Below are 57,671 nucleotides of genomic sequence, written 5' to 3'. Positions count from 1 at the left end.
CGACACTGAGCCGCGAACTGGAGGCGCAACGCTGATGCCGCGCGCAGCTGACATACAGGGCGCGCGCTGATGGCGATGGCGGGGCCTCCCTCCGGCCGGCGCGGGCGCGGCCGCGCGCCCATGGCCGACATCAACGTGACGCCGCTGGTCGACGTCATGCTGGTGCTGCTCATCATCTTCATGGTGACGGCGCCGCTGCTGGTGACGGGCGTGCCCGTGAACCTGCCCGAAACCCGCGCCAAGGGGCTGGACCAGGACGCCAAGCCCACGGTCGTGTCGATCGACCGCGACGGCGGCTTGTTTATCGACGACGCGCAGATCAGCGACGCCGAATTGCCCGACCGCCTTGCTGAAATCATGGCGGCCAATGCCGGCAAGGCGGACGCGCCGCAGATTTTCCTGCGCGCCGACACCGCGCTCGACTATGGCCGGGTAATGCGGGTCATGGGCGAGCTGAACCGAGCCGGCCTCAACAAGGTCGCGCTGGTCAGCACCGGCTCGGACAGCGACGGTTCAGAATAGGGGCCATAGGTCGTTTATATGGAGCGCGCGGAAAAGATCGGCCTTGGCGTCGCGACGGCGGGACATGTCCTCCTGTTCGGCTTGCTATCGGCCGGATTCCTCTCGACCCCCAACCCGCTCAAGCTCAACAGCCCACCTATGGACGTGAGCCTGGTGGACGAGGTGGCGCTCAAATCCATGGCGCCGCAAATTTCGACGCAGCCGCCCCCGCCCAGCGTCGCCCCGGATCAGGGTCCGACCGAAGAGGCCGCGCCCGCGCCTGAACCCGCGCCTGCGCCGGAACCGACGCCCGCGCCGCCCGAACCTGCGCCAGCGCCGCCGCGCCCCGCGCCAAAGGAGGCTCCAGCCAAGCCCAGGGAAAAGCCCGCGCCGCCCAAAAAAGCGACGGCCAAGGCTCCTGCCAAACCCAAGCCCGCAGCCGAAAAGCCGGCGGCGAAGGCAAAGCCCAAGCCGGAAAAACCGGCTTCAAAGCCTGCCGCGGCAACGCCCGCCAAATCATCGAGCAAAGCCAAGAAGACCAGCGACGCGCCGGCCAAGGCATCGGGCGCGGGCAAGGCGGACAAGCCGCGCGGATCGCTGCTGGGCAAGGATTTCCTCAAGGGCATCGACACCAGCGCCGATGCCCCGCGCAAGGCCGCGCCGCCGCCTGCCGCCGCCATGGGGCCGGCGCAGAAATCCGCATTGGACGCGGAAATCCGCCGTCAGTTGAAACCCCACTGGCGTCCGCCTTCGGGCGCGGACGCCGACCAGCTCGTCACCCTGCTGGAAGTGCGGCTGGACAAGAGCGGCGCGCTCGTCGGCACGCCGCAGGTGATCGACCAGCTCGGCGTCACGGCCAGCAACCGCCCGCAAGCCAAGCTGCACGCCGAACGCGCGATCCAGGCCGTGAAACTCGCCGCCCCCTTCAGGAATTTGCCCCCTGAATTTTACGACCAATGGAAATGGCTCCGGCCACTCCGCTTTGACGCGAGGCTGAACCGATGAAAACGACCTTCCTGCGCACCCTGTCGCTTGCGACGGTCGCGCTCGCCGCCCTGTTGACTGCACCGGCCATGGCGCAATTGTCGGTCGATGTGACCGGCGACATTGACAGCAATCTCAAGATCGCGGTGCCGCCCATGCCCGCGCAGCAGGAAGCCGACACGCCGGCCGGGTCTGCCAGCGACCTTGGCCGCAAGATCGCCGAAGTCATCGCGTCGGACCTTAAAAGCTCCGGCCTGTTCGATCCTTCGGGACCGGGCGGCCTACCCGCCATACCCTTCCCCGAAGTCACCTTCCCCCAATATCAGAAATGGGGCGCCTACCAGGCGTTGGTGCAGGGCTTCGTGCGGACCAGTGGCGGCGAAGCCGACATCACCGTGGGCTGCTATCTCTATGACGTGGCGCTGCAACAGGAATTGACGCGCCAGGGCTATGTCGTCGCCCCGCGCGACTGGCGACGCGCGGCGCATAAATGCGCGGATGCCATCTATGCCCGCCTGTCGGGCGAAAGCCCCTTCTTCGACAGCCGCATCGCCTATATCGCCGAAAGCGGCCCCAAGGGGAACCGGACCAAACGGCTCGCCATCATGGATTCGGACGGCGCGAACCACCGCTTCATCACCAACGGCCAGTCGATAGCGCTCACCCCGCGCTTTTCACCCGATTACAAATCCATCGTCTATGTCAGCTATCTGGGCAGCCGGGTCCGCCTCTATGTCTATGACATCGGCACCGGACAGCAGCGCCTTGTAACGGAAAGCAACAACCCGACCTTCGCGCCGCGCTGGTCGCCCGATGGCCGCAACATCCTCTTTTCCATGGCGGCGGCCGGCAACACCGACATTTATCGCGTCTCCGCCAATGGCGGATCGCCGGTGCGCCTCACCAACTCGCCCGGCATCGACGTGGGCGGCAGCTATTCGCCCGACGGCAGCCGCATCGTCTTTGAAAGCGACCGGTCGGGCGGGCAACAACTCTATGTCATGAATGCGGACGGGTCGAACCAGCGCCGGATCAGCCATGGCGGCGGCCGCTATGCGACGCCGGAATGGAGCCCGCGCGGAGACCTCATCGCCTTCACCAAGCTGTCGGGCGACTTCAAGATCGCGGTGATGTCGCCCAATGGCGATAATGAGCGGATCCTGACCAATGGGTGGCAGGATGAACAGCCCACCTGGTCGCCCAATGGGCGCGTGCTGCAATTTTTCCGCACGACGCCGGGCCGCCAGGGCACCAGCCAGGTGTGGCAGGTGGACCTGACCGGCGTCAACGAACGGCGCATCCCGACGCCGCTCAGCGGCTCCGACCCGGCCTGGGGACCGCTGCTTCCCTGACCGGGCCGCCGGAACCCAATCGTCTTGACAGCGTAACGATGTTTACAGACCCTGTCGCCGCCCCCTCCCCTTCAAGCCGGGCGGCAGACAGCGCAACAAGGAGACCTTGTGATGAAATTGTCCCGCACCGTGCTCGCCGCAAGCGCCATCATCGCCCTTGCCGCCTGCTCGAAAAAGCCGCCGGCCGAACTGCCCCCCGCGCCGGGCGGCACGGACGCTGGCAGCACCATGCCCACAGGCCCCGCCACGCCCGCCGGACCGCGCAAGGGCAGCCAGGAAGATTTCGTCGCGTCCGTCGCCTCCGACCGCATCTTCTTCGGCCTCGACCAATATGATGTTGATGCTGAGGATCAGGCGACACTGCAAAGCCAGGCCGCCTGGTTGCAGCAGAACCCATCGGTTCGCGTCACGATCGAGGGCCATGCCGACGAACGCGGCACGCGTGACTATAATATTGCGCTCGGTGAACGCCGCGCCAATGCCGCCAAAAACTATCTCGCCTCGCTCGGCATCGATCCCGGCCGGATCACCACCGTCAGCTATGGCAAGGAACGCCCCGCCGCGCTCGGCTCCGACGAAGCCGCCTGGGCGCAGAACCGCCGCGCGGTGACGGTCACGATCCAATATTGATCCGGGCGCTTCGACCCGACGACATGATGGCCCGCCGATCGCCCCTGATCGGCGGGCCTTTTCGTCCGCCGCAACAAATCTGCTGACAACGCCGCCAAATTGCCCGATACCCTTTCCGATATATGGGACGCGCCCGCCATATGGGACGCGCAAGGGGCAAGCATGGCGACACAGCATCAGGACGACAAACAGGAACAGGGGGTCAAGGGCACGCAGACCTTGATGCGGGCGCTCGACATCATGGACGAAGTGATCGACGGGCCGATCCGCGCCGCCGACCTGGCCCGCAAACTGGGCATGAGCAAGACCACCGCCCACCGGCTGGTGCAGGCGCTGCGCTCGCGCAACTATCTGTCGGTCACGCGCGACGGCTTCGCGCTGGGGCCGAAGTTATTGCAGCTGGGCGTGCTGGCGACCGAACAGATCGACTATGTCCGGGTCGCCCGCCCCTTCATGGAATTATTGTCCGAACGCACCGGCTTCTGCGTCTTCGTGGGCAAGCGGGAGGGCGAATTTTCCCGCCATCTCGACCGCGTCACCGGCACGCAGCGTCTGCGCGTCGCCACCGCGCCGGGCGACCGCCGCCCCATCGCGGAAACCGGCATCGGCAAAGCGTTGCTGCTCGACGAGGATGAGGAGACGTGGCAGCGCCTCTATGTCGAGGCCAAGGGCGGTACCGCCACCAAGGCGCAGATCGACCGGTTCCTCAAGGACATGCGCGCGCACAAAGCGCGTGGCATGGTGTTGCATGACAGCGAGCTGGGCGATGGCGTACGGTCCATCGCGGTCCCGATCCGCGATGCCAAGGGCCAGATCGGGATTGCCATCTCGATCGCCAGCGCGGCGCATTATCTGACCGACGATCTGCGCCCCGACCTTGCCGAACAGGTGCGCCGCGCCGCCGAACAGATCAGCGGCGCCGTGGGCTACGCCGCGCCACGCTGACGCGGGCCACCCCGACAAGAAAAAGGGCGCGGTCCACAGATGTGACCGCGCCCTTTAGGTTTCGGGAGGATTGGGGGATTACATCCGGTAGGTCACGCCGAAGGTGAAGGTCCGGCCGATCCGCGTTTCGAACAGCGTGTCCTGACGCTGGCTGTCGATATAAAGGCGGTTCTGTTCATCGGTCAGGTTTTGCGCCTCGACGATGATCTTCAGCCGGTCGGTCACATTGTAGCTGGCCGACGCATCCATGTAGAAGGTCTTGGCATTGCCCTGAAGATCGCTGCCCGGCGACGCCGGGATGCCGCGGATGAACTTGTCGCGGAAATTGCCGGTGGTGCGGATGGAGAACTTGTCATCCTCATAATAGAGCGTGCCCGACGCGGTATTTTTCGACAGGCCGACCAGGTCCGCCGTGGTTGTGACCGTTGGCGTACCGTTCACACTGGCAAGGATATAGTCGATCTTCGATGTGACATGGGTGTAGTTGGCCAGCACGCCGAAATTACCCAGGAACCCGTCCAGGAAGGTGAAGGGAATCTGCGCATTGAGCTCGATGCCCTTGAGCGGCCCGCCCGGCGTGTTGAAGGGCTGCGACACGGTGAACAGCTCGGTCGGTGCGGTGTTGGTCCCGTCCAGTAGCTCGATCGGCAGGCCCAGTTCGTTGAACGGGATCTGGCTGTTCACATTCTGGATGAAGCTCTTGATGTCCTTGTAGAAGAAGGCAGCCGACAGCAGCGATCCGGGGCGGAAATACCATTCCACCGCCACGTCGAACGTGTTGGCGCGAATGGGGTCGAGGAAGGGGTTGTTGACATTGCCGACGCGGGTCACGCCGTTGACGCCGCTGGTGGGCGTAAGCAGCCCCAGTTCCGGACGCGCCAGCACCTTGGCACCCGACAGGCGGACAAGGACGTTGCGCACCGGCTCGATCACGATATTCGCCGACGGCAGCCAGTCGTCATAGCTGTTGGTGGCCGCGGCGAACTGCCCGCCAAGGCCGGTGGGCGATGTCGCGCTGGACACGGTGATATAGCCCGACGAGCGCATGTCGGTCTTGACGTAGCGCACGCCGATGTCGCCGCGCACGCCAAAACCGATCGCCTCCTCCAGATCGAAATTGGCCATGATGTAGCCGCTCATCACCTCTTCGCGGACCCGGCTGTCGCCGCCGCCGCATTCGACGCCGCAATAGCGCACCGAATCAAAGCCGAAGGTGTCGGCCCATTTTTCCGGGTCGATCGCTGCCCAGCTGGACGGCGCGCCATTGCCCCACAGCTTGTCAACGCCCGTGATCGACCGCGTAAGATCGGCCAGGCTGGTACCGGCCGGCAGCGGCTGCATCACCAGGTCTGCCGAATAGGGCCGCAGGAAGGTCGATTTGAAATCGCTGCGGCGATATTGCCCGCCCGCCCGGAAGGACAGCGCGTCATTAACCGTCCATTTCAGGTTCATTTCGCCGGTCATGTTGTCGGTGGTGTTCTTCGACGGCTTGCCCTGATAGCTGAAGCCGCCAAGGACCGTGCCATCGGGCCGACCCGGCGCATAGTTGAAGCTGGCCGGATCATTGACGTCGATGCCGAAGCCCAGAACGGGCGTCGTGCCGCCATCGCGGAAATCGATGGTGAAGCCATCAGTGTCGATCGCGTCCATATAGGTTTGCAGGCGCTTCTTGCCGTCCCAGATCGACCGGTTGAAGCCGACGATGCCGCTCACTTCCAGATTGTCGTTGAGGCGACGGCGGAAATTGAGGTTCGCCTGCTTGAAGGTCGATACGAAATTGTCGACCAGTCCTTCCGACCGCACATCGACGCCGTCGAACGCGCCATAGACGAGCGAGCCATTCTCATCGAATTCGACATCGCGTACCGACGTCATCGGCTGACCATTATTGGACGCCGACCGCGCGAAGGAGACAGCGCCGATATAATTGTCGCGCCGCGTGACTTCGAACCGCGAATAAAGCAGGTCGAGCGAAATGTCGGTGTCGTCGTCGGGATTGAATTGCAGCGTCAGCGATCCGCCGATCCGTTCCTGATCCTGTTCGCTGTTGAGGTAGCGCGGCAGGCGCGGCAGGAAGGCGCCGCTGCCCGGCGTATTGGGCAGGTCGTCGCGCCGCAGGTCCTGGATCGCCTGATAGGCGGCAGGGTCGCTGGTGCGTGGATTGCCTGTACTGCAATTTTCCGCCGTTACACCGCGCAAGAGCAACTGCTCGGGCGTCTGGCCGGCGGTATTGATCGGCGCGCCGAGCGGCGAACAGAAGCCGCCATTGGTATTAGCCGACAATATATCGACCGCTGAATAGCCTACTTCGCGGATATTGCGCTTCTGATAGGCGATCGAACCGAGGATGCCGAAGCCGCTGTCGCCGAATTTCTTGGAAATCAGCATCGACGCGCGCGGATCGACCTGTTTCGACAGTTCGTTATAGACGCCGCGCGCGGTCATGGAGAGGACAAAATCGTCCTTCTGGTCCATCGGTTTGGGCGCGGACAGGTCCACTGTCGCGCCCAGCGATCCTTCCTCCACATCGGCCGACGGGGTCTTGCGCACGGTCAGCGCGGAGAAGATTTCGGTCGGGAAGACGTTGAAATCGAAGCTGCGGCCATTATTGCCCGCGCCATAAATGTCCGACGAACCGGTCTGCGACGTGCCTTCCATCCCGTTGATCCGTACGCGGGTGAAGCCGGCGCCCAGGCCGCGCACCGAAATATTGCGGCCTTCGCCGCCGTCGCCACGCGCCAGCGCCACGCCCGGCACGCGCTGCATCGATTCCGCCAGGTTGGAGTCAGGGAATTTGCCGATATCTTCGGCCACGATTGAATCGATCGCCGCGGCTTCCTGCCGCTTCATGCCCAGCGCGCTGTCCAGCGACGCGCGGAAGCCGGTGACGACAATGTCCGCTGTGTCCTGCTGTTCTGCCTGTTCCTGCGCAGCGGCGGACGCGCCGATCATCATGGTCGAAATCATCGCCAGCGCCGACACCCGGCGCGCGAACATGGCACGTGTCACCTGAACAGACATAAATCCTCCCCTTCGATTCCGGCCTTTCCCGGAAGTCCCGCTATATGGAACCATTGCTCAATTTATACGGATTCGCGCGTCAATGCCATAGAAATCAACATATGACTAATAATCCCACATCATGAACTGCATGAAGGATAAAGGCCTTGTCGTTTCGGCAAGTCCCGATATATGGTTCGCAAAACTATTTAACGGGACGGAGAATCCCTTTTGAGGATATTGGCCCCACGTCATCCCGCCAGGCGCGGGCCGCACCCATCGCCGCCTCTGCACGGGCGGTCGGCTTGGGGGAATATGCCGACCTCGGCATATTCCCCCATTTTGCTTCCTTACCGGATGTGCAGCCCGGCATGAGTCTGCCGCTCTTGCTGATCGCCATGGCCGCTGCCGCGCCGGCTTCCCTCCATTTCGACCTCAGCGACCAATCGCCGCAGCGCCATCAGGTCTATCAGCCCGGCGGGCATGGCATGGAGCCGGGCGCGACGGAGCGCGACTATCTGTTTTCCGTTGCGCTGCCGGAGGGCAATTATCGCGTGACGGTGCGGCTGGGCAGTCGCACATCGGCCGGCAACACCAGCGTCAAGGCGGAAGCACGGCGGTTGATGCTGCGCAATATCGCCACGCGCAAGGGCCAGTATGTAGAGCGCAGTTTCCTGGTCAATATCCGCACCCCCGCGCTGCCGCCGCCCCCTGAAAATGCGCCCGGTGGCGCGCGGGTGCTGCTGACGCCGGGCGACCGCGCCGAATATACATGGGATGACAAGCTGACGCTGGAATTTCTGGGCCAGCCGCGCGTCGCCTCGCTCGACATCGCGCCGGTGGATGCGCCCACGCTGTATCTGGCCGGCGATTCCACCGTTACCGACCAGTTTGCCGAGCCGGCTGCCAGTTGGGGCCAGATGCTCCCCGCGATGCTGGACGATCAGGTCGCGGTCGCCAATCATGCCAAGTCCGGCGCGACGATGAAAAGCTTTTCCAGCGACCTGCGCCTGGCGAAATTGCTGTCGGGCATGAAGGCGGGCGACTGGCTGTTCATCCAGTTCGGGCATAACGACCAGAAACGGCAATGGCCGCAAACCTATGTCGATCCGCAGACCACCTATCCCGCCTGGCTGCGCGTCTACATCGCCGAAGCCCGGCGGCGCGGCGCGCATCCGGTGCTGGTCACATCGCCCGAGCGGCGCAATTTCGACGCCGGGGGCCGGATAGAGGACACGCTGGGCGCCTATGCCGATGCGATGCGCCGTGTCGCTCGGGAAGACGGCGTGCCGCTGATCGACCTGAACGCTGATAGTCGCGCCATCTATGAAGCGCTTGGTCCTGACGTCGCCCCCACTGCCTTCAACGATGGCGGCCGCGACAAGACGCATCACAATAATTATGGCGCTTTCCTGTTGGCTAGCGCCGTGGCGCAGCGGATCCGGACGATCCTTCCCGATCTTGCGCCGCACGTTACGGCGCCGGCATTCGATCCGCGCCATCCGCCGAGCGCAGAGCAAATCGCCATCGTGCCCAGCCTGATCCACAGCGATCAGCGCCCGGCCGGCAATTGAGCATGATGGCGATGAGCCGCCGCGACGTCGCACTGGGCCTGATCGCCGGCGGCTTTGCCAGCCTGCCTTTCCCCGCCCATGCCGCGCGCCAGTTCGACGTGCGCGATCATGGCGCGCGCGGCGACGGGCGGACGATCGACAGCGCCGCGATCAACGCCGCGATCCTGGCCGCATCCGCGGCCGGCGGGGGCACCGTCATCGTGCCGCGCGGGCGCTATCTCTGTTTTTCCCTGCGGCTGCAAAGCCGCGTCACCCTGTTGCTGGCGGACGGCGCGGTGATCGAGGCGGCCGACCCTGCCCGTCATGCAGGGCGCTATGACCTGCCCGAAGACGGCATCGACCAGCTCTATCAGGATTTCGGCCACAGCCATTGGCACAACAGCCTCATCTGGGGAGACAATGTCGAACAGGTGGCGATAACGGGGGCGGGCATGATCCATGGCGTGGGCCTCACCCGCGATGGCCCCGGCGCGCGCTGGAAGACGCAGGCCGGCGAACGGCCGCTGTCCATGGCGCAGATGACCGATGCCGATATCGCAAGGCTGGAACCGGACGCGGCGAAGATGCACGGCCTTGGCAACAAGGCGATCGCGCTCAAAAATGGCCGCGACATTCGCCTGTCGGGCTTCACGATCCTGAAGGGCGGGCATTTCGCCATCCTCGCCACCGGAACGCAGCGGCTGACGATCGACGGCCTTTCCATCGACACCGATCGCGACGGCATCGACCTCGACTGCGTGCGCGATGTGCTGGTGGAACGCTGCCGCGTCAATTCGCCCAATGACGACGCCATCGTGGTCAAGAGCAGCTATGCGCTCGGCCGCGCCATCGCAGCGGAAAATATCCTGATCCGCGATTGCGACGTGTCGGGCTATGACATGGGGTCCATGCTGGACAGCACGCGCGGCACCACCCAGCAGGTCGCCCCAGATCAGGACCGGGTCACGGGCCGCATCAAGCTGGGCACCGAAAGCAATGGCGGCTATCGCAACATCCGGATCGAGGATTGCCGCTTCACGCGCTCCCGGGGCCTCGCGCTGGAAACCGTCGATGGCGGAGCGATGGAGCATATCGTCGCCCGCCGCCTCACCCTGCGCGACGTCACCACCGCGCCGCTGTTCCTGCGCCTCGGCGACCGCCGGCGTGGGCCGCAGGACACCGGCATCGGCATGATTCGCGACGTGGAAATCAGCGAAGTGGACGCGCGCGGCATCGACCATCGTTTTCCCGCCGCGCTGGCGGGCCTGCCCGGCCACCCGATCCGCGACGTGGTGCTGCGCGACGTCCACCTGGCTTATGCCGGCGGCGGGACGGCGCAGGACGCCGCGCGTCGCCCGGCCGAACTGGCCGACGCCTATCCCGAACCCAGCATGTTCGGCGTACTGCCCAGCTGGGCGCTCTGGGCACGGCATGTCGAGGGGCTGACGCTCGACCGCTTCACTGCGACGACCAAAGCGCCCGATGCGCGGCCGCCGTTGCTGCTCGATGACGTCGCCCGTCTCACCATACGCGACACGCCTTTGGCTGATTGACGAACATATGGGACACTGCTACCAAATATCGGTCTAAGGTTCCATAATATGGTTCATCGAGGGGAAGCCATGACGATCCACGCCTTCAAGATGCAGCTCAAGCCCGGCGTGGTCGAGGAATATCGCCGTCGCCATGACGAGATATGGCCCGAACTGTCTGCTTTGCTGTCCGAATCGGGCATCCATGACTATTCAATCTTTCTGGATGAAGACACGCTCAGCCTCTTTGCCGTGCTCAAGCTGCGTGCCGACAACAGCCGCGACGCCCTGCCCGATCATCCGGTGATGAAGCGCTGGTGGGACTATATGGCGCCGCTGATGGAAGTGCAGCCGGGCAACCAGCCGCGCGAATGGCCGCTCCCCCTGCTGTTCCACATGGATTGACGGCACACCCATGCGCACCCTGATCGCCGCCCTGCTGCTGGGCTCCTCACTCGCTGCCGCACCCCTGCCCGTCCGCGCGCAGGAAGCCCGGCCCACCGCCAACCTGTCCGCGCCGGTCAAGACGTTCGGCCGCGTTTCCTATGACGCGCGCTCGCTGATGATCGATGGCAAGCGGGCCATCATCTGGGGCGGGGAATTCCATCCCTTCCGCCTGCCTTCGCCCGATCTGTGGCGCGACATCCTTCAGAAGATGAAGGCCAGCGGCTTCAACACCGTCGCCCTCTATTTCGACTGGGGCTATCACAGCCCGAAACAGGGCGTTTACGACTTTACCGGCATCCGTGATCTTGACCGGCTGCTGACGATGGCGGAGGAAGAGGGCCTCTACGTCATCACCCGCGCCGGCCCCTATGTGAATGCGGAACTGACGCGCGGCGGCTTTCCGGGCTGGCTCGTCAACCAGCGCGCCCGCGCCCGCACCGACGATCCCGATTATCTCAAGGCGGCCGACGAATGGCTGAGCCACATCAATCCGATCATCGCCCGGCATCAGATCAATGCGGACCCCAAGCGCAAATATGGGGTCATCCTGCATCAGATCGAAAATGAGCTGGCGCTAACCACGCCGGCGCAGCGGCGCTACATGGACCATATCTTTGCCAAGGCACGCGCCGACGGCATCACCGTGCCGATCTTCCATAACGATCAGGGCCGCAACGGCTATTGGGTGCCGGAAAGCAGCCAGGTGGACAAGGTCGTCCACGGCCCCAACGATATGTATGCGTTCGACGGCTATCCCGGCGGCACCTGCACGGTGGAGGGCGAACCCACGCGCGGGTCGGCCGCGCCCGACTGGGGCTATTATGGTCCGGGCGGCCCAAAAGGCGGCGCATCGGCTTCCCCCGACACGCCCGGCTTCCTCGCCGAATTTGGCGGTGGCTGGTTCGACTATTGGGGGTCGAACGGCGGCTATGACTGCAACGCGATCCAGCGCGGCAAGCGGTTCCAGCGCGTCTTCTATGGCACCAACCTGGCCAACGGCATCGGCATCCAGAGCTTCTACATGACCTATGGCGGCACCAGCTGGGGCTGGCTGCCCGCCCCGGTCGTGTTCACCAGCTATGATTATGGCGCGGCCATTTCCGAACCGCGCGCGCTGCGTGAGAAAGCGGAGGAGATGAAGCAGCTGGGCGGCCTCATCGCCTCTGTCCCCGACCTAGCCGGCATGATTCCCGCCGGCGCAGTCCAGATCAGCGATCCCGACATTCAGGTCTATCATAACAAGAGCCCGGAAACCGACACCCGCTTCCTGATGGTGACGCACAAGCCGTCTAATGGCCAAAGCCGCGACAGCTTCAGCTTCACCGCCGACCTGCCCGATGGCCGCTATACCGTGCCGATGCAGCTCAATGGCTTCGACGCCAAATGGCTGATCGCCGGCGCAAATCTGGGCGGTCAGCGGCTCGTCTATTCGACATCGGAGCTGCAATCGGCACAGGCCATGGGCGACCGCGACGTGCTGCTGTTCTACGGCCGTGCGGGCGAACCGGGCGAAACCGTCCTGCGCTACGCCTCCGCGCCCCGCGTGACGTTGATCGAAGGACAGGCGACCAGCGCCTTTGACGCGGGCAAGGGCGACCTCAAGATCACATATACCCATCAGGGCCGCGCGATATTGCGCGTCGAAGGCGGCGGGCGTCCCCCGCTTACCCTCATCCTTGCCGATGAAGCCGAAGGGGCGCGCTACTGGCGGCGCGACGGGATGCTGGTGCGCGGCCCCGCCCTGCTGCGCGATGCGTCGGTGCGCGGCGGCACGCTCGCGCTCACCGGCGATACCGCGCAGGACAGCCCGCTCGAAATCTGGGCGCCTGCCGCCGTGCGCGCCGTCACATGGAATGGCGCCCGGGTCGCAACCGCCGCCACGCCGGCTGGCAGCATCGCCGCCAGCCGGCCGCTCGCAGGACCTGCCGACATTGCCCTGCCGCCGCTCACCGACTGGCGCATGGCCAAGGGCTCGCCCGAATCCGATCCCACCTTTGACGACAGCGCCTGGCAGGCGATCGATCGCCGCGCCTATGCCAGCATCACCGCCCGTCCCGATGGCCAGCCCAACATGCTGATGGACGCCTATGGCTTCCATGAAGGCGACGTCTGGTATCGCGGTCGCTTCACCGGCACGCCCGACGCAAAGGCGCTTTCGCTTTTCTACGGCGCGGGCGGATCAGGCCTCGTCCAGGCATGGATCGACGGCCGGTTCCTGGGCGAAGCGGAAACGCCCCATGGCCTCCCCCGCCCGATCACGACCGGCACGGCCCGCTTCGCCCTGCCCGCGAGCGCACAGTCGGGCGATCATGTCCTGTCCGTCATGGTCCGCAACAATGGCCATAATTGGGACCTAGATTCCGACGATTTCCACAAGGAAGCGCGCGGCCTTGTCTCCGCCTCGCTGGAAGGCGGCCCGTCCGGCCGCAGCTTCGCCGTGCCGATCGACTGGAAGATCCAGGGGCGCAAGGGCGGCGAGACGCTGGCCGACCCGGTGCGGGGCGTCGCCAATAATGGCGGCCTGTATGGCGAGCGGATGGGCTGGCACCTGCCTGGCTTCGACGACAGCGCATGGGCGAAAGCCAGCGTCCCCGCGCCACAGGCGATGGCAGGCACCAGCTGGTTCCGCACCGCCTTCACCCTTGCCGTGCCCAAGGGGCAGGACGCGACCATTGGCCTGAGCTTCGGCAATCCCGACACGCCACGGTCGCCGGTTCGCTATCGCGTGCTGATCTTCGTCAACGGCTGGAACATGGGCCAGTTCATCGCCCATATCGGCCCGCAACGCACCTTCCCCATTCCCGAAGGCATCCTCAATCACCGGGGCGAAAATCATGTCGCGCTCGCCGTCACGTCGGACGGCGCGCCCGGTGACGCGCTGGAAAGCGTGCGCCTCGTCACCCTTCGCAACGTCAAAGGCGGTCTGCCCGTGCAGATGGTAACCGCGCCAAAAGCACCTTCAGACCTCAAGGAGATCAAATAACGTGGCCGCTCTCAATCATGACGTCCCGCGCAGCCAGGTCGTCGATTCCATCGGCCGGCTGATGGACAATCTCGTCAACATCAAGGACGAGACCGGCGAATTCCTGCTCCATCTGGACGATGGCCGCATCATCGACACCAAGGGCTGGGCCGGATGGGAATGGACCCATGGCGTCGGCCTGTTCGGCATGTGGCGCTATTATGAGCAGACCGGCGACCAGACCGCGCTCGCCATCATCAAGCAATGGTTCGAGGATCGCTTTGCCGAAGGCACGCCGACCAAGAATATCAACACGATGGCCCCGTTCATCACGCTGGCCTATCTGTACGAGCATGAGCCCGACCCGCGCTATATCCCCTATCTCGACACCTGGGCCGAATGGCTGATGGCGCCCGATGGCCTGCCCAAGACCGAAGAGGGCGGGTTCCAGCATATCGTCTATAATGACGAAAATCCCGGCGAAATGTGGGACGACACGCTGATGATGTCGGTCCTGCCGCTGGCCAAGATCGGCCTGTTGCTGAACCGCCCCCATTATATCGAGGAAGCCAAGCGCCAGTTCCTGGTCCACATCAAATATCTGTTCGATACCAAGACCGGCCTGTGGTTCCACGGTTGGGATTTCAACGGCCGCCACAATTTCGCGCAGGCGCTGTGGGCGCGCGGCAATTGCTGGGTGACGATCGCGATCCCTGAAATCATCGAGATTCTGGACCTCAAGGATGGCGACTTCTTCCGCACCTTCCTGATCGACACGCTCGCGGCGCAGGTAAAGACGCTTGCCGAGACGCAGGACGCGGAAACCGGCCTGTGGCACACGCTGATCGTCGATCCGACCAGCTATCTGGAAGCTTCGGCCACCGCCGGCTTTGCCTATGGCATCCTCAAGGCCGTGCGTAAGGGCTATCTGCCCCGCCATTATGAGGATGTCGGCATCAAGGCGGTGCGCGGCGTGCTCGCGAACATCGACGAAGCCGGCGAATTGCAGCAGGTCAGCTTCGGCACCGCGATGGGCGACACCCAGCAATTCTACAAGGACATCGCGCTCACCTCCATGCCCTATGGCCAGAGCCTGGCCATTTGTGCGCTTGGGGAATTTCTGCGCACCTATATCTGACGCGGTCAGCGGCGGGAGGAAGGGAGATGGAAGGACCGTTCGAGCGCCGCTTTCTGCTGAAGGGCGCCGCCGGCATGTCGATGCTGGCGGCGCTTCCCGCGTTCGAGCCGAACCGCGCCTGATGCTGGCGCGGCTGTTCCTGATCCTGATGCTGCTCGTTGGCGGCGCACGCGCGCAGGCCGCTGACTGGGTCGGCGCCGCCGCCGGGCCAGGCAGCTTTCCGCTCGCGGCCGATGGCGCGGCCGCGCGGATCGTGACCGATCCCGCCGATCATGCGGTGGTCCAGATCGCCGCCACCGATCTGCGCGCCGACATCGCCAGGGTCACCGGCGCGTCCCCCGGCGGCACCGCACAGGTCTGGATCGGCACGCTGGGCCGCAACGCCGCCATCGACGGGCTGGTCGCCAGCGGTCGCATCGACGTTTCCCGCCTGCGCGGCGCATGGGAAAGCTTCCTCATCCAGACCATCGACCGCCCTGCGCCCGGCGTGCGGCAGGCCCTGCTCATCATCGGCAGCGACCGGCGCGGCACCGCCTATGGCGCCTATGAGTTGTCGCAGGCCATCGGCGTGTCCCCCTGGCATTGGTGGGCGGACGTCACGCCGCTGCATCGCGACGCGCTGCATGTCTCACCGGGCACCCGCCGCTTCGGCCCGCCTTCGGTGCGCTATCGCGGCATCTTCCTTAATGACGAGGATTGGGGGCTCGTCCCCTGGGCGGCAGGCACCCATGCCCCGGACGAACCGCCGCTTGGCCCCAAAAGCTACGCTCGGGTCTTCGAACTGTTGCTCCGGCTCAAGGCTAATCTGCTCTGGCCGGCGATGCACCGCATCACCCGGCCCTTCAACGCCGATCCCGCCAATGCCGCCTTGGCCGATCGCTATGCCATCGTCATGGGGTCCAGCCATGCCGAACCGATGCTGCGCAACAATGTGGGCGAATGGACTGCCCCGGTCGCCGATTTCGACTATGCGAAAAATCCCGGCGGCGTCGGCGCCTATTGGCGCGAACGAGTCGCGACTAACGCCCGCTATGAAAGCGTCTGGACGCTGGGGATGCGCGGCATCCATGACAGCGGCATGGTCGGCCCCACCAGCATGGCGGACAAGCGCGCAACGCTGGAGCGCATCTTCGCTGACCAGCGCGCCATGCTCCGCGACCATGGTATCGAACGCGCGCCGCAGGTGTTCATGCCCTATAAGGAAGTGCTCGACATTTATCGCGCCGGGCTGACCGTTCCCGACGACGTCACGCTGATGTGGCCGGACGATAATTTCGGCTATATCCGTCGCTTCCCCAATGCGGCCGAGCGCGCCCGGCCGGGCGGATCGGGCATTTACTATCATCTCTCCTATCTTGGCGCGCCGCTGTCCTATCTCTGGCTCTCCACCACGCCGCCCGCGCTCATCCGCGAAGAGATGGGCCGCGCCTGGGATCGGGGCGCGCGGATGATGTGGGTGGCCAATGTCGGCGATCTCAAGCCCGCCGAGCTTGCCACCGACTATTTTCTGCGCCTCGCCTGGGATGTTGAAGGGACGCGCGCGCGGCCGATCGACGATGTTGTCGCCCAATGGGCGGACGAGAACATCGCGCCGGGACAGGGCGCGCGGATCGCCCCGCTCTTTGCCGCCTATCACCGGCTGAACTTCGCGCGGCGGCCCGAACATCTGCAATGGTATCTGCCCGGTGAAAAGGCGCACCCCAGCCCGCTCGACATCGCGCAGGCCGATGCCCGGCTGGCCGAATTTGCGCGGCTGGAAGCGGCGACCGACGCCCTCACCCCGTCGATTCCTGCCGCGCGGCAGGATGCTTTTTTCGAACTGCTCGCCTATCCAGTGCATGCTTCCGCCGCCGCCAACCGCCGCGTCTTTGCCGCCGAAGCCCATGACCGGCTGCGCGATACCGACCTTGCCGGAGCGACGGCGCGGGGACGGATGGCCTGGGCGGCCGACGCACAGCTTCGCGCGCTGACCCGGCGCTATAATCGCGACCTTGCCGGCGGCAAGTGGCGGGGCATGATGGCGATGGAGCCGGCCGACGGCCAGTGGCGCAGCTATCGCATGGCCGCGCCGCTGCTGCCCTCAGCCGACGCGCCGCTGCCTGGACCCAGGTCCGGCGCCACGTCCCCCGCGCCCGCGCCGACCGTCGCGCCTATCATCGTCGCACCGGATCGTTTTGCCGTGTCGGCCGGCTGGCGCAAGGTGGATGGCCTTGGGCGGCAGGATGGGGTTCTGGCGAGCGATGGCAGCGGCGCAGCCCGCGTCCGGATCAATCTGCCCCAAGGTTCATGGCGCATGGTCGTCGATATACTCCCCACCTATGCCGACGCGGACGGTGGCCCGCTGCGTCTCGTCGTGGCGGTCGACGGCAGGCGTCAACGCATCGACATTCCCCGTACGACCGGCGACCGCGACTGGGCCGATGCGGTGCTGGACAATCGGATTACCATGCCCGTCCCCACGCGGCTTGACGGCGGCGCGCATCGCATAGCCCTTGAAGGCGCAGGAGAACCGTTGCTGGTGGAGGCGGTGCGGTTCCTGCCGGAACGGATGTTGGATGGCAGCTTGCACTAATTCCAAAATATGTGATAGCGACCCACTATATGACATTAGCTATGTCACGTGCGCGAAGATCAGGAAGAATGGGCGCATCGCATGACGAGGCGGAGGAACTGAATTGCCCGATATTGCCCCACCCGTGACGCGCCCGGTCCGCCTCCACAATTATCTCGCCTATGGCTCCAACGACGTGCTGGGCGCTGGGTCGATGGCGGTGATCTCGGGCTGGGTGCTGATCTTCTACACGCAATTTTGCGGCCTGTCCGCCGGCCAGGCGGCGACCATCTTTGCCGTGGCGCGCATCCTTGATGCCTTCGCTTCACCGATGATCGGCTATATTTCGGATCATTTCGGCGGCACCTGGCTTGGCCAGCGTTTCGGTCGTCGGCGCTTCTTCATCCTCGCGGCCATTCCCCTGCTGCCCAGCTTCGCGCTGATGTGGCTGCCAGGGCAGGGTTTCTGGTATTATCTCGTCAGCTATGTGCTGTTCGAACTGGTCTACGCGATGGAGATCATCCCGTTCGAAACGCTCGCCGCCGAAATGTCGAGCGACTATCGGACGAAAGCGAAATTCGCGGGGTCGCGGATTCTCTTCGGTCAGGCGTCCGCCATCCTCGCCGGCTTCCTGCCGCTCTGGCTGATCGAGGCGCTGGGTCGCGACAGCGCCGACACCTTCTTCTACATGGGCATCATCTTCGCCATCCTGTTCATGGCCACGGCGGGCCTGCTTTACGCATTCAGCTGGGAACGGCATCTTCCCGCCGAAGCCGCCGCCGCGGCGCGGGCCGGTCCACGCGCGGCCGGCGGGCCGGGTCAGGCTCTGAAGGCGCTCTACCGCAATCTCTTTTCCACCATGCGCATCCGCGCCTTCCGCCTGCATCTGGGCATGTATCTGGGCGGCTATATCAGCCAGGACATTTTCAACGCGGCCTTCACCTTTTTCGTGATCTTCGCGCTGGCCGGCTCGACAGCCATCGCCTCAGGGCTGCTAGGCACCATGTATATCGTCCAGTTCGTGGCGGTTATCATCGCGATCAACCTGGCGCTGCGCGCGTCCCCATCGCGCGCCTATCAGGTGGCGGCGGCGGATTTCGCGGTCGGCGCGCTCGCGCTGGTCGGCCTGTGGCTTTTGGGCGTGCCGGCCACATCGCCCTGGATCTGGCTGCCGATCATTCTGTCGGGCCTGGGGCGCGGCGCGCTCAACTATATTCCCTGGGCAACGTACAACTATATGGCCGACGTCGATGAAATCGTCACCGGCCAGCGACGCGAGGGCAGCTTCGCGGGCGTGATGACCTTCGTGCGCAAGGCGACCCAGGCGGCGGCGGTCGCGGGCGTCGGCTTCATCATGCAGGCGGGCGGCTTCGTGTCGGGCGCGCAGGTGCAGAGCGATCAAGCGATCCTGACCATGGCGCTGCTGCTGGGCGTCGGCACGGTGGGCTGCCTATCGGCAGGCATCTATATTTCCACCCGTTTCCGTCTCAGCCCCGCGACGCACGATATATTGATGCACGAAATAGAACATCTACGCAGCGGCGCACGCACCCCCAGCACCCCGGCCGCCGGCGCGGTGGTGGAGGATCTGTCGGGCTGGCGCTATGATCAGCTGTGGGGCAACAACCCGGTCGCGGGCGCCGCCGCGCGATAGAGGAAAAGGGAGATATCAAGGATGCGCAGCCTTCTATCCATCGGCCTGTTGCTGGCCCTGTCCGCTGCGCCCGCCCAGGCGCAAAGCTGGTCGCGCAGCTGGATGGCCGCGCCCTTGGTGTCCCGCACGCCACCGGAAAAACGCCCGGATCTTGGCAATCGCACATTGCGCCAGGTGGTGCGCATATCGACCGGAGGGACGCGCATCCGTCTGCGCCTCTCAAACGAGATGTCGACGCAGCCGCTGCTGCTGGGCGCGGTCCATGTCGCACTGGCCGGCGACAATGGCGAAACGCTGCCCGGCACCGATCATGTCGTGACCTTCAATCAGGCCCAGGGTGCGACCATCCCCGCCCGCGCGCCGCTGCTAAGCGACCCGATCGCGATGCCGGTCAAGCCGCTGACCCGCCTCACCATCAGCATTCACCTGCCCCAGGGCGCGCCGGACGCCACCGTGCACAGCTATTCGGCCGCCACCGGCTGGACCGCGCCGGGCGACCAGACCGCCGCGCCGCGCATGACTGACACGACGACGCTCGGCCCGCGCGTCATCATTGCCGGCGTGGAGGTCGAAAACCGAAAACCCGCCCGCACCATCGTCACGCTGGGCGATTCCATCACCGACGGGGTGCGCGCCACGCCCGACAGCAATCGCCGCTGGCCCGACCTGCTGGCCGAACGCCTGCAAAAGGCCGGCATGACGCTGACCGGTGTCGCCAATGCCGGCATCAGCGCCAACCGCCTGCTATCCGAAGCCGATGGGTATAACGCCCTTGCGCGCTTCGACAGCGATGTGCTGGCGGTACCGGGAGTCAGCCATGTCATCATCCTGGAAGGCGTCAATGATCTGGGCGCGGCCGCGCGCGAACAACGCCCCATGCTGCCGCCTGCGACCATCATCGGCGCCTATCGGCAGATGATCGCGCGCGCCCATGGTCGCGGCGTGAAGGTGATCCTGGCCACCATCCTGCCCTATAAGGGCGCTGGCTATTGGAGCGAACAGGGGGAGGCGACGCGCGTCGCCGTCAACGACTGGATCCGCACCACCAGTGAAGCGGATGGCCATGTCGATCTCGCCAAGGCGGTCGCCGATCCGGCCGACCCCGCGCGCATGGCCAAGCCCTATGATGTGGGCGACGCGCTGCATCCCAATGATGCGGGCTTTGCCGTCATGGCCGACGCCATCGACCTGGCCCTGCTGCGATGATCGCATCGCTGTTGCTGATGGCGATGGCGGCATCCAGCGCGCCGGTTGCGCCAAAACCGCTCTATCGCGACCCGGTGCATGACGGCGCGGCGGACGCATCGACCGTCTACGACAAGGCGACGGGCGAATGGGTGATGTTCTACACCAATCGCCGCGCCGACCTGCCCCGCGCCGACGAAAAGGATGTGCGCTGGGTGCATGGCACCGCGATCGGCACTGCGCGGTCGAAGGACGGCGCGCAGTGGCGGTACAGCGGCACGGCCGATATTCCCCAAGGCTGCACCGGTCCCACCTTGTGGGCGCCCGAAGTGCAATGGCTGGCGGGCCAGTGGCATATGTGGCTGACGGTCGTGCCCGGCGTCTTTCGCGACTGGAATGCGCCGCGCTACATCGTCCATCTGACCAGCCCCGATCTTGCGTCATGGACTTGCGGCGACCGGCTCGATCTCGGGTCGGACCGCGTCATCGACGCCAGCGTGCTGGCGCTGGGCCAGAGCCACTACCGCCTCTTTTTCAATGATGAGCGGCAGAACAAGGCGATCGTCACCGCCGACAGCCCGGACCTTGTCCACTGGACGGTCGGGAAGCGGCTGACGCAGACGCCGGGCGAAGGCCCCAAGGCCTTTCGCTGGAAGGGGCGCACCTGGCTCATTTCCGACGCGTGGAAAGGGTTGCTGGTCATGCGATCCGACGATGGCGGCGACAATTGGATCACGCAGCCCGGCCATATTCTAGGCACGTCTGGCCGCCACCCCACTGATCGCGCAAAGGGCCAGCATCCCGACATCGTTGTTGCCGGCGACCGGGCCTATATCCTCTATTTCGTCCATCAGGATGGCGAGGATGAGGCGAAGGCCGACCCTGAATGGCATCGCCGATCCGTTATTCAGATTGCCGAACTCCAGGAAAAGAGCGGTATCATCAGCGTCGATCGCAACGCCCCCGTCACGATCCGCCTGACCCCCTGATCAGGGCCGATTTTCCTTTGCCTGTAAAATGGCTAAGGATCGGTCACGATGCAGAGAAACGACCGCAAGCCGCCCACGATCAAGGATGTCGCCGCCCGTGCCGGCGTATCGGTCATGACTGCATCGCGCGCCATAAACGGCAAGGCGCTGGTCAGTCCCAGCGCGCGGCAGGCCGTGGCGCGCGCGGTGGAGGCGCTGGGCTATGTTCCCAATGCGTCCGCGCGCGCATTGGCAGGCAGCGCCGACCGGCGCGTCGCCCTGCTCCACAGCAACAGCACCACATCGGCCTATCTTGGCGAATTGCTGCTCGGCGCTCTGGCTGAAGCGCCCCAGCGTCACCTGCATCTGGTGGTCGAACAATGTGCGCCCGGCGCCTCCGCGCAGGAGGTGGTCGATCAGGTCGCGCAGGCGCATGTGGCCGGTGTCATCCTGCCCCCGCCGCTGTGCGACTGGTCGGAACTGGTCGATCTCCTGACCCAGCGCGACATCGCCGTCGTGGCGATCGCGCCCGACAGAGACGGCCCGGACCGGCTGTCGGTCGGCACGGACGATAGACATGCCGCCTATGATCTTGCCCGCCACCTGATCGACCTTGGCCACCGCCGCATTGGTTTTATCGAGGGCAATCCGCGTCACCGCGCCAGCGCCCGGCGGCTACAAGGGTTTCGCGACTGCCTGGCGGATCATGGCATCGCGGTCGATGACGCGCTGGTGGCGGCGGGCGACTTTTCCTTCCGCTCGGGATTGGACGCGGCCGAACTATTGCTCGGCCTTGCAACGCCACCGACCGCGATCTTCGCCTGCAATGACGATATGGCGGCCGCCGCCATCACCGTCGCGCATCAGCGCCGGCTGAACGTGCCCGGCGACATCAGCATCTGCGGTTTCGACGACACGCCGCTCGCCAGCGCCATCTGGCCTGCGCTGACCACCATTCGCCAGCCTATCCGCGACATGAGCCGCGAAGCGATCGGCCTCCTCGCCATGCGGTTTCGCAGCCAGGACGAAGGCAGCGGAGACAGCATCGCCGCCGTGAAACTCGACTATCAGCTCATCCGCCGCCAGTCCGACGCCGTGCCCGCCCGGCATTGACCCCGGCTCACAGGAACCCTTGCTGTCGCAACCATGCTTCGCACAGGCGCGGCCAGAGCGACACCGGCAAGTCGGGCGTATCGAGCGCAAAGCCATGCGGCGCGTCGGCAAAGACATGCAGTTCCGCGCGTCCGCCCGCATCGCGCCATGCCCCTGCCAACCGATGGGCATTGTCCACCGGCACCACCGGATCATTGCCGGCATAGACGATGAAGGCAGGCGGGGGACCGGCCAGCAGCTGCGCGTCGGGCTGCAATGCATCATACAGCGCCTGCTTTTCCACCGGCGGCAGCGGCGGCTTGTCGGCGATGATCGTCCGCCCGCTGGCATTGGTGGAAATGGGCGCATAGCCGATCACCATGATGTCCGGCCGCTGTGGTGTCCCTGTCCCCCATTCGGCAGGATAGGCGGCCGCCAGGCAGGCGGCGAGATGACCACCCGACGAAAGGCCGACGACGCCCAGCCCCCGATCGGCAAGGCCGCTGCGACGGATCATCGCCATCGCCGCCATTGCGTCGTCCAGCGGGGCCGCCGGCCCGGTCCCGGCATGGGGAAAGCGGTGGATCAGGACGAAGGCATGATAGCCAAGGCCATTCAGCCAGCGCGCGACCTGCACGCCCTCCCGTCCTGCCATCAGCGCGGTGTACCCGCCACCGCCCAGCACCAGCATCGCCCGACCATTGGGGTGTTCAGGTGCATAGCCCAGCAGCACCGGTCGTTCGACGGCGCTGACGACGGCGGCCTCGGGCGCTGCGGCGTCATCCTCCAGCGTGAATGCGCCGCTGGCCGCCCCGTGCAGCGGCCAGATCAGATCAGCAGCCAGCATCGCGCGCTTCCATCGGGCAGCCATGGGTGGGATAGGCCTCGCCATCCAATTCCACCGCTTCGCGCACCACCTCCAGCCGGTCGCCCGCGTCACGCATTTCATAGAATTTCGCCAAGGCGCGCTTGAACGGGCGGTGCAGCACCAGCATCAGCCGCCCATCGAATGCGCGAAACAGCATGCCATGCCCGCTGTCCCGCTCGACCAGCGGTCCCAATTGCTCCCACGGCCCCGCCAGCGTCCCGCTGGTCGATCGCGCCTGCGCCTGGACATAACCGTCCTTGCCCCAGCTCGACCAGAGCATCAGCAGCGCGCCTGTCTTCGTGCGGAACAATTCCGGCCCGTCGGTGACATAGCCGGTATCGCCTTCGGGCTGCGTCTGCCCCACCACCCAGTCGGCGGCGTCGGCCCGGAACAGGACGCGCGGCTTGCCGGCAGGCGACAGATCGTCCTTGAGCGGCAGCGCCTCGATCGTGCCGACGCCCAGTTGCAGCCATTCATGCGCATAGACCATCCAGGGCTTGCCCGCCGCATCAATATGCAGCGTGCCGTCCAGCGTCATGGCATCCACCGGCGTCGGCGGCTCTCCGCGATTGATAAGGACATAAGGCCCCTCAATCCGGTCGGCCACCGCCAGCAGGGTCGCCCGCCGGTAAAGCGGGCGTTTGGACTTGGCTGGCAAGGCCGCCCTTTCATTGTGAAAGGTCGCGAACAGATACCAGCGGCCCTTCCAGCGATGCACTTCGGGCGCCCAGCCGCCATCATCGGCCCAGCTGCCCTGCGGCAGGGCGAATACCAGCCTGGGCCTTTGCCAATGGGCCAGGTCGCCGCTGGCATAGGCCATGATGCCGACCCGCCGATCGCCCGTGACCGCCGGGTCATTCTTCGAAAACAGCCAGTAGGTCCGGTTCGCGTCGTCCGCCACCACCCAGGGGTCGTGAATGCGCAGGTGCGACGTCAGCAAGGGCGCGTCGGCCGCCGCGGGCGCGGCAAGGCCCAGCAGCAGGGCGGCGACGAGCGTCCAGCGCATCACATCGCCAGCCTGTTGCCATAGCCGATGATGATCGTCGCCAGGATCAGCAGGCCAACGCCGCTCCACACCATGCGCCGCACGGCGGGCGCCGCGTCCTTCCACTCGCGAAAGGCAAAGCCCCAGCAGGTGCCGAAGATGATGATCGACGCCATGTGCAGCGTCCAGCTGGAAAAGCCGAAGCGACCCATCTGGCTTTCGCCCATGGTGTAGAAGAAGAACTGGAAATACCAGGCCGTGCCGGCGAGCGCACAGAGCAGGAAATTGGGGAGCAATGCGGGGCGTTGACCCGACGCATCCGCCGCACCAACCCATTGGCCTGCCGACTTGTTCTTCCTGATGAGCCAGGCGCACCAGAGTGCATTGGTGATCAGGCCGCCGAACATGACGATGCAGAGCGTCGGCAGGCCGACCCACAGCGGTCCGGTGCCCGCCGCACGGCTGAGTTCATTCACCGGCTGCCCGGCTGCAAGTCCGAAGGCAAAGCAACTGGACATGATGCCGGAGAAGATGGCGACCGCGATGCCCTTCTTGAAATCGAACTCTGCGACGGCTGCGGCCTTCTGATCGGCCGATAACGCTGCATCCTTGCGCGCGCCGGCCATAGCGACGACGACGATGCCCAATATCGTGACGGCAAGGCCGAGCAGCACGATCTGACCGTGTAGTGTGCCGGCAATCTCCGTTATGAACGTGCCCTCGACGATGGGGGGGATCAATGTGCCGAACACTGTGCACAGGCCCAGCACCACCGCCATGCCGAGTGATAGGCCGAGATACCGCATGGTAAGGCCATAGGTGAGGCCGCCAAAGCCCCAGAGGAAGCCGAAGAACACACACCAGCCAACCACGGACGAAGGCACCTGGGCCATCACACCCATCAGGTCGCTGGTCTGGATCGAGGCGAAGAACCAGGGCGCGATCACCCAGGAAAACAGCCCCCCCGTCAGCCAGAATATCTCCCAGTTCCAACGCTTTACGCCGCGATAAGGCACGTAGAAGCTGGCCGAAGCGAGACCGCCCAACCAGTGGAAGAGGACACCGAGCAGTGGATTTCCGATCATAGGTCAAGTTCCAGGCGATAAAGGCGATTGGCGTTGTCGCCGAACAGTGCGCGGCGGTCGGCTTCCGGAAAATCCGCAACGATGGCGTGATAGGCTTCCATATAGCGGTCGATGGGCGAGAACAGCTTGTCGGTCGGCATATCGCTGGCGAACATGCACCGTTCGACGCCGAATAGGTCGATTGTCTCGCGCACCAGATGCCCGATCGTCTCGCGGCTCCAGTCGCGCCGGATGAAGCCCATGCCCGACAGCTTGACCGCGACATGGGGCAGGCGGCTGAGCGCTTTCATGCCCGCGCGCCAATCCGACAGTCCATCAGGGTCGGTCAGCACCGGCATGCCCATATGGTTGATGATGACGGGAATGTCGGGATGCCGCTCGATCAGCGGGACGAGGCCCTGCATCTGTCCCGGATAGCATTGCAGGTCGAACGACAGGCCATATTTGGCGAGCAGCGCATAGCCCGCCTGCCACTGCGGATCGACGGTCAGGTCGACCGGGCCATAGGTCCGCTGCGGGTCGGCATGCCAGTTGACGATATGGCGGATGCCCCTGACGCGCGGATGTGTGGCCTGCGCGGCCAGCAGCGCGTCGACGTCCGGATCGTTGAGCGCGGCAAAGGCGACGATGCCGGTCGGCAGGCCTTCGATCCGGGCGAGGCCGTCCAGCCATTGCGTCTCGCGCAGCGCGCTGCCCGCCGCCGCGCCCGCATCGACATGCACCGCGCCCACGACATTCCAGCGGGCCAGGTCGGCGCGATATTGGGCGACGCCATAATCCTGGGCGATCGCCTCGACGCTGCCGTTCGGCCCCTCGTCGGAAAAGGGCGGGCTCAGCCAGTCATAGCGTATGTGGTTCAGGTCCCACAGATGGATATGCGCATCGACAAAGGGGATCATGAACCTCTCCCGTCATGGACATGCCGGCGCTCCGGCTCTTCCGGCCGGTCGCGCCGCGTGGCTTTGCAATTCAGAAGGTCGTGCGCCCGCCCGACGTGTCGAAGGTGGACGCCGTGGTGAAGCTGCATTCCTCGCTGGCCATGAAGCAGACCATCGCGGCCGATTCCTCGACCAAGCCAAGGCGTCCCATCGGGATTTTCGATCGCATATAATCGACCTGGCTTTGCGGCAGCTGGTCAAGGATCGGGCTTTCGAAGGTCGCGGGGGTCAGCGCATTGGCGATCACGCCCTTTCCCGCCAGTTCCTTGCCCAGGCTCTTGGTGAAGCCGATCACGCCCGCCTTGCTCGCGCTATAGGCGCTGGCGTTGGGATTGCCCTCCTTGCCCGCGACCGAGGCGAGGTTCACGATCCGGCCATAGCCATTTTCGAGCATGAACGGCACGACTTCCCGGTTGCAATAGAACAGGCCGTTGAGGTTGATGTCGATCACCCGCTGGAAACTATCGACCGGAAATTCCCAGACAGGTACGGTTGCCCCCGTGATCCCGGCCGAACAAATGAGGATATCCACCTTGCCCAAGGCTGCTGCGCTGTCCTTGGCGGCGGCCGCGACGGCGGCATGGTCTGACACATCCAGCGCGACCACATGGGTCGCGTCGATCTCCGCCTGCGTCGCCGCCAGCGCATCGCCGTTCAGGTCCCACAGCGCTACCGCGCCGCCTTCGGCAATGATGCGCGCGGCGACCTGCTTGCCCAGGCCAGATGCGCCGCCGGTGATGATCGCGTTACGGCCCGCGAAACGGCCGGCAAAAACGCTCATCCGAACACCTCGTCGCCCAGGTGGCGCCATTCCGACACCTGCTGGCGCTGCGTGCCCAGCTTCTCGATGCCCAGTTCCATGACGTCGCCGGCCTTGAGGTAGATGGCTTGCGGCTTCTTGCCCTCGCCCACCCCCGGCGGCGTGCCGGTGATCATCAGGTCGCCGGGATAAAGGGTGATATATTCGCTGACATAGGAAATCAGCTGCGCGACATTGAAGATCATCGTCTTCGTATTGCCGGTCTGCATCCGTGTCCCACTAACGTCCAGATACATGTCCAGATCCTGCGGATCGCCCACTTCGTCGGGCGTCACCAGCCAGGGGCCGACCGGGCAGAAAGTATCGTGGCCCTTGCCCTTGGACCATTGCGTGCCGCGCTGCTTCTGGTTGAAGCGCTCCGACACGTCGTTGACCAGGACATAGCCCGCGACTTTGGCCAGCGCCTCATCTTCGCTGACGAAGCGGCAGGTTTCGCCGATCACCACGCCCAGCTCGACTTCCCAGTCGCCGTGGGTGCTGTTCTTCGGCAGCACGACTTCGTCGTTGGGGCCGTTGAGCGAGGATAGCGCCTTCATGAACATCATCGGCTCGGTCGGGATCGGCAGGTTCGATTCGATCGCATGGTCCTCATAATTGAGGCCAATGGCGACGATCTTGCCGATGCCCTTGACCGGCACGCCATAGCGCGGTTCGCCCTCGACCAGCGGCAGCGACGCGACATCCGCGCCCTTCGCGGCGGCCAGCGCGTCGATCGTCAGTTCGGGCACCACGCCCGACAGGTCGCGGATCTTGCCATCGGCATCGATGATACCGGGCTTTTCCTGGCCACGCTGGCCAAAACGGCAGAATTTCATGGGGTCAGTCTCTCTTCTGTCGGATCAATGGGTGTAAGGGCGATGCATCGCGATGTCGGGGTTGAGGTCGACGCCAAAGCCCGGCTTGTCGAGCGCGCTCACCTTCATCCGGCCATTGTCCGGCACGGGCTCACCCAGCAATTGGGGGTGGAACATCGGCACAACCTCGGTCGGTCCAGGATGCATCATCAGGAACTCGGCGAAGGGCGAATTATGCCGGGTAATGACGAAGTGATAGCTGTAGACGGACGATCCGTGCGGCACGACCATCTTGCCATGGGCGTCGGCCAGCGCGCTGATCTTGAGCAATTCGGTCACGCCGCCGCACCAGCCGACGTCGGGCTGGATGATGTCGCAGCAGTCCATCTCCATCAGCATGCGAAAGCCCCAGCGGGTCGCTTCATGCTCGCCAGTGGTGACCAGCATGCCCTTGGGCACGTTGCGTTTGAGCTGCTGGTAGCCCCAATAATCGTCCGGGCTGATCGCCTCCTCGATCCATTTGAGGCCCAGATCGTGCGCGGCGATGGCAAGGCGGGTCGCATAGTCGACGTCCAGCGCCATCCAGCAATCCCACATCAACCAGAAATCGTCGCCGACCTTCGAGCGCATGTCGGCCAGTTCGGCGATGTTTTTCTTCAAGCCCTCAACGCCTTCGGCCGGGCCATGGTGCAATGGCATCTTGCCGCCGATGAAGCCGAATTCCTTCGCCTTGTCCGGCCGTGCGCCGGTGGCATAGAATATCAGTTCGTCGCGCACCGCGCCGCCCAGCAGATGATAGACCGGCTCCTGCCGCAGCTTGCCCAGCAAATCCCACAGCGCCAGGTCGACGCCGGAAATGGCGTTCACCACCAGCCCCTTGCGGCCGTAATATTGGGTCGAGAAATACATCTGGTCCCAGATCTTCTCATAATCGGTAGGCGCGCGCCCCTCCAGGAAGCGGGCGAGATGCTTTTCGACGATATAGGCGGCCGGTTCACCCCCGGTGGTGACAGCGAAGCCGACGGTGCCGTCCTCCGCCTCTATTTCCGCCACCAGCGTGCCCAGCACATTGATGCCGAAGCTCTGGCGCGACTGGCGATAGTCGGGATAGCGCGACATGGGCGTCGCGATATGATCGTCGATCCAGTGGCCCTCGCCCTGGTCATGATAATCCGCGCCGCCGCCGCGTACGGTAAAGGCCCGGACATGTTTGATCTTTGGCAAGCTCACGATCGGCACGCAGTCACTCCTTGAACCCCAATTGAACCCGACCCGCCGCCCGATCGTCCGGGCCAGTGCGGCAATTCATTGCAAATACGGGCGAACTCGCCCCAATCTGGACGAGCATGAGGGTCTGGCGCGATCGAGAAGAATCATGTCGGCCCCTCCTTCACCCTTGTTTTTCTCATTTTGTGGGATAGAGTGTTAGTAGATGAGACAAAATTCGTCAAACCCTGAATCAGGACAAAAGGCGGGAGGGCGAAAGGGCATGGCGGACGGCAGCGAAAAGGCCGAACCGGCGCGCGCTTCGGGATCGCAGACGCTGCAACGCGGGCTCGACCTGCTGGACCAGGTGATCGACGGTCCGGTCAGGCTCGCCGACCTGTCCGAACGCATGGGCCTCACCCGCTCGACCACGCATCGGCTCGCCAATGCACTGGTTGATCGCGGCTTCCTCACCTTCCTGCCGCGCGAAGGCTATCAACTGGGGCCAAAGCTGTTGCAGCTCGGTTTCCTCGCGCAAAGCCAGACCGACGTGGTGCAGATCGCCCGCCCTCATCTCGAAGCGCTCGCCGCTGCGAGCGAGGATGTCGTGCATCTCGGCCGGCTAGACAGCGACCATGCCCTCTATCTCGACAAGATACCCGGTCGCCGCCGGGTCGAAATCTCCAGTCGTATCGGCGATCGCCAGCCGCTCACCTCCACCGGCCTTGGCAAGGCGCTGCTGCTCGATGATCCCGAAGCCAATTGGCGACGCCTGTTCGACGCCGATCAGGCGGCCGGCACCCATCCGATCGACTATGACCTGTGGGTCGAAAGGATGCGTGGCTATGCCGTCGCCGGCCGCGCCTTCGACCTGGAGGAGAATGAGGACCAGATACGCTGCGTCGCCGCCCCCATCCGCGATGCGTCCGGCGCGATCGTCGCGGCCATCAGCCTGTCGAGCGCGGCGCAATATATGGACGACGCGCGGATGGACATGCTGACCGAAAATGTCCGCGCCACCGCGCAGAAAGTCAGTGCCGACCTGGGCTGGACCCCCGGCGTCAAATCCCCCCGCCGCCCGGTGCGGCGCTAACAATCAAGGAAACGCCCCCATGAAGCTGCTTGAAGGCAAGACCGTCCTCGTCACCGGCGCATCGACCGGCATCGGCCGCGCCGCCGCTATCGGCGCTGCGCAGCATGGCGCTGATGTCGCCATCAACTATGCGCATAGCGACGGCCCCGCGCAAAGCTGCGTCGAGGCGATCGAGGCGCTGGGCCAGCGCGCCATCGCGGTGAAGGGCGATGTCGCCGATCCGCAGACCGCGCAGGATTTCGTGGCCAAGGCCGTCGAAACCTTCGGCAAGGTCGACGTCATGGTCAGCAACGCCGGCATCTGCCCCTTCCACGCCTTTCTCGACATGCCGGTCGATGTGGTGGAACGCACGTTCAAGGTAAACCTGCATGGCGCCTATTTCATGGTGCAGGCGGCCGCGCAGCAGATGGTCAAACAAGGGCATGGCGGTTCGATCGTCGCCGTGTCCTCCATCTCGGCGCTGGTCGGCGGCGAGTTTCAGACCCATTATACCCCGACCAAGGCAGGCGTGCACTCGCTGATGCAGTCCACGGCGATCGCGCTCGGCAAGCATGGCATTCGCTGCAACAGCGTCCTGCCCGGCACCATCCTCACCGAAATCAACAAGGACGACCTCGCCGACCAGGAAAAGCGGGAATATATGGAAGCCCGCACCCCCCTCGGTCGCCTCGGCGCCCCCGAAGACCTGGCCGGGCCGATCGTCTTCCTCGCCTCCGACATGGCCGCTTATGTCACCGGCGCTGCGCTGCTGGTCGACGGCGGCATGTATGTGAATTTGCAGTAATCTTCATCGGTGGAAAAGATCGCAGCATGAGGATTGCCTGGAAAGCCGTCATCGCCTTCGCGGCCCTGCTGGCGCCCCTGCCCGCGCAGGCCGCGCGGCCGGGCGACACCATCCTGATCGCCGGTGATTCGACGGCCTCCGCCTACACAGGCGATCGCTATCCGCAGACCGGCTGGGGCCAGATGCTGCAATGCGGCCTGACGCCTGACGTGCGGGTGCTCAACCATGCGATGGGCGGCCGCTCCACCCGCACCTTCCTTGGCGAAGGACGATGGCAGGCGCTGCTGGCCGACATGATGCCGGGCGACACGGTGCTTATTCAGTTCGGCCATAATGACGCCTATCGCGCCAAGCCCGAGCGTTGGGCGCCGGCCCGCACCGAGTATCGCGACAATCTGCTGCGCTTCATCTGGGACGTGCGGATTGCCGGTGCCCATCCGGTGCTCCTCACGCCCGTCGCACGCCGCAGTTTCGGGGCGGACGGTCGGGCCAAGGCGGATTTCGCCGACTATAGCGCGGTGGTGCGCGAACTGGCGGCCAGCACGCACACGCCGCTCATTGATCTGGAATCGCTTTCGCGCGCCTGGGTGGACCGCGCCGGGCGCGACGGATCGAAAGCCTATTATCTTCACTACAGCCCGCAGGACCACGCCCCCGGCTTCCCCAAGGGCGTCGATGACGACACGCATTTCAGCGAGCTGGGCGCGCGGCAAGTCGCCAATCTCGTCGCCGGCGGCCTCAAGGCGCTGAACCTGTCCATCTCGGCCAAGGTGCTTGCGCCGCGTCCTGCGCTGACCCGCACCACCCCGCTCGGCAGCACGGAGTGCCAGTGACCATGCCCGATTTCGACCGCCGCACCCTGATGGCCGGCGCGCTTGCCGGCGCCGCCCTGTCCTCCGCCCCGGCAATGGCGCAGAGCTTTCCGCTGCCAAAGGGCTTCACGCGATTTCCCATCTGGCCGGGCAAGGCGCCGGGCGGTGAAAAGGTGACGGTGCAGGAAGTCGAGACGCTGCGCCGCCCCGACAGCGGGCCGGACGACGGCGTCTTCGCCCATATCGTCACGCCCACGCTCACCATGTTGCGGCCCGAGGCGGTCGGGGCAAAACCCAGTGGCGCGGCGATGCTGCTGTTTCCCGGCGGCGGCTACAGCCGCGTCGCGATCGGTCATGAAGGCTATGCCATCGCCCGCCGCTTCGCCCAGGCCGGCTATGTCTGCTTCGCGCTGCTGTACCGCCTGCCCGCCGACAATTGGGCGGCCGGCCCGGAAGCCCCGCTACAGGACGCGCAGCGCGCATTGCGCGTCGTGCGCAGCCTGGCCGCGCGCGAGAAATTCGATGCCGGCCGTGTTGGCGTCATGGGATTTTCCGCCGGCGGCCATCTCGCCGCCTGGCTCACCAGCCGCGCGCCCGTCGAAAGCTATCGGCCCACCGACGCGGTCGACCGCGAACCGATCGCCGCCGCGCTGGTCGCCTATCTCTATCCGGTCATTTTGATGGAGGGGCCGTTCGTCCACGCCGGATCGCGCACCCAGTTGCTCGGTCCCGATCCTTCAGCGCAGCGGATGCGCGCCTACTCGCTCGACCAGCAGGTGAGCGATCGCACCCCGCCCGTCTTCCTCGCCCATGCGCTGGACGACAATGCCGTGCCGCCGGAAAACAGCCTCGCCATGCTCGCCGCCTTGCGCGCCAGGGGCGTGGCCAGCGAATGTCACCTGTTCGAAAGCGGCGGCCATGGTTTTGGCCTGGTTGCGCCGCCCGCCGCCCCCGCGCCCTGGCCCGACCTGTTCGTCAACTTCGCGAAACGACATGGCCTGTGACGCAGCAGGTCGCCCTCTTCGTCACCTGCCTGGTCGACCTGATGCGCCCGCGCATCGGCTTCGCCGCGATCCGCGCGCTCGAAGCAGCCGGTTGCGACGTCATCGTGCCGCAGGGCCAGACCTGCTGCGGCCAGCCCGCACTCAACAGCGGCGACCACGCCCATGCCGCCGCGCTGGCGAAGCAGACGATCGAAGCGCTCGAACCCTATGCGGCCATCGTTGTTCCGTCCGGCTCCTGCGCCGGCACCATCCGCTGCCATTATCCCGAAATCTTCGAAGGCGACGCGGACTGGCTCCCCCGCGCGCAGGCGGTCGCCGCCAAAACCTACGAGGTCATGGCCTATCTGGACGAAGTGCTGGGCTGGAAACCCGAAAGCATCAGCATTGACGCCACCGCCACCTATCATGACAGTTGCTCGGGACTGCGGGAACTGGGCATCAAGGCGCAACCACGCCGCCTGCTCAAGGCAATCGATGGCCTCAGGCTCGCGCCGCTGGCGGGCGAGGAGACATGCTGCGGCTTTGGCGGCACCTTCTGCGTCAAATATCCCGCCATCTCCAATGCCATTGTTGGCGAAAAGGCCGATGCCATCGACGCGACGGGCGCGGACCTGCTGCTGGCGGGCGATCTTGGCTGCCTCATGAACATGGCCGGCAAGCTGCATCGTGACGGCAGCACGGTGCGCGCCTTCCACGCCATCGAACTGATCGCGGGCATGGGCGATGGCCCCGCCATCGGGGAGGAGCCATGAGCGGGTTCGACACCCGCGCCGCCGCCGCGCTTGCCGACCCGCTCCTCAAGACAGCCGTTGAGCGTACCGCCGGCACCGCCGAGGCCAAGCGCACGCTCGCCGTGTCGGCCTTCCCTGATTTCGACGCCGCGCGCACCCGCGCCGCCGCGATCAAGGATCATGTGATCGCCCATCTAGGCCATTATCTCGAACAGTTTGAGGCCAATGCCATCGCGGCGGGCGCGCAAGTGCATTGGGCCGCCACCGCCGACGAAGCCTGCCGCATCGTCATCGACCTCTGCAAGGCGTCAGGCGCCAAAACCGTCGCCCGCTCCAAATCCATGCTGGGGGAGGAAATCGGCCTGCCCCACGCCCTGGCGGAGGCCGGGATCGGCCGGATCGAAACCGACCTGGCCGAACATATCATCCAGCTGGCCGACGAGCGCCCGTCGCACATCATCTGGCCCGCCATGCACAAGACGCGCGAACAGGTGTCGGCCCTCTTCAAGGCGAAACATCGCACGCCGCATGAGGAAGACAGCATCGCCGCCATGGCCGAAAGCGCCCGGCGCGAACTGCGCGACCGGATGCTGGGCGCGGATGTCGGCATATCGGGCGCCAACTTCCTCATCGCCGATAGCGGCGCGGTGTGCACCGTCACCAATGAAGGCAATGCCGAATTGTCGCTGGTGCCGCCGCGCGTCCATATCGTGACGGCGGGCATCGAAAAGATCGTGCCGTCCATGCCTCATGCCGTGCATATGCTGCGCATGCTGGCGCGCTCCGCCACCGGCGCGGCGCTCACCCAATATACGACCTTCTATACTGGCCCGAAACGGCCCAGCGACCCTGACGGGCCAGAAGAAATGCACATCGTGCTGGTCGACAATGGCCGCACGAAAATGCGCGAGGAGGGGCTGGCGGATATGCTGCGCTGCATCCGCTGCGGCGCGTGCATGAACCATTGCGTCGTTTTTCGCCAGATTGGCGGCCACGCCTATGGCGGCACCTATCCCGGTCCCATGGGCGCGGTGCTGACCCCCGCGCTCGACGGCCTCGCCCCCAATCGCGACCTCGTCCATGCCTGCACGCTCAACGGCAAGTGCCAGGAAGTCTGCCCGGTGCGCATCCCCCTCCCCACCCTGCTGAGGGGCTGGCGGGAGAAAAGCTGGCGCGAAGGGCTGGAGCCGACCTCCATGCGCATGGGCCTTGGCCTGTGGGCCTGGGTCGCGCGTCGCCCGGCGCTCTACCGCCTTGTCACCCGCCTTGCGCTGCGCGCGATGCGGCTGATGGGTCGGCGCGGCTGGATCGAGACACTGCCGCTGGCGGGCGGCTGGACCCGCCATCGCGCCATGCCCCGGCCGGCCGCCAGCAGCTTCATGGCGCAGTATCGCAAGGAACGCCGCCCATGAGCGCGCGCGACGCCATCCTTGGCCGGCTGAAAGGCATAGCGCCCGATGCGGCGCAGGCCGCCGCGCTGCTGGTCGCGCCCGAACGCCCGGCCGTGGACGAAGCCGCGTTGGAGGCCGAATTTCTCGCGCGCCTCGCCCTCCCCAGCGTCAGCGCAAGCCATGACGCGATCGACAGCATGGCGGACCTGCCCGCCGCTATTCGCCGCTACCTCGATGCGCAGGGCGAGGACCGGACATTGTGCCTGCCGCCCGATCCGCGGCTCGCTTATTGCGACTGGAGCGGTTTCACCCTGCATGATGTCGCCGCGCCTGCCGAAGTCGCCGCGCTCGCCATCGCGCGGCGCGGCATCGCCGAAACCGGATCTTTGGTCTTCGAAACCGGCCCGGCCGCGCCGATGCTGCCCAATTTCCTGGCCCTGCATCATATCGTGCTGCTGGCGACGCGCGACATCGCCCCCTATCTGGAGGACGCGCCGTTGCCCGGCGCGCAACCGCGCGCCCATTACTGGATCACCGGCGTATCGGGCACCACAGATATCGAGGGCACCTATGTCCAGGGCGCCCATGGCCCCCGCTTCCTGCACGTCATCCTGCTGCGCGCGTGATGACCGCATATTAGAACATCATTCCATATTGCGGGAATTTCCTTGGACTTTGCGGCGGGGAGCGTATAGGCTGATGCGTCCCTATCCTATGCAAGAGGCTTGCCCGGCATGACCACCCCCTTCGATCTTCATGGCAAGACCGCGATCGTCACCGGCGCCAATACCGGCATCGGCCAGGCCATTGCCCTGTCGCTCGCGCAGGCCGGCGCGGATATCGCCGCCGTCGGCCGCACCCCCGCACAGGACACGGTCGATCAGGTCCGCGCGCTCGGCCGCCAGGCGGACATTATCTCGGCCGACCTTTCGACCATCGAACCGGTCCAGCGCGTCCTCGACGAAACGCTGGAAAAGCTTGGTGCCCTGGACATACTGGTCAACAATGCCGGCATCATCCGCCGCGCCGACAGCGTCGATTTCACCGAGGAGGATTGGGACGCGGTGATCGACACCAATCTCAAGACCACCTTCTTCCTCTGTCAGGCCGCCGGTCGCCACATGCTGGCCCAAGGCGCGGGCAAGATCATCAACATCGCCTCGCTTCTTTCCTTCCAGGGCGGCATTCGCGTGCCCAGCTACACCGCGTCCAAAAGCGGCGTCGCGGGCCTGACCAAGCTGCTCGCCAACGAATGGGCGGCCAGGGGCGTCAATGTGAACGCGATCGCGCCGGGATACATCGCCACCAACAACACCGCCGCCCTTCAGGCCGACGAGACGCGCAACCGCCAGATCCAGGAGCGCATCCCGGCTGGCCGCTGGGGCGACCCCGCCGACATTGGCGGCGCGGCCGTGTTCCTGGCGTCCAGCGCCGCCGATTATATCCATGGCCACACGCTCGCCGTCGACGGCGGCTGGCTCGCGCGCTGATCGGCACACGGCACAACCGATTTTGCACCGTTCGCACTGAGCTTGTCGAAGTGCCTGCCTTCTTCGGACGACAAGCGCAGGCTCCGTGCGAACGGTGAATGACAGGAGAGGGGCATACCCTCCCATCCCATCCCATCAGGAGAGGAACGATGCCCGAATTCGACAGGCGAACCGCGCTCACTGCCACGGGCCTTGCCGCAATGGGCGCTGCCCTCCCCGCCCGCGCCGCCGCACAAGCCCCGCTTCCCCTCGACGCACGCAAGCCCGGCCTGCCGCTCAAATCCGGCCATCTCCATATGGGCACCGGCACCGGTCCGCACGGCACATTCGGCATCACCAACCGCTATCTGACCCGCAACGACGCGCCCTGGCTCCCGGTCATGGGCGAATTTCACTTCACCCGCTTTCCTTGCACCTATTGGGAAGAGGAACTGCTCAAGATGAAGGCGGCGGGCGTCACCATCGTCGCCAGCTACATCTTGTGGAATCATGTCGAACTTTCGCCCGGTCGCATCGACTGGAGCGGCGACCGCGACATTCGTCGCTTCGTCACCCTGTGCCAGAACCATGGCCTGCTCTTCTTCCTGCGCCCCGGCCCCTGGGGCCATGCCGAGGCGCGCTTTGGCGGCATCCCCGACTGGATCGTCGCGGGCACGCGCCCGCGCAGCAACGACCCGGCCTATATGGTCGAGGTCGAACGCTTCTGGCGCAGCCTCCACGATCAGGTGCGCGGGCTGTTCTGGAAGGATGGCGGGCCGATCCTCGGCATGCAGATCGAAAATGAATATAATCTCGACGGTCCGGGACAGGGCCGGGCGCATATTGCGGCGCTCAAGAGCCTGGCGCTCAAACTCGGCTATGACGTGCCGCTCTACACAGTCACCGGATGGGACCAGACGCTCTATCCCAAGGGCGAGGTGGTGCCCGTCCATGGCGGCTATCCCGACGAACCCTGGTCGGCGAAGACCACGAAGCTGCCGCCCAAGGAGAATTATCTCTTCCGGTTCGACAGCCGGGTGAGCGGCGACCTGGGCGCGCAAACCCGCAACAACCGGCGCGGCGACGCCGACGACGACATGGACGACACGCCCTTTCTGGGCGCGGAATATGGCGGCGGCGTCCCCGTCATGTATCGCCGCCGCCCGCTGCTTGCGCCCGCCGACGTTGCCGCCGCCCTCACCACGCAGGTCGGATCGGGCGTCAACCTGCTGGGCTATTATATGTTTCATGGCGGTGCGAACCCGCTTGCGGCCGGCCGCAGCCTTGAAGAAACGCAGCGGTCGGGCGGCTATAATGACTGCCCGATGATCGGCTATGATTTTCAGGCGCCGATCGGCCAATATGGGGAGGTCAACGCGGTCAATGCTGCTCTGCGCCCGCTCCATTATTTCCTGGGCGCCTATGGTGACCGGCTCGCCCCCATGACCGTGCACGCCCCCACGATCCAGCCTGGCGACAAGGATGACCTCAAAACCCTGCGCTGGTCGGTCCGGGCGGCTGGCGGCAGCGGCTTCCTGTTCGTCAACAACCATGTCCGCCAATATGCGACCGCCGCCCATACCGCGACGCGCTTCACCGTCACGCTCCCCAACGGCGCGCTGACCTTTCCCTCTCGCGCCGTGACCATTGCACCGGGCGCCTATTTCTTCTGGCCGTTCGGCATGGACCTGGATGGCGTGGCGCTGGACTGGGCCACCGCCCAGCCGGTCACGCGTATTACGGATGCCGACGGCCCCATCCACATCTTCGCCGCCACCCTGCCCGGCCCGGTCGAACTCGCCTTCCCAGCCGGCACCGGGCTGTCCGCGCCCGCCCGTTCGGAACAGGGGCGCGTCATCGCGGACGTGGCTCCTGCCGCTGACCGGCTGCTGACCGTCACCGCGCCGGACGGTCGCCGCGTCCGCATCCTGCTGCTCGACCAGGCCTCGGCGCAGCAACTCTGGGTCGGCGACATGGGCGAACAGCGCCGCGCGATCGTCACCGCGGCCGATACCCTGTTCACCCCTCAAGGCCCGCTGCTGCGCCAGCGCGGAGCAGCCCGTTTCGACTGGCGCATCCTGCCCGGTCCCCCGGCCAGCGCCATGGTGAAGGGGCCAACCCCGTCCGCCATCCGCTTCACCCAAAGCCGCGCTGCCGGCAAAGCGCCCCCCATCGTCGTCGGCGGCCCGGCCAAGGCCGCGATGCAGCCGCTCCCCGAAGCGCATCGGGCCGCTGCCGCCTTCACCTTCACCCTGCCCGCCGACGCGGTGGAAAGCGGCGACGCCTTCCTCGAAATCGACTGGCGCGGCGACATTGGCCGCCTGTTCGACGGCACCACCATGCTGGACGACGCCTATTGGGACGGGCGCGTCTGGCGCATCGGCCTCAAACGCTTCGCCGACCGGCTGGGCCGCCCCTGGACGCTCACCATCCTGCCGCTGCGCGCCGACGCGCCCATCTATCTGGACGACATGGCCCGCGCCAAATTGCCGCCAGGCGATCAGGTCGCCAGCCTCCTTGCCCTTCGCATCATCCCTGAACTGGAGCATCGCCCATGACCCGGCTGACCCGTCGCGCCGCGCTCGCGCTTGCAACTCTGCCCTTCCCCGCCCTGGCGACCACGCCCCGTAAAAGTGGCGCGCGGCCCGGCCCCTTCCTGATCGGCGCGGACATCAGCTGGGTGCCAGAAGACGAAGCCGCCGGCGCGCGTTATTTCGTCGATGGCGTGCAGAAAGATCCTGTCCTGCTGATGCGCGACGCGGGTTTCAACGCCATCCGCCTGCGCATTTTCGTCGATCCGGCAAAGGGCTATTCGAAGCGCGAGCCCGACAAGGCCTGGGCCGGGCTTGACCAGACCATCAGGCTTGGCCGCCGCATTCGTGACGCGGGCATGGGCCTTGTCCTCTCCTTCCACTACAGCGACACCTGGGCCGACCCGGAACATCAGGGCGTGCCCGCCGCCTGGACCGGCTACGATCTCCCCCAACTCGCCAAGGCGGTCGAGGCGCATACCCATGACACGCTTGTGGCGATGCGCGCGGGCGGCGCGCCGGTCGATATGGCGGTGATCGGCAATGAAACCACCTTCGGCATGCTTTGGCCCCATGGCCGGGTCAAGCTGTCCACCCCCACCGGCAATCCCGTCACCGACGCCAATCATGCGCAGGTCGACGATCAAGCGATCGGCGGCTTCGACGGCTTCGCCGCCCTGCTGCGCGCGGGCATAGCCGGCGCCCGCCGCGCGCAGCCCGACATCGCCATCCAGCTGCACAATCATCTTGGCCGGCACTGGCCGATCCTACGCGAATGGACCGACGCGCTCATCGCCCGCAATGTCGCTTTCGATGTCATCGGTCTGTCCTGCTACCAGCAGCAAAGCCAGGGCGACTGGGCAAACAGCTTCGACCAGTTCGTCAGGCGCTACCCCGACAAGGGCTTGCTGATCGCCGAATATTCCAGCCGCAAACGCTATCTCAACGACCTCGTCTATAATTTGCCCGGCAAGCATGGCTGGGGCAGCTTCATCTGGGAGCCGCTGCGCCATCAGGAAGCAATCTTCGACCTTGACGGCCGCAATGCCGGAGGCGGACCCAAGCCCGACCTGCTAAGCCAGGGCATCAACAGCGCCGAGGCGCCCGGCGGCCTCGCCAACCAATCCCCCGCGCCCAAGCCGGACCCGGCGGGTCCGATGGGCAAGGGCGGCGATTATATCGCCAATGATCTGCTCGACCTCTATCGCCAGATGGCGAAAGATTATTCGTGAACCGCCGCGATTTCACCCTGGCCCTCGCCGCCCTGCCGCTCGCCGCCTGCGTCACTGCCCCCGTGGCGCGAAATGATGATCCGCTCGTCTTCTCCTATTTCACCACGGGAAAGGCCGGCGAAGGCGCGGGTCTCAAACTGGCCGTCAGCGACGACGGCTTTGCCTTCCGCACGCTCGCCGGCGGCCGGAGCCTGCTGGTGCCGCAGGTTGGCGAAAAGCAGCTGATGCGCGACCCGTTCCTGTTTCATGACGGCACGGATTATCACCTGCTCTGGACCACCGCCTGGGAAGGCGTGACCATCGGCCATGCGACTAGCCCTGACCTCGTCCACTGGTCGGACCAGCAAGCGATCCCGGTGATGCGCGACGTGGCGGGCACCCGCAATTGCTGGGCGCCCGAGGCGATCCGCATGCCCGACGGCCGTTTCCTGCTATTCTGGTCCAGCACCGTCACGGGGCGCTACCCTGAAACCGCCGGCACGTCGGAATCGGACTATAATCACCGCCTCTGGCAGTGCAGCACCGCCGATTTTCGCAGCTTTTCCGCACCGCAGCCGCTTTACGATCCGGGGTTCAGCGTCATCGACGGCACTTTTGCCCACGCCCCCGATGGCAGCTTGCACCTGATCGTCAAGGATGAGACGGTCACGCCGCCGCGCAAATGGCTGCGCGCCGCCCGCGCCGAAAGCCCGACCGGCCCGTTCGGCCCGCTCTCGCCGCCTTTCTCCCCCGCCTGGGTCGAAGGGCCGATGACCGCCCGGGTGGGCGACGCGCTCATCTGCTATTATGATGTCTACAAGGACGGCCGCTGGGGCGCGATGATGACCCGCGACATGGCCCGATGGCAGGATGTGGGCGACCAGCTGTCGCTCCCCGCCGGCGCGCGCCACGGATCGCTACTGCGCGTCCCCCGCGCCCTGGTCGACGCTATCGCCTGATCCCCATCCCCCGCCCAGCGCCAGGAACAGCGCGATCTGGTCCTGCACCAGTTGCGTGCGCGCCGATGCCGCCGTCACTTCCGCGCTGGCCTGGCTGCGCTGCGCGTCCAGCAACGACAGGAAATCGCCCCGGCCAAAGCGGAACAGCTTGCCCGCCTGGGCCGCCGACACGCCCGCGCTCTCCCGCGCTCGGTCCAGCGCCGCCGCCCGCTCGGCATCGCGGCGATAGGTTTCGAGTGCGCTTTCGGTCTGGCGCAGCGCTTCCAGCACGCTGGCATCAAAGCTGGCCAGGTCGGCGCGTATCTGCGCATCGGCCTGTGCGATGCGGGCGCGGATCACCGGCCGGTTTGGGAAGGTCCAGCTGATGAGTGGCCCCAGGCTGAAGCCGAAGGCGGACCCGGTGCCAAAATCCTTGAGCGGCCCCGACAGGCCGACCGATCCACCGATGCTGACCTGCGGGTAGAGTTGCGCCATGGCCACACCCAGCCGCGCGGTATCGCCCGCAATGGTCCGCTCGGCCTGCCTGATGTCGGGCCGCCGCCGGATCAGCGCCGCGCCATCGCCCACCGGGATCGGCTGGCGCAACACCGGCAGGTCCGCGCAATTTTCGATTGCACGCGGATAATCGGCCGGCGGCCGCCCCAGCAGCGTGGCGAGCAGATACAGCCCATTCTGGCGCTGTGCGGCAAAGGCGGGCAGCGCCGCCTCGCTCGTTTCCACCGCCGCCTGCGCCCGGCTGACGTCGAACGCCGTCCCGCGCCCGCCCTTGGCCAGCCGCCGCGTCGCATCGAGCGTCTGGCGCTGCAACGCCACCACCTTGCGATTGACCGCCAGACTGTAATTGGCCGCGCACACCTGCGCATAGGCCTGCGCCGTCGCCGCCGCCACGCTGACCCGCACATAGTCGCGCGCAGCCGTCACCGCCTCGACATCGGCCGCGCTCGCTTCGATCCCGCGCGCAATCCGACCATTGAGGTCCAGCGGATAGGCCGCGCTCAGGCCCAGATCATAGCTTACCGATCCAGGCAGATGCTGCGCCACGCCCGATGGCCGGGACAGCGTTTCGCCGCCGCTGATCGCGGTCGTCACCTGTCGCCCCGCCTCCGCCTCGCGCAGCACCGCCTGCGCGCGTTCGACATTGGCCTGCGCCTGTGTAAGGTCGGCATTGGCCGCCAGCGCCTCTTCGACCAGCGCGTCAAGCTGGCGGTCGGCATAGAGCCGCCACCATTGGTCGGGCAGCGGCGCATTGCTGAACTGCGCGCCCTGCGCCGAATGGAAATCGCCCCTCGCCGCCGGCGCTGTCGCGACCGATCCTTGCGGATAGCGATAATCCGGCCCCGCCGTGGCGCAGGCTGTCAGGCCCAACGCCAGTAGCGGCGCGCCGATCCATTTAGGCATGACGGCAATCCCCCGGCTTGGCATCCTTCGCCGCTGGCTGCACCGTCACAGTAGCGGTCCGCCCGGAAATCAGTCGCAGGCCCGCCGGGACCTTCTCCAGCCGCACCCGCACCGGAATACGCTGCGCCAGCCGCACCCAGGAGAAGGTCGGCTCGACCGACGGCAGCAAATTGCCCGCATTGGACCGGCTGTCGTCATTGATGCCATAGGCGATGCTGTCGACGCGCCCGTGAATCTCGCGCTCCTCCCCCATCAGCTTCACCGTGACCGGCGCGCCGATGCAGATGAGCGGCAGCTTGGTTTCCTCGAAATAGCCCTCCACCCGTGTCGAATCGCTGTCGATCAGCGCCATCGCCTGGCTCCCCGCGCCGACATAATCGCCCGGATGCAGATCCAGATTGGTGACGACGCCATTGACCGACGCGCGCACCTGTGTGCGTTTCAGGTTCAGCGCGGCGGCGTCGCGCCCGCTATAGGCTTCGGCCAGCGCCGCCTGCGCCGTCTCCACCCGCGCCAGATTCTGTTCATGGGTTTCCGCGGCGACCAGGTCGCCCAGCGCGGTGTCGCGCCGTGCCTCGCGCCGCGCCTGTGCCAATGTCGCCCTCGCGCTGGCGATCTGCGCCTCGGCTTCCTCCAGCGCCAGCTTGTAACGCGGCGTGTCGATGACGAACAGCAGGTCGCCCGCTTTCACTTGCTGGTTGTCCCTAACGGCCACCGACGTCACCAACCCGCTGATGTCGGGCGTCACCCGCACCACGTCGGCGCGCACCCGCCCGTCGCGCGTCCAGGGGCTGCGTTCATAATGGTTCCACATGCCTATCGCGGCCAGCACGGCGGCGATGACCAGGATGATGGTGGCGGCGCTGCGGATCAGCGTTGCGGGGATGCGGTTCATAGGCGGATTCCAAGGGTGGGGACAAGGATGGCGAGCCCGCCGAGGATCAGCACGAAGAGGCTGAGGTCCACTGCGGCGCGATAGGCGAGGAAGCGATAGAGGCCGAGCGCGCCAATCAGCCGGGTCACCGCCCAGGCCAGGATCAGCGCAACCAGCGCGAGCAGCAGCAGCGTCGGCACATAGACGCCGCCCAGGGCGATTTCTCCGGTCATGCGGCGGCCCTCCTGTGGCCGGGAGCGTCGGGGAAAAGATTGCGGCGCAGGCTGACCAGCGCCAGCACCGACTCCCGCCGCACCGCTGGCAGCGCGTGGCCGCCCAGATCGTCGATCGCGCCATCGATCGCCGACAGCAGCGCCGGATCGGCGGGCGCGGGCGCATCGGGGTCCATCGCGCGGTAATGATCGCCAACGCCGGCCAGCACCCGCGTCAGTGGCACGGTATCCTGGGGGGCAAGGTCAATGCGCAGCTGGCGCAATTCCCCGATGGCGACACCGGTGCGCAGGTCGCGCAACGCATCATAGAGGGGCGCGCCGCTATCCTGCCGCGTGGCGGCCAGACGCGGCGCCAGCAGGGCGATGCGGTCCAGCATCCGGTTGACCCATGCGCGCACGTCGGGCGCGCCCTTCATATTGGCGCGGTTGGCGATGTCGATCCAGCCGGCGCGCACGGTGCGGCGGATCGCGCGCTCGACGCCGGCCGATTGCAACAACCCCGCCATGATGATCGCGAACCAGATGCCAACGAGCTGCGCCACGGCACCATTTGCGTAGGATGCAAAGGCGTTCACATAGCGGTCGGACAGCAGTACCGGGCTGCCCAGTCCCAGCAGCGTGGGCAGCGCAATGCCCATCCACCGAGGCGAGGCCATCATTGCCCCCAGCACCAGCAGCGGCGGCGCATAGGCCAGCGCCAGCATCGCAAAGCCATCCAGGCGCGGCATGATGACATAGCCGTAGACCGCGCCCAGCGCCGACGCGATGATCGTGCCGATCATGAATCCCTTGAGCGGCGCGAGCAGATTATCCTGCGCCGCAAACAGCGCCAGGAACACGCCCGCCAGCATCACCGCCGTCCCGCCATCCTTCCAGCCGCTGCCGATCCACAGCGCGCAGCCGATGACCACGGTCAGGAAGGCGCCGAACGCGGCGCGCAGCGCCCCGGCATGGTCCCGATGCAATTCGCGGTTGCGCCGCCCGTCCAGCAATTCGGCCACGCGCGGCGTCACCGCGCTGCGCCGGTGCGTCGCCATCTGGTCCAGCAGGTCGCGGCAATCGCGATGGACCGCAATCAGCGTCGCCAGCCGTGCATAGAGGCTAAGACGCATCATATCGGCCCAACCCATGTCGCCCGTCGCCTGCGGTTCCATCGCATGGCATCGGTCTATCAGCGCCTGCGTCCGCTCCGCGCGCGTCGCATTATCCGGGGCCGGCGTCTCCAACCATGCGCGCACATCGGCGATCAGCGCTTCGACCGGCGCCGGCACAACGCCACCATTGGCTGCCTTCAGCTGCGCCAGACGATCCTCGACCGCCGCGCCCAGCGGCAGCAGCATCGACAGCTGGTCCTGCAATGCCCGCACGGTGCGGACGCGGGGCGCCAGCCGGCTGATGTCGAAAGGCAGGTGGACCGACATCTGGTGCAACTCGGTCACGTCCTGCGCCAGTCTGCGACGCTCGGCGTCCAGCCCCGGCACCGGATCAGTGGCGATGGCGTCGCGCGACCAGCGTTCCGCGTCGCGCAGGATCGCCTCGACCCGGCCCAGCAGGACGCCGGTGATCGATCCGGGCAACACCACGCCATGCACCAACGTGCCACTCAGGATGCCAAGCATGATCTCCTGCACGCGCAGCGACGCCACGGTGAAGATGGTCTGGGGCGAATCCACGTCAGGAAACACGATCAGGCAGGCGGTATAGCCCGCCAGCACGAACATATAGGAACGCGGGGTCCGGTCGAGCAACGACACGAACACGCACAGCCCCAGCCAGGATGCCATCGCGAGCGACAGCAATTCGGGTGCATTGACCAATGGCGGCACGACCGCCACGGAAAAGATCGCGCCGACCAGTGTGCCGATTGCGCGAAACACCGCCTTGGAGATCACCGCTCCGGCAAGCGGCTGGGCGACGATATAGCTGGTCAGGAACGCCCAATAGGGCCGCTCCAGCCCGATATGAAAGGCGAGGAACAGCGCCAGCATCGCGGCGATCAGGCATTTGAGCGAAAAGAGCGCGGCCGGCAGGCCGATCGCCTCGCCCAGCGGGCGGCCGCTCATGCCTGGTTGCGTTTCTCGGCGATGCGCTGCCCGATCAGGTCGAGCAGCTCGACCATGATCTCGATCGCCTCGTCGGGAATGTCGCGCAGCAAATGGTCGCGCAATAGGCCCAGCTTCTGTTCGATCCCTCCCACCAGATCGCGCCCGGCGGGCGTCAGGGTAATGATGTTGGATCGCCTGTCGCCCGGGTGCGCCGCCCGCGCCACGAAACCGCTCGCCTGCAAACCATCCAGCGTACGCACCAGCGAGGGCTGGCGAATGTCCAGCGCATCGGCCAGGTCCGCCTGCCGCACATCGGACCCCATCCGGTCGATATGGATCAGGCACCATCCGGCACTGTTGGACACGCCGAATTGCGCCAGCGCATCGTCCGCCAATTGCCGCCACTGCCGCGCAACCGGGGCCATCTTGTGCGCCAATGCGCGGCGGGGATCGTCGAGGGGGTTCGTCATTAGCTAGCTAACTAATGATTTTGGGCAATCTTTGCACCTGTCATTTTTGCTGTCGCAGATGCGCAAATTGCAATCCGTCGCCGGGCCGGAATCAATCCGGCCCGACCAATTCGGATCAGGTCAGGCCCGGCGGGTCCCGTTGAAAGCCGACGCGCCGAACGCGCCGAGCTGCATCGTGCCGGTGATGGCGTCGCCCGCCACTTCCGCCTCGCATTCCAGCGTCATCGGCATCGGCATGGTCATTTCCATCTTCCAGGTCAGCGTGTCGCCATCGACCTTGCCGTCGACCACGTCGAGCGATCCCATCATCCCGGCAAAGGTGCCGTTGAACCGGTCGCCACTGCTGACGACGGTGAAGACGCCCTTCTGGTCACCCATCGGCGTCTTGGCCACGCAATCATAAGCGCCATCCACTGCCATATCGATTCTCCTTTACGTTGGCGTCAATCAGCCAATGTGCCCATTTCCACCGGCAGCCCCACCGCGTCAAGCTGCGGCCGCACCTGTTTGACGTCGCCCACCACGACCCAGATCAGATTGTCGGGGTTGATCGACTCCCGTGCGGCCTTGTCCATGTCGGCGGGGGTCATCGCGCGATAGGTCTTGGGCAGCGTTTCGTAATAATCGTCCGGCCGGCCGATCAGATGGTTGCGCATCATCGCGCCCAGCAATTCCGACGATGTCTCGAAGCTGCCGGGCAGGGACAATATCTGGCTGTTGATCGTCTGGTCGCGCTCGGCCTGGGTCGTTCCCTTGGTGGTGAGATAGTCCTTCACATCCTGCCGCGCGGCGATGATCGATTCGCCGGTCTTGTCGGTCTGCACCGGAGCGTAGACCAGCAACGGGATCGTTTCCTTGACGCCTGGCAGAGCGGTGCCCGCGCCATAGGCCCATCCCTTCGTCTCGCGCAAATCCATCGTCAGGCGCGACGTGGTGCTGCCGCCCAGCACCTCGTTCGCGGTCAGCAGCGTCACCGGATTGTCGGTGCCCGCCTTGTTGGTCAGCACGCCCGCCAGGATCAGCGATTGCGGGCTTTGCGGCTTGTCGATCAGCACAATGCGCGACGGGCGCATCATCCTGTCCATGCGGAACAGCTTGGTCCCCTTCTGCGCCGCCGGCGCCTTCCAGTCGCCGAACCGCTTTTCGAGCAGCGGCATCATCTCCGCCAGCGTCGTGTCGCCGGCGACAAAGATGGTCGCATTGTCGGGACGCATCCATGTGTCATGGAAAGCGGTCAGGTCCGCCCGGGTCACGGCCTTCACGCCGCTCTCCGTCCCCGATCCGGTGAAGGGGATGCCATAGGGATGCGCCTGCCCATAAAGCAGCGGCGGCAGCATGCGCTGCGCGATCGCCATCGGTTCAGTCTTTTCCGCCGCGATGCGGGTCAACACCTGCCCGCGCAGCCGTTCGACTTCCTCGGGGCGGAAGGCGGGATTGCGGATCACATCGGCCAGCAGGCCCAGCGAGGCATCCAGATTGGGCTTGAGCGCGAACAGCCCGACGGTCGTGCTGTCCATGCTGTTGGCCGCGCTGATCGCCGCGCCCAACCGTTCCTGCTCCTCGGCAATCTCGATCGACGACCGCGTCGTGGTGCCTTCATCCAGCAGCGCGGCCGTCAGACCCGCGGTCCCGAGCTTCGCCTTGTCATCGGCGGCATTGCCCGCGTCGAACGCCACCGACACGCGAACCGTCGGCACAGCGTCGCGCCGCGCGAAGACGACGGGGATGCCGTTCTTCAATGTGGCATGTTCGACGTCAGGAAAGTCGAGGTCCTTGACCGGTTCGATCGGCGGCTCAGCGATTCTGGTGGGGGTCGGCGGCGTCGCGGCAGCCGGAGCCGACGCGGCGGGATCGCGAAAATGCGCTGGCTGATGCGTTGCGCCTTCTGCCTTCACATTGCCCGCCAGCGCATTATCCGCAGCGCTCCGCTCGCCCGGCGCGACGGTCAGGCGCAGCACCGGCCGGCCCAGCCATTTGCGCGCCGCCGCCGCCACACTCTGCGGCGTCGCAGCGGCGTAGATCGCCAGGTCCTTCTTATATTTGGCCGGATCGTCGGAATAGACAGCCCCTTCGGCCAGCGTCACCGCCTTGCCGGTGAAGCCGCCCACCTTTTCCAGCCCCCCGATCGTGCCCGACAGCTGGCGCGTCGCGGCGCGCTGCACTTCATCGGCGCTCGGCCCGTTGGTCAGGTAATCGGCCAGCAACTGGTCCAGCCGCTTGCCTACCGCCACCGGATCGACGCCCGGTTTCACGTCCACCGTAATCTCGGCGAGGCTCAGCTTCTCGAACGGCTGCACGCTGGCCTTGACACCGACCGCCACCTTCTCGTCCCGCACCAGCGCATTGTCGAGCCGGGAGGAGCCCAGACCGCCGAACACCGCCAGCGCCAGGTCCAGCTGCGGCAGGTCGGCCGAATTGACGCCGGGCACCACCCAATTACGATAAAGGCGCGTGGCCGCGACATTGTCGTGCATCATCACTTCGGCATCCTTCGCCAGAGTGGGCACGCTGGCGTCCACATCCTGCGGCGCGGGGCCGGCCGGGATGTTGCCGAACCATTTTTCGACCTTCGCCTTGGCGGTTGCCGCGTCGATATCGCCGGCCAGCACCAGCACGGCGTTGTTTGGGCCATAATGGGTCTTGAACCACATCTGCACGTCGGCCAGGCTCGCGGCATTGAGGTCCGCCATCGACCCGATGGTCGAATGGCGATAGGGATGGCCTTCGGGCATCAACGCGGCGAGCTGCGCATATTCCACCAGGCCATAGGGCTCATTTTCGCCCATGCGCTTTTCGTTCTGGACGACGCCGCGTTGCGTATCCAGCTTCACTTGCGTCACCGCGCCCAGCAGATGCCCCATACGGTCGCTTTCCAGGAACAGCGCCCGATCAAGCGCGCCGGTCGGCACCGTCTCGAAATAATTGGTGCGGTCAAACCAGGTCGTGCCGTTCCAGTCGGTCGCGCCGATATCCTCCAAGCGACCGAAAAAAGGCCCGTCGGCATTTTCCGAGCCATAGAACATCAGATGTTCGAACAAATGGGCAAAGCCCGTCTTGCCCGCCGGCTCATAGCGCGACCCGACATGATACCAGACCGACACGGCGACGACCGGTGCCTTGCGATCGGTATGGACGATGACGCGCAGGCCGTTCTTCAGCGTGAATTCCTCATAGGGAATATCGACCTTGGCCACCAGGCTGGACAAGGGCGCGGGCGCGGCGCTTGCAGCGGTCGCCTGCGCGGCGGCGGGCAGGCTCGGCATCAGCGCGATCGCCGACAGGCCGATCAGCAGGGGCAGGCGGCGCGACAGGGAAGATAGGGTCATGGAAGGGCCTCTGGCAGGAGCATATGGACCATGGAACGCGAACGCGTCCGAAGGACATGCACCATAGCGAGGCGTGATAGGCGCGCAATACGCAAAGGGTGGACAGCGGCCCTGCGGGACGGCAATCCTGCGCAACATATCCGTTCAGCAGAAAGCCCAATCCCTTGATCAAACGCCTGTCCCTGTCGGCCGCCGCGCTCGCCCTGATCCTGCCTGCCACCCTGCCCGCGCAATCGCCCGACCGGCCAGCGACCACCGATCCGGTCTTCACCCCGGCCGCGATGCGCGCCCATGTCGAATTCCTGGCCGACGATCTGCTCAAGGGCCGCGACACCGGCAGTGAGGGGCATGAGATCGCCGCCCGTTATGTCGCCAGCCAGTTTGATGGCCTGGGCCTCAAGCCCGCCGGCGACGCCGATGGACAGGGGCGCAGCTGGCTCCAGCGCATCACCTTCCAGAAGACGGAACGGACGCAGACCCCCGCGACGCTCACCGTCAGCGGCCCGGCCGGCGACCAGCGCTTCACCCATGCCGGCGACGTGCTGATCGGCATGAATGCCGCCGAACCCCGACTGGACGTGCGCGCGCCGCTGGTCTTCGTCGGCTATGGCCTGGAAAATCAGCGCCTCGGGCTTAACGACTATGCCGGGCTGGATGTGACGGGCAAGATCGTCGTCACCCTGCGTGGCTATCCCAAGGGCCTGCCAAGCGAGGAAGGCGCGCATCTGTCGGCGACCAAGGCGATGGTCGCGGAAAAACACGGCGCGATCGGGATGCTCTCGCTGGGCACGCTCCAATCGATAAAGGCGCGGCCCTGGGCGCGCATGGTGCAGTTCGCCGACGAGCCCGATTTCACCTGGGTATCGCCCGACGGCAAGCCCTTCGACCAGGCGCCCGGCATCCGCGCCGGCGCGGCGCTCAACGACCCGGCGGCGCAGGCCGTGTTCGCCGGCGCGCCGCAGACCATCGCCGCGATCCGCAAACTGGCCGATCGCAAGGGCGGCCAGCCCAAGGGCTTCGCACTCAAGACCAGCGTGCGCATCCAGTCGGACAGCACCAGCCAGCGCGTCACCAGCCCCAATGTCGTCGCCATCCTGCCCGGCAGCGATCCGGTGCTGAAGGATGACTATGTCGTCCTCTCCGCACATCTTGATCATATCGGCGTCAGCCCGGAAAAGCCGGGCGACCCGGCCGACAAGGACCGGATCAACAACGGCGCGCTCGACAATGGCGCGGGTGTCGCCACCATGCTGGAGGTCGCGCGCGCGATGGCCATGTCGCCGCGCAAGCCACGCCGGTCGATCATCTTCCTGGCGTCGACCGGGGAGGAGAAGGGGCTGCTGGGCGCCGACTATTTCGCCCGTCACCCGTCCGTCCCGATTCGTCAGATCGTCGGCAATGTCGATCTCGACATGCCGCTGCTGCTCTATCCCTTCACCGACGTCATCGCCTTTGGCGCGGATCACTCAACGCTCGGCCCCATCGTCGCGCAGGCGGTCAAGCCCATGGGCGTCAACCTGTCGCCCGACCCCATGCCGCAGGAAAGCATCTTCGTGCGATCGGATCATTATATGTTCGTGAAGCAGGGCGTTCCCGCCGTTTTCCTCGCCACCGGCTTTGCCAATGGCGGTGAAAAGGCGTGGGGCGATTTCCTCTCCGGCGCCTATCATCATCCCGGTGACGATATGACCCAAAAGATCGACTGGCAGGCGGGCGCGCGTTTTGCGCAGGCCAATTATCGCATCACGCGCGCCATGGCCGATGCCGATACGCCCCCGCGCTGGTTCAAGAACGACTTTTTCGGCGACATCTTTGCGCCGCAGGCGAGCAAGGCGACAAAATAAGGATTATCCCGCATCGCCCCTTGTGTGGCTTTTGAGCAACACTACATCCGAAGCAACCAAATCCATGGGGATGTCATGAACCTCGAAAAATTTACCGACCGCGCCAAGGGCTTCCTCCAGTCGGCGCAGACCGTCGCGATCCGCATGAACCATCAGCGGATCAGTCCGGAGCATCTGCTTAAGGCGCTGCTGGAGGATGAGCAGGGCATGGCGTCGGGCCTCATCCAGGCCGCTGGCGGATCGCCGCAGGTGGCGCTGCGCGACACGGATGCTGCGCTCGCCAAGGTGCCCGCCGTGTCGGGCAGTGGCGCGCAGCAGACGCCGGGCCTCGACAATGATGCCGTGCGCGTGCTCGATTCGGCTGAGCAGGTCGCACAAAAGGCGGGCGACAGCTTCGTTACTGTCGAACGGCTGCTGCTCGCCCTCACCCTTGCCACCACCACTGCGGCTGGCAAGGCGCTGGCCGCTGCCGGGGTAAAGGCAGAGGCGCTCAACGCCGCCATCAACCAGTTGCGCGGCGGTCGCACCGCTGACACGGCAGGCGCAGAGGATCGCTACGACGCGCTCAAGAAATTCGCCCGCGACCTGACGGCGGCGGCGCGCGACGGCAAGCTCGACCCCGTGATCGGCCGCGACGAGGAAATCCGCCGCACCATCCAGATTCTTGCCCGCCGTACCAAGAACAACCCCGTCCTGATCGGCGATCCCGGTGTCGGCAAGACCGCGATTGCCGAAGGGCTCGCGCTGCGCATCGCCAATGGCGACGTGCCCGACACCCTGAAGGACCGCACGCTGATGGCGCTCGACATGGGATCGCTCATCGCCGGGGCCAAATATCGCGGCGAGTTTGAGGAGCGGTTGAAGGGCGTGCTCGATGAGGTCAAGGGCGCGGAAGGCCAGATCGTCCTCTTCATCGACGAAATGCACACGCTGATCGGCGCGGGCAAATCCGAAGGCGCGATGGATGCGGGCAATCTGCTGAAACCCGCCCTCGCGCGCGGCGAGCTCCATTGCATCGGTGCGACCACGCTCGACGAATATCGCAAATATGTGGAGAAGGACCCCGCGCTTCAGCGGCGGTTCCAGCCCGTTTTCGTCGGCGAACCAACGGTGGAGGACACCATCTCCATCCTGCGCGGCATCAAGGACAAATATGAAACGCATCATGGCGTCCGCATCGCCGATGGCGCGATCGTGTCCGCCGCGACCCTGTCCAACCGCTACATCACCGACCGCTTCCTGCCAGACAAGGCGATCGACCTGATGGACGAGGCGGCGAGCCGCATACGCATGGAAGTGGAGAGTAAGCCCGAAGAGATCGAAAATCTCGACCGCCGCATCATGCAGCTCCAGATCGAGCGGGAGGCGCTCAAGAAAGAAAGCGACCAGGCGTCGAAGGACCGGCTGGCGACGCTGGAAGGCGACCTCGCCAATCTGGAGCAGCAGTCGGCCGAACTGACGACGCGCTGGCAGGCGGAAAAGGACAAGATCGCCGGCGAGGCGAAGCTCAAGGAGCAGTTGGACGCCGCGCGCATCCAGCTGGAGCAAGCGCAGCGTTCGGGCGAATATGCCCGCGCCGGCGAGTTGCAATATGGCACCATCCCGGACCTGGAAAAGCGGCTTGCCGACGCGCAATCCGCCTCGGCCGGCGCGATGCTGCGCGAGGAGGTGACGAGCGAGGATATCGCCGCTGTCGTGTCCCGCTGGACCGGCATCCCGGTCGACCGCATGCTGGAAGGCGAGCGCGAGAAGCTGCTGGCGATGGAAGGCGAACTGGGCAAGCGCGTCATCGGGCAGGCGGATGCGGTCAAGGCCGTGTCGACCGCCGTGCGCCGCAGCCGCGCAGGGCTACAGGACCCCAATCGCCCGCTCGGCTCCTTCCTGTTCCTTGGACCGACGGGCGTCGGCAAGACCGAACTGACCAAGGCGCTCGCCAGCTTCCTGTTCGACGATGACAGCGCGATGGTCCGCATCGACATGAGCGAGTTCATGGAGAAGCATTCGGTCGCCCGCCTGATCGGCGCGCCTCCGGGCTATGTCGGCTATGAGGAAGGCGGCGTGCTGACCGAAGCTGTCCGCCGCCGCCCCTATCAGGTCGTTCTGTTCGACGAGGTCGAAAAGGCACATGGCGACGTGTTCAACATCCTGCTCCAGGTGCTGGACGATGGCCGCCTGACCGACGGGCAGGGCCGCACCGTTGACTTCACCAACACGATCATCGTGCTGACGTCGAATCTGGGCAGCCAATATATTGCCGGTCTTGGCGATGACGACCCGGTCGAAAAGGTCGAGGATCAGGTGATGGACGTTGTCCGCGCCCATTTCCGCCCGGAATTCCTGAACCGGCTGGACGAGATCATCCTGTTCCACCGGCTGGGCGCCGCCCATATGGCGCCGATCGTCGACATCCAGGTCGCCCGCATCGGCAAGCTGCTCAAGGATCGCAAGATCACGCTGGACCTGACCGATGGTGCGCGGGCCTGGCTCGGCAGGGTGGGTTACGACCCAGTCTATGGCGCGCGCCCATTGAAACGCGCGGTCCAGCGCTACTTGCAGGACCCGCTGGCCGACATGATCCTGCGCGGGGATATACCCGACGGGTCAACCGTGCGCGTGGATGAAGGCGACGGGGCGTTGGCACTGGCGCTGGCCTGAGAGGAGCGATCCTGCTAAGATCTGTTTTGGCTGGCTTGGCTCAGTTGCCCATGACAGTGCCAGAACGATTCCGCTCAACCAAATCGGCAGCTTCACGATTCTGGTAATCGACGATCGCTTTCCACTCGGCATTCGTCTTGCAGACACGGGTTTTACGGACAAGCGACCCCGTAACCTGCAATCTTTTGCAACGAATGGCGTCGGGATCGTTGCGATCTAAATTAGCCTTTTCCTGGGACATGGCGGGGAAAGCCGTTACCATTAGGCTGGATGCGATCAAAGTCTTGAGAAATGACATTTCGACCTCACGAATTTTCTACAACGCCTCAGGGGCATGAATATGCGTCTGCTTCCACGCGTCGGCTACACTATAGAATTGCTTCAACAGGGCTTGTTCGGCAAGCGTCAAATGAGGATTCCATACGTCGAATATCAGCACAACCCGCATCTCGTCGCTGTTATTCCATGCTTCATGTTCGATCGTATCATCGAACGCAAAGGCCTCACCCTCGCGCCACGGCCGCGTTTCTCCGCCAACTCGAAAGGCGCAGTCGCCAGGAACGATCAGCGGCAGATGAATGATTGCGCGACTATTCGTCATGCCGGTGTGAGGAGGAATGTGACTGCCGGGCTTTAAAATCGAGAAAAAAACCGACGGCGCTCGACCAGATATGTCTGCCCGGGGCAAATTTTCCAACGCGGCGACTGTCTTGGGACAAGATCGTAGAACCGCATCATTTGCCACGCCATATTCCCATAGGAAAATAGCCCCCCAATCCAGTGATTGGCTAAGTGGCGTCCACTTGTTCTTGGGAGTTCCCGGCTCTTGCCTCACATAGGGGCGAAGCTGAGCACCGTGCGACTCAATAAGCGTCAAAAACTCGGCGCGAATGGCGCCGGTTTGCGCTTCTAGCGCAGCCATCCATGGAAAATGTCCCCGGTCGAAAAATTCGTCAGCAGGTAGGAAGGGGTAATGAAGGCCGTGGCACTCATTTTGATAAATGATGCGGCGGCCAAATTCCTTGTCCAGACACGCCTGGAAACGCCTCTTGGCCTGCGCATCGACCTCACCCATTTGCTGGGCGAGATGCGCTGCGACGCTTACTGCAAGACCATCATTGTATCGACGCACAAACTCTCGTGCAGAGCCAAGGATTTTGACGAGCGCTGCAGGCGGTTCGGCCAGATTTCCGGCCAGAGCGATGACTTTATTCCAGTGCTCCGCAGCAATGTGACCTTCGCTTTGACGCTGTTTCAACTCGGCCATTCTCACGTGCGCCATCAGATTGCGCTGATCCAGAGCAAGCGCCTTTTTTAGGGCATTCTCCTCGCCGCTGTCATCGCTCATTGCTCTTTGGGACGACGCCAAATTCATCCATAGAGCAGCTTCGCCCGGCTCGGCTTCAACTGCCTCTAGAAAATGGGTTTGGGCATCCTGAAAGGCACCTCGCTCCAGCGAGATCAGGCCTAGAAGGTTGAGGGTCTGCGGTTCGCCAGGTTGCAGGGCGAGTGCCTGATTTGCCAGCCGCCCCGCCTCCATCAGCCGTCCCATTGAACGCATATGCGCAGCTTGCTGTAAAAGGCGCGCGACCGCCTGATCCATTAGAAAACCCCCCGATTTTCTGAGACGCTAGCACAACCGACACGCTGCGCAAGTCAGGACGATCGGTGCGCTTGTGTGGCCATAGCTGCTATGTCAATCCAGCAGACATGGCAAAAATCGACCCACCTCAGATCGACCAAATGATGAGTGATGCCGCTTGGCTGGCTCATCGCTACGACGCCTCGCGCGATGCATTCCACATGGTTCACATATCGCGGACGCATCATCGCAAGGTGCCCTTCCTCACGGATGAAGGCTTCGGCAAGAGCCTTCGCCCGTTCGAAGTGCCGCGATCCGCCGCCATAGCGCACGCGCCTTCACCAGGACCGGTGCATTTTATTTTTCATTCTGCATTTTGCTGTTCGACGTTGCTGGTGTCGGCGTTTGATGCCGCCGGCATGTCCATGGGCCTCAAAGAACCGATGCTCTTTAACGACATTTCTGGCTGGCGTCACCGCGGCGCTCAGGGACCGCAGGTCGCACGTGTGCTCGACGAAAGCCTGCATCTTCTGGCGCGGCCTTTTTCCCCCGGCGAAGCCATCATCATCAAGCCTTCCAATATTGCCAACCCTTTGATCCCGGCGATCATGGCACTCCGAGCGGAAGCGCGTGCAGTGTTTCTCTACGCTCCGCTCCCCGACTATCTGATATCCATAGCACGCAAGGCTATGTGGGGCCGTCTTTGGGTGCGCGACCTGCTGGGCAAGCTGCTGGCGGAGGGAATGGTTGATCTGGGCATTGATCCCAAAGACTATCTGGGGCTGACCGACCTTCAGGTTGCCGCAGTCGGGTGGCTCGCTCAACAAGCTCAGTTTCGCGACCTTTTGCTTAGAATAGGCGCCAGGGCCGTCGGACTGAATAGCGAAATATTCGTTCGCAATCCTGCGCACAGCCTGGAGACGCTCTATCAGCATTTCCAGTTACCAGATGCTGTCAACGCAGCGAAAGCCATGGTTGAGACAGATGTATTCCGCCGGAACAGCAAAACCGGCGACGCATTTTCGGCAAAAGATCGATCGGATGCCGTTCGTGACGGGCGCGACGTTCACGCAGGCGAAATCGAAAAGGTCGAACATTGGGCGAAGGAAATTGCGGTACGATGCGCAATCCCGTTGGATCTTCCCCAGACACTTTAGGGGTATGAAAAAGGGCCGGTAAAAACCGGCCCTTTCCATTTCAGCTATCGTACTGGACGATCAGAAGCGAAGCTTGATCGCCGCGCCGTAGCGACGGCCCAGCGCGTCATAAGTCGACGGATAGGTGTTGCCGCTGTTCCACGAGGTCGGACCAGCATCCGAGCCAACGATCGGGGGCTTCTTGTTGAACAGATTCTGCACCGTCAGGGTGAAGGTGACATTGTCAGTCAAGTTGAAGCGCGAGGTCCAGTCGAAATAGTCATAGGCTGGGATGGTGTTGAAATCTTCTTCACCAGTGTAGCCAACCGGAACGCCAACGAACAGGCCGCCATTTTCAGACCGGAAACCGTCGAGGTGGCGCCAGACCAGCGAGTGATCCATATTTTCGAAGGCCAGCGTCGTGCGCAGCGTCCACTGGAATTCCGGCTGCAAGGAACCGCAGTTTACGCTGTAGAGACCAACGCAATCGCGATTCACGTCGCTCGGCGTCGACTGGAAGGTCGACTTGTTGGTCCAGTTGCCGTTGAAAGCCAGCGCCAGCGTCGCAAAACCAACATCCTTGCGGTAGTTGGCGATCACGTCGATGCCGTCGGTCGCCAGACGACCCAGGTTCGACAGACCGGCAAACAGACCCCGCGTGGTGTTCGGGTCGCCATTCAGGCCGCCAGTCAGCGGATCGCGACGGATAATCGTGCAAGCCGGGTTGGAGACACTGAGATTACCCGCACCGAAGCATGCCGCGATCGCGTCGTCAGGCGAAGGCGTCGTGATCGCACCGGTGATCTTGATGTTGTAATAGTCGACCGAAACCGAGAAACCCGGGACGAATGCGGGGGTAAAAACGGCACCGATGGTGTAGCTATTCGACTTTTCCGGACCAAGGGCAAGGTTGCCGCCCGTGGTGACGTTGGC

Annotated in this window: 48 protein-coding genes (2 of these 48 cut by a window edge); 30 read left to right on the top strand and 18 right to left on the bottom strand. The window is 65.1% G+C overall.

Annotation, left to right across the window (positions count from 1 at the left end; translation table 11 throughout):
• From tolQ to LL253_RS12285, 6 genes are all read left to right on the top strand, one after another.
• Positions 1-35, top strand: the 3' portion of a protein-coding gene (gene tolQ / locus LL253_RS12310) for a protein TolQ (protein WP_009820524.1). It extends 670 nt beyond the left edge of the window; 35 of the gene's 705 nt are visible here — the last part of the coding sequence; the start codon falls outside the window, past its left edge; it ends in the stop codon at positions 33-35.
• Between the two features lie 34 nt (positions 36-69).
• A complete protein-coding gene (gene tolR, locus LL253_RS12305; protein WP_009820523.1) occupies positions 70-522 on the top strand; it encodes a protein TolR in 453 nt (150 codons plus the stop codon).
• An 18-nt stretch (positions 523-540) separates the two neighbouring features.
• A complete protein-coding gene (locus LL253_RS12300) occupies positions 541-1,506 on the top strand; it encodes a cell envelope biogenesis protein TolA (RefSeq protein ID WP_228227372.1) in 966 nt (321 codons plus the stop codon).
• On the top strand, positions 1,503-2,837 hold the full coding sequence (gene tolB / locus LL253_RS12295; protein ID WP_228227371.1) for a Tol-Pal system beta propeller repeat protein TolB: 1,335 nt from the start codon (positions 1,503-1,505) through the stop codon (positions 2,835-2,837). The genes LL253_RS12300 and tolB overlap by 4 nt, the downstream gene beginning before the upstream one ends.
• 111 nt (positions 2,838-2,948) lie before the next feature.
• Positions 2,949-3,467 carry a peptidoglycan-associated lipoprotein Pal gene (gene pal, locus LL253_RS12290; RefSeq protein ID WP_009820520.1) on the top strand — a complete coding sequence of 173 codons (519 nt, stop codon included), beginning with the start codon at positions 2,949-2,951 and terminating at the stop codon, positions 3,465-3,467.
• 162 nt (positions 3,468-3,629) lie between these two features.
• Positions 3,630-4,412 carry an IclR family transcriptional regulator gene (locus tag LL253_RS12285; RefSeq protein ID WP_009820519.1) on the top strand — a complete coding sequence of 261 codons (783 nt, stop codon included), beginning with the start codon at positions 3,630-3,632 and terminating at the stop codon, positions 4,410-4,412.
• Positions 4,413-4,490: 78 nt separating this feature from the next.
• Here the strand turns inward: LL253_RS12285 and LL253_RS12280 are convergent, their stop codons facing one another.
• On the bottom strand, positions 4,491-7,433 hold the full coding sequence (locus tag LL253_RS12280; protein WP_228227370.1) for a TonB-dependent receptor: 2,943 nt from the start codon (positions 7,431-7,433) through the stop codon (positions 4,491-4,493).
• Positions 7,434-7,783: 350 nt separating this feature from the next.
• Between LL253_RS12280 and LL253_RS12275 the strand changes: the two genes are divergently transcribed.
• The 10 genes from LL253_RS12275 to LL253_RS12230 all read left to right on the top strand — a co-directional run bounded on the left by LL253_RS12275 (position 7,784) and on the right by LL253_RS12230 (position 22,515).
• Complete coding sequence (locus LL253_RS12275; protein ID WP_228227369.1) at positions 7,784-8,986, top strand: rhamnogalacturonan acetylesterase; 1,203 nt, start codon at positions 7,784-7,786, stop codon at positions 8,984-8,986.
• A gap of 11 nt (positions 8,987-8,997) precedes the next feature.
• Entirely contained in the window at positions 8,998-10,518 is a 1,521-nt protein-coding gene (locus LL253_RS12270; protein ID WP_228227368.1) for a rhamnogalacturonidase, read from the top strand.
• A gap of 69 nt (positions 10,519-10,587) precedes the next feature.
• Complete coding sequence (locus tag LL253_RS12265) at positions 10,588-10,902, top strand: L-rhamnose mutarotase (protein WP_009820515.1); 315 nt, start codon at positions 10,588-10,590, stop codon at positions 10,900-10,902.
• 10 nt (positions 10,903-10,912) lie between these two features.
• Positions 10,913-13,927 carry a glycoside hydrolase family 35 protein gene (locus tag LL253_RS12260; protein ID WP_228227367.1) on the top strand — a complete coding sequence of 1,005 codons (3,015 nt, stop codon included), beginning with the start codon at positions 10,913-10,915 and terminating at the stop codon, positions 13,925-13,927.
• A gap of 1 nt (position 13,928) precedes the next feature.
• Positions 13,929-15,044 carry a beta-galactosidase BglB gene (bglB, locus tag LL253_RS12255; protein ID WP_228227366.1) on the top strand — a complete coding sequence of 372 codons (1,116 nt, stop codon included), beginning with the start codon at positions 13,929-13,931 and terminating at the stop codon, positions 15,042-15,044.
• A gap of 121 nt (positions 15,045-15,165) precedes the next feature.
• Complete coding sequence (locus LL253_RS12250) at positions 15,166-17,616, top strand: glycosyl hydrolase 115 family protein (RefSeq protein ID WP_228227365.1); 2,451 nt, start codon at positions 15,166-15,168, stop codon at positions 17,614-17,616.
• A 124-nt stretch (positions 17,617-17,740) separates the two neighbouring features.
• Complete coding sequence (locus LL253_RS12245) at positions 17,741-19,249, top strand: MFS transporter (RefSeq protein ID WP_407696098.1); 1,509 nt, start codon at positions 17,741-17,743, stop codon at positions 19,247-19,249.
• Between the two features lie 21 nt (positions 19,250-19,270).
• The gene (locus tag LL253_RS12240) at positions 19,271-20,455 is read left to right on the top strand and encodes an SGNH/GDSL hydrolase family protein (protein WP_228227363.1); all 1,185 of its coding nucleotides are present in this window, start codon (positions 19,271-19,273) and stop codon (positions 20,453-20,455) included.
• Positions 20,452-21,423 carry a glycoside hydrolase family protein gene (locus LL253_RS12235; RefSeq protein ID WP_228227362.1) on the top strand — a complete coding sequence of 324 codons (972 nt, stop codon included), beginning with the start codon at positions 20,452-20,454 and terminating at the stop codon, positions 21,421-21,423. The genes LL253_RS12240 and LL253_RS12235 overlap by 4 nt, the downstream gene beginning before the upstream one ends.
• 48 nt (positions 21,424-21,471) lie before the next feature.
• Positions 21,472-22,515, top strand: coding sequence for a LacI family DNA-binding transcriptional regulator (locus tag LL253_RS12230; RefSeq protein WP_228227361.1), 1,044 nt, complete (start codon positions 21,472-21,474; stop codon positions 22,513-22,515).
• 7 nt (positions 22,516-22,522) lie between these two features.
• Here the strand turns inward: LL253_RS12230 and LL253_RS12225 are convergent, their stop codons facing one another.
• The 7 genes from LL253_RS12225 to rhmD form a co-directional block, all read right to left on the bottom strand.
• Complete coding sequence (locus LL253_RS12225; RefSeq protein WP_228227360.1) at positions 22,523-23,341, bottom strand: alpha/beta hydrolase; 819 nt, start codon at positions 23,339-23,341, stop codon at positions 22,523-22,525.
• Positions 23,328-24,368, bottom strand: coding sequence for a glycoside hydrolase family 43 protein (locus LL253_RS12220; RefSeq protein WP_228227359.1), 1,041 nt, complete (start codon positions 24,366-24,368; stop codon positions 23,328-23,330). The genes LL253_RS12225 and LL253_RS12220 overlap by 14 nt, the downstream gene beginning before the upstream one ends.
• Positions 24,368-25,432 (bottom strand): L-rhamnose/proton symporter RhaT, encoded by a 1,065-nt coding sequence (gene rhaT / locus LL253_RS12215; protein WP_009820504.1) that lies wholly within the window; start codon positions 25,430-25,432, stop codon positions 24,368-24,370. The genes LL253_RS12220 and rhaT overlap by 1 nt, the downstream gene beginning before the upstream one ends.
• Entirely contained in the window at positions 25,429-26,331 is a 903-nt protein-coding gene (locus tag LL253_RS12210; RefSeq protein WP_228227358.1) for an amidohydrolase family protein, read from the bottom strand. The genes rhaT and LL253_RS12210 overlap by 4 nt, the downstream gene beginning before the upstream one ends.
• Positions 26,332-26,401: 70 nt before the next feature.
• Positions 26,402-27,151: an SDR family NAD(P)-dependent oxidoreductase gene (locus LL253_RS12205; RefSeq protein WP_228227357.1), complete on the bottom strand. Its 750-nt coding sequence runs from the start codon at positions 27,149-27,151 to the stop codon at positions 26,402-26,404.
• The gene (locus tag LL253_RS12200; RefSeq protein WP_228227356.1) at positions 27,148-28,005 is read right to left on the bottom strand and encodes a fumarylacetoacetate hydrolase family protein; all 858 of its coding nucleotides are present in this window, start codon (positions 28,003-28,005) and stop codon (positions 27,148-27,150) included. The genes LL253_RS12205 and LL253_RS12200 overlap by 4 nt, the downstream gene beginning before the upstream one ends.
• Before the next feature lie 24 nt (positions 28,006-28,029).
• The gene (gene rhmD, locus LL253_RS12195; RefSeq protein ID WP_228227395.1) at positions 28,030-29,214 is read right to left on the bottom strand and encodes an L-rhamnonate dehydratase; all 1,185 of its coding nucleotides are present in this window, start codon (positions 29,212-29,214) and stop codon (positions 28,030-28,032) included.
• Between the two features lie 202 nt (positions 29,215-29,416).
• On the opposite strand from rhmD, the gene LL253_RS12190 reads away from it, so the two are divergent.
• The 11 genes from LL253_RS12190 (at position 29,417) to LL253_RS12140 (ending at position 41,175) form a co-directional block, all read left to right on the top strand.
• Positions 29,417-30,283 (top strand): IclR family transcriptional regulator, encoded by an 867-nt coding sequence (locus LL253_RS12190; RefSeq protein ID WP_407696097.1) that lies wholly within the window; start codon positions 29,417-29,419, stop codon positions 30,281-30,283.
• 19 nt (positions 30,284-30,302) lie between these two features.
• Complete coding sequence (locus LL253_RS12185) at positions 30,303-31,067, top strand: SDR family NAD(P)-dependent oxidoreductase (protein ID WP_228227354.1); 765 nt, start codon at positions 30,303-30,305, stop codon at positions 31,065-31,067.
• A 26-nt stretch (positions 31,068-31,093) separates the two neighbouring features.
• Positions 31,094-31,900, top strand: coding sequence for a rhamnogalacturonan acetylesterase (locus tag LL253_RS12180; RefSeq protein ID WP_228227353.1), 807 nt, complete (start codon positions 31,094-31,096; stop codon positions 31,898-31,900).
• Positions 31,901-31,902: 2 nt separating this feature from the next.
• Positions 31,903-32,883: an alpha/beta hydrolase gene (locus tag LL253_RS12175; protein ID WP_228227394.1), complete on the top strand. Its 981-nt coding sequence runs from the start codon at positions 31,903-31,905 to the stop codon at positions 32,881-32,883.
• Positions 32,880-33,635 carry a (Fe-S)-binding protein gene (locus LL253_RS12170; protein WP_228227352.1) on the top strand — a complete coding sequence of 252 codons (756 nt, stop codon included), beginning with the start codon at positions 32,880-32,882 and terminating at the stop codon, positions 33,633-33,635. Before LL253_RS12175 ends, LL253_RS12170 begins: the two co-directional genes overlap by 4 nt.
• A complete protein-coding gene (locus LL253_RS12165; protein ID WP_228227351.1) occupies positions 33,632-35,026 on the top strand; it encodes a lactate utilization protein B in 1,395 nt (464 codons plus the stop codon). The genes LL253_RS12170 and LL253_RS12165 overlap by 4 nt, the downstream gene beginning before the upstream one ends.
• A complete protein-coding gene (locus tag LL253_RS12160) occupies positions 35,023-35,631 on the top strand; it encodes a LutC/YkgG family protein (RefSeq protein ID WP_228227350.1) in 609 nt (202 codons plus the stop codon). Before LL253_RS12165 ends, LL253_RS12160 begins: the two co-directional genes overlap by 4 nt.
• A 108-nt stretch (positions 35,632-35,739) precedes the next feature.
• Positions 35,740-36,495: a 2-dehydro-3-deoxy-D-gluconate 5-dehydrogenase KduD gene (gene kduD / locus LL253_RS12155; RefSeq protein ID WP_228227349.1), complete on the top strand. Its 756-nt coding sequence runs from the start codon at positions 35,740-35,742 to the stop codon at positions 36,493-36,495.
• A 149-nt stretch (positions 36,496-36,644) separates the two neighbouring features.
• Positions 36,645-39,032, top strand: a complete 2,388-nt coding sequence (locus tag LL253_RS12150; RefSeq protein WP_228227348.1) for a beta-galactosidase — start codon at positions 36,645-36,647, stop codon at positions 39,030-39,032.
• Positions 39,029-40,237, top strand: coding sequence for a glycosyl hydrolase 53 family protein (locus LL253_RS12145; protein ID WP_228227347.1), 1,209 nt, complete (start codon positions 39,029-39,031; stop codon positions 40,235-40,237). Before LL253_RS12150 ends, LL253_RS12145 begins: the two co-directional genes overlap by 4 nt.
• Positions 40,234-41,175: a glycoside hydrolase family 43 protein gene (locus LL253_RS12140; protein WP_228227346.1), complete on the top strand. Its 942-nt coding sequence runs from the start codon at positions 40,234-40,236 to the stop codon at positions 41,173-41,175. The genes LL253_RS12145 and LL253_RS12140 overlap by 4 nt, the downstream gene beginning before the upstream one ends.
• On the opposite strand, the gene LL253_RS12135 is transcribed toward LL253_RS12140, so the two are convergent.
• The 7 genes from LL253_RS12135 to LL253_RS12105 form a co-directional block, all read right to left on the bottom strand.
• A complete protein-coding gene (locus LL253_RS12135; RefSeq protein WP_228227345.1) occupies positions 41,134-42,573 on the bottom strand; it encodes an efflux transporter outer membrane subunit in 1,440 nt (479 codons plus the stop codon). The two genes, LL253_RS12140 and LL253_RS12135, sit on opposite strands and share 42 nt — an antisense overlap.
• Positions 42,566-43,468 carry an efflux RND transporter periplasmic adaptor subunit gene (locus LL253_RS12130; protein WP_228227344.1) on the bottom strand — a complete coding sequence of 301 codons (903 nt, stop codon included), beginning with the start codon at positions 43,466-43,468 and terminating at the stop codon, positions 42,566-42,568. The genes LL253_RS12135 and LL253_RS12130 overlap by 8 nt, the downstream gene beginning before the upstream one ends.
• Positions 43,465-43,680 (bottom strand): DUF1656 domain-containing protein, encoded by a 216-nt coding sequence (locus LL253_RS12125; RefSeq protein WP_228222298.1) that lies wholly within the window; start codon positions 43,678-43,680, stop codon positions 43,465-43,467. Before LL253_RS12125 ends, LL253_RS12130 begins: the two co-directional genes overlap by 4 nt.
• Positions 43,677-45,743, bottom strand: a complete 2,067-nt coding sequence (locus tag LL253_RS12120) for an FUSC family protein (protein ID WP_228227343.1) — start codon at positions 45,741-45,743, stop codon at positions 43,677-43,679. The genes LL253_RS12125 and LL253_RS12120 overlap by 4 nt, the downstream gene beginning before the upstream one ends.
• Positions 45,740-46,195: a MarR family winged helix-turn-helix transcriptional regulator gene (locus tag LL253_RS12115; RefSeq protein ID WP_009820484.1), complete on the bottom strand. Its 456-nt coding sequence runs from the start codon at positions 46,193-46,195 to the stop codon at positions 45,740-45,742. The genes LL253_RS12120 and LL253_RS12115 overlap by 4 nt, the downstream gene beginning before the upstream one ends.
• A 120-nt stretch (positions 46,196-46,315) precedes the next feature.
• Positions 46,316-46,615, bottom strand: a complete 300-nt coding sequence (locus LL253_RS12110; RefSeq protein ID WP_009820483.1) for a hypothetical protein — start codon at positions 46,613-46,615, stop codon at positions 46,316-46,318.
• Between the two features lie 23 nt (positions 46,616-46,638).
• Positions 46,639-49,521: a M16 family metallopeptidase gene (locus LL253_RS12105; protein WP_228227342.1), complete on the bottom strand. Its 2,883-nt coding sequence runs from the start codon at positions 49,519-49,521 to the stop codon at positions 46,639-46,641.
• Positions 49,522-49,688: 167 nt separating this feature from the next.
• Here LL253_RS12105 and LL253_RS12100 point away from each other — a divergent pair, with 167 nt between their 5' ends.
• Both LL253_RS12100 and clpB read left to right on the top strand, forming a co-directional pair.
• Positions 49,689-51,365 carry a M28 family metallopeptidase gene (locus LL253_RS12100; protein ID WP_228227393.1) on the top strand — a complete coding sequence of 559 codons (1,677 nt, stop codon included), beginning with the start codon at positions 49,689-49,691 and terminating at the stop codon, positions 51,363-51,365.
• A 75-nt stretch (positions 51,366-51,440) separates the two neighbouring features.
• Positions 51,441-54,020, top strand: a complete 2,580-nt coding sequence (gene clpB, locus LL253_RS12095) for an ATP-dependent chaperone ClpB (RefSeq protein WP_228227341.1) — start codon at positions 51,441-51,443, stop codon at positions 54,018-54,020.
• A 40-nt stretch (positions 54,021-54,060) separates the two neighbouring features.
• On the opposite strand, the gene LL253_RS12090 is transcribed toward clpB, so the two are convergent.
• Together LL253_RS12090 and LL253_RS12085 are read right to left on the bottom strand one after the other, a co-directional pair.
• Positions 54,061-54,261, bottom strand: a complete 201-nt coding sequence (locus LL253_RS12090) for a hypothetical protein (RefSeq protein WP_228227340.1) — start codon at positions 54,259-54,261, stop codon at positions 54,061-54,063.
• Between the two features lie 75 nt (positions 54,262-54,336).
• Complete coding sequence (locus LL253_RS12085; RefSeq protein WP_228227339.1) at positions 54,337-55,623, bottom strand: aspartyl/asparaginyl beta-hydroxylase domain-containing protein; 1,287 nt, start codon at positions 55,621-55,623, stop codon at positions 54,337-54,339.
• 107 nt (positions 55,624-55,730) lie between these two features.
• Between LL253_RS12085 and LL253_RS12080 the strand changes: the two genes are divergently transcribed.
• Entirely contained in the window at positions 55,731-56,759 is a 1,029-nt protein-coding gene (locus tag LL253_RS12080; RefSeq protein WP_228227338.1) for a hypothetical protein, read from the top strand.
• Positions 56,760-56,819: 60 nt separating this feature from the next.
• Here the strand turns inward: LL253_RS12080 and LL253_RS12075 are convergent, their stop codons facing one another.
• On the bottom strand, positions 56,820-57,671 hold the end of the coding sequence (locus LL253_RS12075; RefSeq protein WP_228227337.1) for a TonB-dependent receptor domain-containing protein. The gene runs 2,085 nt beyond the window's last position; only the last 852 of its 2,937 coding nucleotides appear in the window; its start codon lies beyond the right edge, outside the window; the stop codon is at positions 56,820-56,822.

It is taken from the genome of Sphingobium soli (assembly GCF_020782245.1).
Classification (GTDB): Bacteria; Pseudomonadota; Alphaproteobacteria; order Sphingomonadales; family Sphingomonadaceae; genus Sphingobium; species Sphingobium soli.
The sequence above is the reverse complement of the archived record's forward strand: the minus strand, read 5'-3'. Positions and strand labels throughout refer to the sequence as shown.

Excerpts from the sequence above, each read along its gene's own strand:
- tolR (WP_009820523.1), top strand. The coding sequence starts at position 70 with ATGGCGATGGCGGGGCCTCCCTCCGGCCGGCGCGGGCGCGGCCGCGCG.
- LL253_RS12300 (WP_228227372.1), top strand. The coding sequence starts at position 541 with ATGGAGCGCGCGGAAAAGATCGGCCTTGGCGTCGCGACGGCGGGACAT.
- tolB (WP_228227371.1), top strand. The coding sequence starts at position 1,503 with ATGAAAACGACCTTCCTGCGCACCCTGTCGCTTGCGACGGTCGCGCTC.
- pal (WP_009820520.1), top strand. The coding sequence starts at position 2,949 with ATGAAATTGTCCCGCACCGTGCTCGCCGCAAGCGCCATCATCGCCCTT.
- LL253_RS12285 (WP_009820519.1), top strand. The coding sequence starts at position 3,630 with ATGGCGACACAGCATCAGGACGACAAACAGGAACAGGGGGTCAAGGGC.
- LL253_RS12280 (WP_228227370.1), bottom strand. The coding sequence starts at position 7,433 with ATGTCTGTTCAGGTGACACGTGCCATGTTCGCGCGCCGGGTGTCGGCG.
- LL253_RS12275 (WP_228227369.1), top strand. The coding sequence starts at position 7,784 with ATGAGTCTGCCGCTCTTGCTGATCGCCATGGCCGCTGCCGCGCCGGCT.
- LL253_RS12270 (WP_228227368.1), top strand. The coding sequence starts at position 8,998 with ATGAGCCGCCGCGACGTCGCACTGGGCCTGATCGCCGGCGGCTTTGCC.
- LL253_RS12265 (WP_009820515.1), top strand. The coding sequence starts at position 10,588 with ATGACGATCCACGCCTTCAAGATGCAGCTCAAGCCCGGCGTGGTCGAG.
- LL253_RS12260 (WP_228227367.1), top strand. The coding sequence starts at position 10,913 with ATGCGCACCCTGATCGCCGCCCTGCTGCTGGGCTCCTCACTCGCTGCC.
- LL253_RS12250 (WP_228227365.1), top strand. The coding sequence starts at position 15,166 with ATGCTGGCGCGGCTGTTCCTGATCCTGATGCTGCTCGTTGGCGGCGCA.
- LL253_RS12240 (WP_228227363.1), top strand. The coding sequence starts at position 19,271 with ATGCGCAGCCTTCTATCCATCGGCCTGTTGCTGGCCCTGTCCGCTGCG.
- LL253_RS12235 (WP_228227362.1), top strand. The coding sequence starts at position 20,452 with ATGATCGCATCGCTGTTGCTGATGGCGATGGCGGCATCCAGCGCGCCG.
- LL253_RS12230 (WP_228227361.1), top strand. The coding sequence starts at position 21,472 with ATGCAGAGAAACGACCGCAAGCCGCCCACGATCAAGGATGTCGCCGCC.
- LL253_RS12225 (WP_228227360.1), bottom strand. The coding sequence starts at position 23,341 with ATGCTGGCTGCTGATCTGATCTGGCCGCTGCACGGGGCGGCCAGCGGC.
- LL253_RS12220 (WP_228227359.1), bottom strand. The coding sequence starts at position 24,368 with ATGCGCTGGACGCTCGTCGCCGCCCTGCTGCTGGGCCTTGCCGCGCCC.
- rhaT (WP_009820504.1), bottom strand. The coding sequence starts at position 25,432 with ATGATCGGAAATCCACTGCTCGGTGTCCTCTTCCACTGGTTGGGCGGT.
- LL253_RS12210 (WP_228227358.1), bottom strand. The coding sequence starts at position 26,331 with ATGATCCCCTTTGTCGATGCGCATATCCATCTGTGGGACCTGAACCAC.
- LL253_RS12205 (WP_228227357.1), bottom strand. The coding sequence starts at position 27,151 with ATGAGCGTTTTTGCCGGCCGTTTCGCGGGCCGTAACGCGATCATCACC.
- LL253_RS12200 (WP_228227356.1), bottom strand. The coding sequence starts at position 28,005 with ATGAAATTCTGCCGTTTTGGCCAGCGTGGCCAGGAAAAGCCCGGTATC.
- LL253_RS12190 (WP_407696097.1), top strand. The coding sequence starts at position 29,417 with ATGAGACAAAATTCGTCAAACCCTGAATCAGGACAAAAGGCGGGAGGG.
- LL253_RS12185 (WP_228227354.1), top strand. The coding sequence starts at position 30,303 with ATGAAGCTGCTTGAAGGCAAGACCGTCCTCGTCACCGGCGCATCGACC.
- LL253_RS12180 (WP_228227353.1), top strand. The coding sequence starts at position 31,094 with ATGAGGATTGCCTGGAAAGCCGTCATCGCCTTCGCGGCCCTGCTGGCG.
- LL253_RS12175 (WP_228227394.1), top strand. The coding sequence starts at position 31,903 with ATGCCCGATTTCGACCGCCGCACCCTGATGGCCGGCGCGCTTGCCGGC.
- LL253_RS12165 (WP_228227351.1), top strand. The coding sequence starts at position 33,632 with ATGAGCGGGTTCGACACCCGCGCCGCCGCCGCGCTTGCCGACCCGCTC.
- LL253_RS12160 (WP_228227350.1), top strand. The coding sequence starts at position 35,023 with ATGAGCGCGCGCGACGCCATCCTTGGCCGGCTGAAAGGCATAGCGCCC.
- kduD (WP_228227349.1), top strand. The coding sequence starts at position 35,740 with ATGACCACCCCCTTCGATCTTCATGGCAAGACCGCGATCGTCACCGGC.
- LL253_RS12150 (WP_228227348.1), top strand. The coding sequence starts at position 36,645 with ATGCCCGAATTCGACAGGCGAACCGCGCTCACTGCCACGGGCCTTGCC.
- LL253_RS12145 (WP_228227347.1), top strand. The coding sequence starts at position 39,029 with ATGACCCGGCTGACCCGTCGCGCCGCGCTCGCGCTTGCAACTCTGCCC.
- LL253_RS12135 (WP_228227345.1), bottom strand. The coding sequence starts at position 42,573 with ATGCCTAAATGGATCGGCGCGCCGCTACTGGCGTTGGGCCTGACAGCC.
- LL253_RS12130 (WP_228227344.1), bottom strand. The coding sequence starts at position 43,468 with ATGAACCGCATCCCCGCAACGCTGATCCGCAGCGCCGCCACCATCATC.
- LL253_RS12125 (WP_228222298.1), bottom strand. The coding sequence starts at position 43,680 with ATGACCGGAGAAATCGCCCTGGGCGGCGTCTATGTGCCGACGCTGCTG.
- LL253_RS12120 (WP_228227343.1), bottom strand. The coding sequence starts at position 45,743 with ATGAGCGGCCGCCCGCTGGGCGAGGCGATCGGCCTGCCGGCCGCGCTC.
- LL253_RS12115 (WP_009820484.1), bottom strand. The coding sequence starts at position 46,195 with ATGACGAACCCCCTCGACGATCCCCGCCGCGCATTGGCGCACAAGATG.
- LL253_RS12110 (WP_009820483.1), bottom strand. The coding sequence starts at position 46,615 with ATGGCAGTGGATGGCGCTTATGATTGCGTGGCCAAGACGCCGATGGGT.
- LL253_RS12105 (WP_228227342.1), bottom strand. The coding sequence starts at position 49,521 with ATGACCCTATCTTCCCTGTCGCGCCGCCTGCCCCTGCTGATCGGCCTG.
- clpB (WP_228227341.1), top strand. The coding sequence starts at position 51,441 with ATGAACCTCGAAAAATTTACCGACCGCGCCAAGGGCTTCCTCCAGTCG.
- LL253_RS12090 (WP_228227340.1), bottom strand. The coding sequence starts at position 54,261 with ATGTCCCAGGAAAAGGCTAATTTAGATCGCAACGATCCCGACGCCATT.
- LL253_RS12085 (WP_228227339.1), bottom strand. The coding sequence starts at position 55,623 with ATGGATCAGGCGGTCGCGCGCCTTTTACAGCAAGCTGCGCATATGCGT.
- LL253_RS12080 (WP_228227338.1), top strand. The coding sequence starts at position 55,731 with ATGGCAAAAATCGACCCACCTCAGATCGACCAAATGATGAGTGATGCC.